At 73.5% G+C, this 54658-nt stretch carries 46 protein-coding genes; 28 read left to right on the forward strand and 18 right to left on the reverse strand.

Translation table 11 applies throughout. The features are described from left to right. Positions 1-8: 8 nt before the first annotated feature. Together KBX00_RS25960 and pknB are read right to left on the reverse strand one after the other, a co-directional pair. Positions 9-881 carry a deoxyribonuclease IV gene (locus KBX00_RS25960; protein ID WP_210830684.1) on the reverse strand — a complete coding sequence of 291 codons (873 nt, stop codon included), beginning with the start codon at positions 879-881 and terminating at the stop codon, positions 9-11. Then, a complete protein-coding gene (pknB, locus tag KBX00_RS25965) occupies positions 881-2869 on the reverse strand; it encodes a Stk1 family PASTA domain-containing Ser/Thr kinase (RefSeq protein ID WP_210830685.1) in 1989 nt (662 codons plus the stop codon). Before pknB ends, KBX00_RS25960 begins: the two co-directional genes overlap by 1 nt. A 165-nt stretch (positions 2870-3034) precedes the next feature. Between pknB and KBX00_RS25970 the strand changes: the two genes are divergently transcribed. Next, the gene (locus KBX00_RS25970) at positions 3035-3418 is read left to right on the forward strand and encodes an Rv2175c family DNA-binding protein (RefSeq protein WP_210830686.1); all 384 of its coding nucleotides are present in this window, start codon (positions 3035-3037) and stop codon (positions 3416-3418) included. A gap of 66 nt (positions 3419-3484) precedes the next feature. Here the strand turns inward: KBX00_RS25970 and KBX00_RS25975 are convergent, their stop codons facing one another. Beyond that, positions 3485-4567: a polyprenyl synthetase family protein gene (locus KBX00_RS25975; protein WP_210830687.1), complete on the reverse strand. Its 1083-nt coding sequence runs from the start codon at positions 4565-4567 to the stop codon at positions 3485-3487. Positions 4568-5372: 805 nt separating this feature from the next. Between KBX00_RS25975 and KBX00_RS25980 the strand changes: the two genes are divergently transcribed. Next, positions 5373-5567, forward strand: a complete 195-nt coding sequence (locus KBX00_RS25980; RefSeq protein WP_210830688.1) for an AlpA family transcriptional regulator — start codon at positions 5373-5375, stop codon at positions 5565-5567. Between the two features lie 41 nt (positions 5568-5608). Here KBX00_RS25980 and KBX00_RS29495 read toward each other — a convergent pair whose 3' ends face one another. Then, positions 5609-6031: a hypothetical protein gene (locus KBX00_RS29495; protein WP_301548635.1), complete on the reverse strand. Its 423-nt coding sequence runs from the start codon at positions 6029-6031 to the stop codon at positions 5609-5611. A gap of 253 nt (positions 6032-6284) precedes the next feature. Between KBX00_RS29495 and metF the strand changes: the two genes are divergently transcribed. Together metF and KBX00_RS25995 are read left to right on the forward strand one after the other, a co-directional pair. Next, the gene (gene metF, locus KBX00_RS25990) at positions 6285-7202 is read left to right on the forward strand and encodes a methylenetetrahydrofolate reductase [NAD(P)H] (RefSeq protein WP_210830689.1); all 918 of its coding nucleotides are present in this window, start codon (positions 6285-6287) and stop codon (positions 7200-7202) included. A 43-nt stretch (positions 7203-7245) separates the two neighbouring features. Next, entirely contained in the window at positions 7246-7935 is a 690-nt protein-coding gene (locus KBX00_RS25995) for a CDP-alcohol phosphatidyltransferase family protein (RefSeq protein WP_210830690.1), read from the forward strand. A gap of 1 nt (position 7936) precedes the next feature. Here KBX00_RS25995 and KBX00_RS26000 read toward each other — a convergent pair whose 3' ends face one another. From KBX00_RS26000 to KBX00_RS26025, 6 genes are all read right to left on the reverse strand, one after another. Beyond that, positions 7937-9424, reverse strand: a complete 1488-nt coding sequence (locus tag KBX00_RS26000) for an NAD(P)/FAD-dependent oxidoreductase (RefSeq protein ID WP_210830691.1) — start codon at positions 9422-9424, stop codon at positions 7937-7939. Positions 9425-9443: 19 nt separating this feature from the next. Continuing rightward, positions 9444-10571, reverse strand: a complete 1128-nt coding sequence (locus KBX00_RS26005; protein WP_210830692.1) for a glycosyltransferase family 2 protein — start codon at positions 10569-10571, stop codon at positions 9444-9446. Beyond that, positions 10568-11407 carry a carotenoid biosynthesis protein gene (locus KBX00_RS26010; protein WP_210830693.1) on the reverse strand — a complete coding sequence of 280 codons (840 nt, stop codon included), beginning with the start codon at positions 11405-11407 and terminating at the stop codon, positions 10568-10570. The genes KBX00_RS26005 and KBX00_RS26010 overlap by 4 nt, the downstream gene beginning before the upstream one ends. Further along, positions 11404-11997 carry a GNAT family N-acetyltransferase gene (locus tag KBX00_RS26015; protein WP_210830694.1) on the reverse strand — a complete coding sequence of 198 codons (594 nt, stop codon included), beginning with the start codon at positions 11995-11997 and terminating at the stop codon, positions 11404-11406. The genes KBX00_RS26010 and KBX00_RS26015 overlap by 4 nt, the downstream gene beginning before the upstream one ends. Beyond that, on the reverse strand, positions 11994-12737 hold the full coding sequence (locus KBX00_RS26020; RefSeq protein ID WP_210830695.1) for a monooxygenase: 744 nt from the start codon (positions 12735-12737) through the stop codon (positions 11994-11996). The genes KBX00_RS26015 and KBX00_RS26020 overlap by 4 nt, the downstream gene beginning before the upstream one ends. Before the next feature lie 76 nt (positions 12738-12813). After that, a complete protein-coding gene (locus KBX00_RS26025; protein ID WP_210830696.1) occupies positions 12814-13302 on the reverse strand; it encodes a YbaK/EbsC family protein in 489 nt (162 codons plus the stop codon). A gap of 586 nt (positions 13303-13888) precedes the next feature. On the opposite strand from KBX00_RS26025, the gene KBX00_RS26030 reads away from it, so the two are divergent. From KBX00_RS26030 to KBX00_RS26065, 8 genes are all read left to right on the forward strand, one after another. Further along, on the forward strand, positions 13889-14338 hold the full coding sequence (locus KBX00_RS26030) for an SAV_6107 family HEPN domain-containing protein (RefSeq protein ID WP_210830697.1): 450 nt from the start codon (positions 13889-13891) through the stop codon (positions 14336-14338). A 132-nt stretch (positions 14339-14470) separates the two neighbouring features. Continuing rightward, positions 14471-15196, forward strand: a complete 726-nt coding sequence (locus KBX00_RS26035) for a hypothetical protein (protein WP_210830698.1) — start codon at positions 14471-14473, stop codon at positions 15194-15196. Beyond that, a complete protein-coding gene (locus tag KBX00_RS26040) occupies positions 15189-17105 on the forward strand; it encodes a DNA polymerase Y family protein (protein WP_210830699.1) in 1917 nt (638 codons plus the stop codon). Before KBX00_RS26035 ends, KBX00_RS26040 begins: the two co-directional genes overlap by 8 nt. Positions 17106-17204: 99 nt before the next feature. Beyond that, positions 17205-20645, forward strand: a complete 3441-nt coding sequence (locus tag KBX00_RS26045; RefSeq protein WP_210830700.1) for an error-prone DNA polymerase — start codon at positions 17205-17207, stop codon at positions 20643-20645. A 35-nt stretch (positions 20646-20680) separates the two neighbouring features. Then, positions 20681-21445 (forward strand): methyltransferase domain-containing protein, encoded by a 765-nt coding sequence (locus tag KBX00_RS26050; protein ID WP_210830723.1) that lies wholly within the window; start codon positions 20681-20683, stop codon positions 21443-21445. Then, positions 21442-22614, forward strand: coding sequence for an alkaline phosphatase family protein (locus KBX00_RS26055; RefSeq protein WP_210830701.1), 1173 nt, complete (start codon positions 21442-21444; stop codon positions 22612-22614). The genes KBX00_RS26050 and KBX00_RS26055 overlap by 4 nt, the downstream gene beginning before the upstream one ends. A 38-nt stretch (positions 22615-22652) precedes the next feature. After that, entirely contained in the window at positions 22653-23912 is a 1260-nt protein-coding gene (locus KBX00_RS26060; RefSeq protein WP_210830702.1) for a DNA polymerase IV, read from the forward strand. Between the two features lie 115 nt (positions 23913-24027). Next, complete coding sequence (locus KBX00_RS26065; RefSeq protein WP_210830703.1) at positions 24028-24423, forward strand: DUF3040 domain-containing protein; 396 nt, start codon at positions 24028-24030, stop codon at positions 24421-24423. A 320-nt stretch (positions 24424-24743) separates the two neighbouring features. Here KBX00_RS26065 and KBX00_RS26070 read toward each other — a convergent pair whose 3' ends face one another. The 3 genes from KBX00_RS26070 to KBX00_RS26080 are packed head-to-tail and all read right to left on the reverse strand — an operon-like array spanning position 24744 to position 29584. Beyond that, positions 24744-27215 carry a DUF3488 and transglutaminase-like domain-containing protein gene (locus KBX00_RS26070; protein ID WP_210830704.1) on the reverse strand — a complete coding sequence of 824 codons (2472 nt, stop codon included), beginning with the start codon at positions 27213-27215 and terminating at the stop codon, positions 24744-24746. A 16-nt stretch (positions 27216-27231) separates the two neighbouring features. Beyond that, positions 27232-28530 (reverse strand): DUF58 domain-containing protein, encoded by a 1299-nt coding sequence (locus KBX00_RS26075; RefSeq protein ID WP_210830705.1) that lies wholly within the window; start codon positions 28528-28530, stop codon positions 27232-27234. A 1-nt stretch (position 28531) separates the two neighbouring features. Beyond that, complete coding sequence (locus tag KBX00_RS26080) at positions 28532-29584, reverse strand: MoxR family ATPase (protein ID WP_210830706.1); 1053 nt, start codon at positions 29582-29584, stop codon at positions 28532-28534. Between the two features lie 254 nt (positions 29585-29838). On the opposite strand from KBX00_RS26080, the gene mbhE reads away from it, so the two are divergent. The 7 genes from mbhE (at position 29839) to leuS (ending at position 38545) form a co-directional block, all read left to right on the forward strand. After that, positions 29839-32592 carry a hydrogen gas-evolving membrane-bound hydrogenase subunit E gene (gene mbhE / locus KBX00_RS26085; RefSeq protein ID WP_210830707.1) on the forward strand — a complete coding sequence of 918 codons (2754 nt, stop codon included), beginning with the start codon at positions 29839-29841 and terminating at the stop codon, positions 32590-32592. Continuing rightward, the gene (locus KBX00_RS26090; RefSeq protein ID WP_210830708.1) at positions 32589-32996 is read left to right on the forward strand and encodes a sodium:proton antiporter; all 408 of its coding nucleotides are present in this window, start codon (positions 32589-32591) and stop codon (positions 32994-32996) included. The genes mbhE and KBX00_RS26090 overlap by 4 nt, the downstream gene beginning before the upstream one ends. Beyond that, positions 32993-34456, forward strand: coding sequence for a proton-conducting transporter membrane subunit (locus KBX00_RS26095; RefSeq protein ID WP_210830709.1), 1464 nt, complete (start codon positions 32993-32995; stop codon positions 34454-34456). The genes KBX00_RS26090 and KBX00_RS26095 overlap by 4 nt, the downstream gene beginning before the upstream one ends. Further along, on the forward strand, positions 34453-34869 hold the full coding sequence (locus KBX00_RS26100) for a Na+/H+ antiporter subunit E (protein WP_210830710.1): 417 nt from the start codon (positions 34453-34455) through the stop codon (positions 34867-34869). The genes KBX00_RS26095 and KBX00_RS26100 overlap by 4 nt, the downstream gene beginning before the upstream one ends. A gap of 2 nt (positions 34870-34871) precedes the next feature. Beyond that, a complete protein-coding gene (locus KBX00_RS26105; RefSeq protein WP_210830724.1) occupies positions 34872-35129 on the forward strand; it encodes a monovalent cation/H+ antiporter complex subunit F in 258 nt (85 codons plus the stop codon). Beyond that, positions 35126-35488 (forward strand): monovalent cation/H(+) antiporter subunit G, encoded by a 363-nt coding sequence (mnhG, locus tag KBX00_RS26110; protein ID WP_210830711.1) that lies wholly within the window; start codon positions 35126-35128, stop codon positions 35486-35488. Before KBX00_RS26105 ends, mnhG begins: the two co-directional genes overlap by 4 nt. 231 nt (positions 35489-35719) lie before the next feature. Continuing rightward, a complete protein-coding gene (leuS, locus tag KBX00_RS26115) occupies positions 35720-38545 on the forward strand; it encodes a leucine--tRNA ligase (protein ID WP_210830712.1) in 2826 nt (941 codons plus the stop codon). 113 nt (positions 38546-38658) lie between these two features. Here leuS and KBX00_RS26120 read toward each other — a convergent pair whose 3' ends face one another. Further along, positions 38659-39501, reverse strand: coding sequence for a hypothetical protein (locus KBX00_RS26120; protein ID WP_210830713.1), 843 nt, complete (start codon positions 39499-39501; stop codon positions 38659-38661). Beyond that, positions 39498-40409, reverse strand: a complete 912-nt coding sequence (locus KBX00_RS26125) for an ABC transporter ATP-binding protein (RefSeq protein WP_210830714.1) — start codon at positions 40407-40409, stop codon at positions 39498-39500. The genes KBX00_RS26120 and KBX00_RS26125 overlap by 4 nt, the downstream gene beginning before the upstream one ends. Positions 40410-40541: 132 nt before the next feature. On the opposite strand from KBX00_RS26125, the gene KBX00_RS26130 reads away from it, so the two are divergent. Then, positions 40542-41888 carry a sensor histidine kinase gene (locus KBX00_RS26130; RefSeq protein WP_210830715.1) on the forward strand — a complete coding sequence of 449 codons (1347 nt, stop codon included), beginning with the start codon at positions 40542-40544 and terminating at the stop codon, positions 41886-41888. After that, positions 41885-42538, forward strand: a complete 654-nt coding sequence (locus tag KBX00_RS26135; RefSeq protein ID WP_210830716.1) for a response regulator transcription factor — start codon at positions 41885-41887, stop codon at positions 42536-42538. The genes KBX00_RS26130 and KBX00_RS26135 overlap by 4 nt, the downstream gene beginning before the upstream one ends. Before the next feature lie 160 nt (positions 42539-42698). Here the strand turns inward: KBX00_RS26135 and KBX00_RS26140 are convergent, their stop codons facing one another. The 3 genes from KBX00_RS26140 to KBX00_RS26150 form a co-directional block, all read right to left on the reverse strand. Beyond that, positions 42699-43367, reverse strand: coding sequence for a TVP38/TMEM64 family protein (locus tag KBX00_RS26140; RefSeq protein WP_301548653.1), 669 nt, complete (start codon positions 43365-43367; stop codon positions 42699-42701). A 194-nt stretch (positions 43368-43561) separates the two neighbouring features. Beyond that, complete coding sequence (locus tag KBX00_RS26145) at positions 43562-44281, reverse strand: type 1 glutamine amidotransferase (protein WP_210830717.1); 720 nt, start codon at positions 44279-44281, stop codon at positions 43562-43564. Beyond that, positions 44271-45518, reverse strand: coding sequence for a MurT ligase domain-containing protein (locus tag KBX00_RS26150; RefSeq protein ID WP_210830726.1), 1248 nt, complete (start codon positions 45516-45518; stop codon positions 44271-44273). Before KBX00_RS26150 ends, KBX00_RS26145 begins: the two co-directional genes overlap by 11 nt. Before the next feature lie 355 nt (positions 45519-45873). Between KBX00_RS26150 and mraZ the strand changes: the two genes are divergently transcribed. From mraZ to mraY, 7 genes are all read left to right on the forward strand, one after another. After that, entirely contained in the window at positions 45874-46305 is a 432-nt protein-coding gene (gene mraZ, locus KBX00_RS26155; RefSeq protein ID WP_210830718.1) for a division/cell wall cluster transcriptional repressor MraZ, read from the forward strand. Between the two features lie 208 nt (positions 46306-46513). Continuing rightward, the gene (rsmH, locus tag KBX00_RS26160) at positions 46514-47620 is read left to right on the forward strand and encodes a 16S rRNA (cytosine(1402)-N(4))-methyltransferase RsmH (RefSeq protein WP_210830727.1); all 1107 of its coding nucleotides are present in this window, start codon (positions 46514-46516) and stop codon (positions 47618-47620) included. After that, on the forward strand, positions 47617-48222 hold the full coding sequence (locus tag KBX00_RS26165; protein ID WP_210830719.1) for a septum formation initiator family protein: 606 nt from the start codon (positions 47617-47619) through the stop codon (positions 48220-48222). Before rsmH ends, KBX00_RS26165 begins: the two co-directional genes overlap by 4 nt. A gap of 3 nt (positions 48223-48225) precedes the next feature. Further along, a complete protein-coding gene (locus tag KBX00_RS26170; protein WP_210830720.1) occupies positions 48226-50460 on the forward strand; it encodes a penicillin-binding protein 2 in 2235 nt (744 codons plus the stop codon). A 46-nt stretch (positions 50461-50506) separates the two neighbouring features. Further along, on the forward strand, positions 50507-52063 hold the full coding sequence (locus KBX00_RS26175; RefSeq protein ID WP_210830728.1) for a UDP-N-acetylmuramoyl-L-alanyl-D-glutamate--2,6-diaminopimelate ligase: 1557 nt from the start codon (positions 50507-50509) through the stop codon (positions 52061-52063). After that, positions 52060-53487 carry a UDP-N-acetylmuramoyl-tripeptide--D-alanyl-D-alanine ligase gene (gene murF, locus KBX00_RS26180; protein WP_210830721.1) on the forward strand — a complete coding sequence of 476 codons (1428 nt, stop codon included), beginning with the start codon at positions 52060-52062 and terminating at the stop codon, positions 53485-53487. Before KBX00_RS26175 ends, murF begins: the two co-directional genes overlap by 4 nt. Next, positions 53484-54617, forward strand: coding sequence for a phospho-N-acetylmuramoyl-pentapeptide-transferase (gene mraY, locus KBX00_RS26185; RefSeq protein WP_210830722.1), 1134 nt, complete (start codon positions 53484-53486; stop codon positions 54615-54617). Before murF ends, mraY begins: the two co-directional genes overlap by 4 nt. Positions 54618-54658 lie beyond the last annotated feature (41 nt).

Below are 54658 nucleotides of genomic sequence, written 5' to 3' on the forward strand. Positions count from 1 at the left end.
GGGGGATGTTAGGGGAGGAGGCGGCGGAGGGTGGTGATGTCGGCGGCGTGGCCCTCGTGGCGTTCGGTGGGGGTCTCGACGAGGATCGGGACGCCGGCGGTGGCGGGGTGACGCATCAACTCGGCGAACGCGGGTTCGCCGATCATGCCCTTGCCGATGTTCTCGTGTCGGTCCCGGGTGGAGCCGCACAGATCCTTGGAGTCGTTCGCGTGTACCAGCCGTAGCCGGTCCGCCCCGACGGCGGTCACCAGGGCATCCAGCGTCGCGGTCATGCCGCCCTCGGCGGCCAGGTCGTGCCCGGCGGCCCAGGCGTGGCAGGTGTCGAAGCAGACCCCGAGCTGCGGATGCCGGTCCACCGCGTCGAGGTACGGCCCGAGCTGTTCCACCCGGCAGGCCAGTGACCGGCCGCCACCGGCGCTCGGCTCGACCAGCAGCATCGGGCCGCCCGCGTCGGCGGCCGAGTCGAGCAGCGGCAAGAGCGACTCGCGTACCTGCCGCATGGCCGCGTCGGCATGCCCGGCGTCCACCGCGCTGCCGGCGTGGAAGACCACCCCCCGGGCGCCGATCGCCGCACCACGGCGCAGCGCGTGGGCCAGGCTCTGGGTCGACCGCTCGACCGTTGCCGCCGTCGGTGAGCCGAGGTTGACCAGCAGCGAGGCGTGAATGTAGACGACGACGCCGCGTTCGGCGCAGCCGTCCCGGAACAGCGCGTCCTGCACCGGATCGCCGACCGGCATCGCCCAGCCCCGCGAGTTGCCGACGTAGACCTGCGCCACCTCGGAGCCGGTCGCGTCCACGTACGGCAGCGCCGCCTTCGCCAGCCCACCCGAGGTGGGCGTGTGCGAACCGATCGGCCGGTGCCCGGGATCCGGTGCCGGCATCAGAAGCACCCGATGGTGATCTGGGTGCCCGGGGCGACCTGGGCGTTCTCGTTCGGGTTCTGGAACCGGGTGACGGCGTTCGGGTTGAACTGCACCGCCACCGGGAAGCCCTGGCTCTCCAGCACCTGCTTGGCCTGCTGGCAGGGCAGGTCGACGACGCGCGGCACGGTCACCAGCGGGGGGCCCTCGCTGACCTCGAGCCGGATCTGGGCACCCTTCTCCACGCCGCCGCCGGCAGCCGGGCTCTGCCCGATCACCTCGTCACGCGGCTTGTCGGACTCCTTGCGCGTCGGCTCCACCAGCACCAGGCCGAGCTGTGCGATCTGGTTACGGGCGTCGTTGAGGTTCTTGCCGACCAGGTTCGGCACGGTGATCGGGGCCCGGCCCTTACTGAGGATGACGGTGATCTCGTCGCCTGGTTTGACCTCCTCGCCCGCCTTCGGGTCGGTGGCCACCACGATGCCCTCCGGCAGGCTGTCGTCGTACCGGGCGGTGCCCTTGACGACCTCGAGCTGGGCGCTGACCAGGTCGGCCTCGGCCAGCGCGAACTCCTTGCCCACCACGTCCGGCAACTCGAAGCGTTCCGGCCCGAGCGACAGGGTGAGGGTGATGGTGCCGCCCCTGAGGATCCGGGCGGACGAGGCGGGATCCTGGCCCAGCACACCGTCGCGGGGGATCTGATCGTCGTACCGCGGGTCGGCGTAGACCACCTCGAAGCCCGCCTGGGAGGCCTGTGCCTCCGCCTCTGCCTTGCTCATGCTCACCAGTTGCGGCGCGGTGGTGTATCGACCGACCCCGAACCACCAGCCACCGAGCGCGGCCACCAGCCCGAGCACCACGACGACGGCCGCCACGCCGAGACGTCCACCGCCCTGACCGGTCAGCCGGGCGCCCAGTCCGGCCAGTCGGGTCCGCAGATCGTCGCCGCCGCTCGGCGTCGCCCGGCGCCGACCGCGGGCGGGCGGGCCGCCTTCGGGCAGGCGGGCCCAGGTCGGTCGCTCGGGCGGACGTACGGGCGCGACCATCATCGTCGGTTGCGACACCGCCGGGCCCTCGGCCACCGGGGCGATCAGGGCGGTGTGGCTGTTCGGGCTGCCGACGCCGTCCCGGGCCACCTGGACCTCGGCCAGCAGCGTGCCGGCGTCGCCCGGACGGGTCGTCGGATCACGACGGGTGGCGCGGGCGACCAGGTCGTCGAGCACTCTCGGCAGGCTGGGCACCAGCGTCGACGGCGCGGGTACGTCCCGGTCGACGTGCTGCCAGGCGATGTCGATCGGCCGGTCACCGTCGTACGGCACCCGGCCGGTGAGCATCTCGAACAGCACGATGCCCGTCGAGTAGACGTCGGTGCGGGCGTCGGCCCGGCCGTCGGTGACCAGTTCCGGAGCGACGTACGCCACGGTGGCCATCAGCTGGTTTGCGCTGTCGTGGTCGGTGCTCGCCTCGACGGCCCGGGCCAACCCGAAGTCGGTCACCTTGACCACGCTGTCGACGAGGTTGGCCGGACCGCCGCTGGGTGCCTCGGCGACCAGCACGTTCTCCGGTTTCACGTCGCGGTGCACCAGGCCGGCCCGGTGGGCGGCGCCGATCGCCGCGAGCATCTGCTCGGTGATGGCCAGCGCCTCGTCCGGGTTCAGCCGGCGCCGCTCGGCCAGCACCTCGCGCAGGGTGCGGCCGCGGACGTACTCCATGACCAGGTACGGCCGCCCGGCGTGGGTGCCCTGGTCGTAGACCGCCACCACGTTCGGGTGGGTGAGCCGGGCGATCGTCTTGGCCTCGTCGGTGAACCGGTCGACGAAGCTGGGCCGACCGGCCTGCCCGGGAGGCCCCTGGGTGGAGTGAATGATCTTGACTGCGACGGTGCGTTCGAGTCGCTCGTCGGTGGCGGTGTACACGGTCGCCATGCCGCCACGGGCCACGCGACCGCGAATGCGGTAGCGCCCGTCGATCAGCGAGCCCAGCAACGTGTCGGCGACCTGTGTGTCCATCGGCAGGCAGTCTATGTGTCGGGGGGACGAAGGTTGAACAGGATGCTACCGGCAGCCACCCAGGCGCGGGTCCGACGCGCGCACAGGGTGATGGTTGCCCCTGCTCAGGGTGGTCGCCGGGAGGTCGTTGACCGGGTCGGGGGGTGGCGTGGCAGGGTGTTGCCCGTGACCGAATCCGTACCCGCCGAGGGCGGCGCACCCCTGGCCGGTCCCGCCGACGCGGCGGGCTGGCTGACCCTGCCGGACGTCGCCGAACGGCTCGACCTGCCGATCAGCAAGGTCCACCAGATGATCCGGGACCGGGAACTGATCGCGGTACGCCGGGACGGCGTCCGCCGGATCCCGGCCGACCTGGTGGCCAACCGGACCGTGCTCAAACACCTGCCGGGTGTGCTCACCCTGCTGGCCGACGCCGGTTACGACGACGAGGCCGCGCTGCGCTGGCTCTACCAGCCCGACGACACGTTGGCCGGTGGCACCCCCGCGACCGCCCTCGGCGGTGACCAGGCCCGTGAGGTCAAGCGCCGCGCCCAGGCCCTGGGCTTCTGACGCACACCGGACGGCAGGCAGGTGCGCGGGCCGCGTGTCCGGGAGCGCTGAGCCGCACCGGGTGGGTCAGTCGGCGCGGCGGGTGGCGGCGATGGCCAGGTCCACCAGGGCCTGCCGGGCCTCGGTGTCCAGGTCGACGGCGGTGAGCGCGGCGAGCGCCGCGTCGGTGAGTGTGACGATGCGCTGCTCGGTACGGGCCAGCGCGCCGGTGTCGACGATCAGTTCCCGCAGCCGGGCCACCCCGGTGGCGTCCAGGTCGTCGTCGCCGAGGCCACCGAGCAGCCGGGTGCGGCCGGCGTCGTCGGCCGCCTCCAGGGCCGCCGCCACCAGGTAGGTCCGCTTGCCCTCGCGTAGATCGTCGCCGGCCGGCTTGCCGGTCTGCGCCGGGTCGCCGAAGACGCCCAGCACGTCGTCGCGCAGCTGAAACGCCTCACCCAACGGCATGCCGTACGCCGAGTAGGCGATGCGTACGTCGGCGGGGGCGTCGGCCAGCGCCGCGCCGATCAGCAGTGGCCGTTCCACGGTGTACTTGGCCGACTTGTACCGGGCGACCTTGCCGGCCTGTTCCAGCGAGGCGTCGCCGGTGGCCTGGGTCAGCACGTCGAGGTACTGCCCGATGGTGACCTCGGTGCGCATCTCGTCGAAGTCCGGCCGGGCCCGGGCCACCGTCCGGGGGTCGAGCCCGGCGGAGTGCAGCAGTTCGTCGGACCAGACCAGGCACAGATCGCCGAGCAGGATCGCCGCGGCGTCACCGAAGCCGTCCGGGTCGCCACCCCAGCCGGCGCGACGGTGCCGGGTGGCGAACCGCCGGTGCACGGCGGGCTCACCTCGTCGGGTGTCCGAGCGGTCCATCAGGTCGTCGTGGATCAGTGCGCTGGCCTGCACGAATTCGAGCGCGGCGAGGGCGGTCACCACCGGATCGGTGTCCACCCCGCCGGCACCCCGGTAGCCCCAGTAGGCGAAGGCCGGTCGCAGCCGCTTGCCACCACCCAGCACGAACGCCTCGATCGCCTCGGCGACCGGCACCAGGGCGTCGTCGACGTCGGTCATCCAGGCGCGACGCCCGGCGAGGAAGTCCGACAGCGCCTTGTCGACCCGCTGGCGCAAGCTGGCACGGTCGACGGGGGAGACGGGAGCAGCATGGGTCACGTCCCGACGCTAGTGGGTCGCGGTCCGCCGCGACGACCCACCCGCCCTCCGGCGCGTCGGGGTCAACTGCTGGTCGCGGCCGGATCGGTGCCCTGCCGGAGGGGCGGGTCGGCGATCGACGCCCTCGGGGTGACGGTCGACAAGCCTGACCCCTGGCGCTCAGCCAGCCACCTTGAGCCCTTCGATCAGGACGAAGACTGTCCGCCGTGCTACGGCATTCCCCTTGTCGTCAACCTGATACCCCTCCAACCAGATCCACCCGTCGTACGTGGTCCAGTCAAGCGTCTTGATCACCCGGAGCCTGATCGGCCGGTAGAACTGTGGGCTTGCTTCCCGAGAGATCCACAGGAGATCGCCCGACCGAGGTGCGCCAGGTGTTGATGGTCTCCGCCGCGAACGCGAGGCTCGGGCAGGAGCCGTCGGGCCGGCAGCGTGAGCAGACCGTGACGTGATGAGCGTCGATGATCGACCAGGCGATACCGACCCTGAACGGGACTTCATCCCTGATCCGGTCGAGTGCCATGGCCCCTCTGATTCATCGACCGGACTACGAACCCCGACCGCCACCACCCGCCACGGGTCACCACTGTGACGTTCAGCAACAGCCGTGCCCTGTCGTTCCACGCGGGCCACACCCTGCCCCCTCCGTGTTGCGGAGTTGGCTGCACGACGTCCACGGGCTCATCTCGGCGTTGGAACCATTTGATCCTAGTCATACGCCTAGAGTAAATGACTAGAGGCGACGTACAGTAGGCTTCCGTAAAGGTGACACACGCCTAGTTGGCAGACACCTACCTTCCTGCTCATGGCGAGGAAGCTCCGGCTGGTCGGGTCCGCAGAGATCCGGATCATGCTTGGTGGTGTCTCGCGCCAGCGTGTCTACCAGATCACCACCCGGCGTGACTTCCCTGAGCCTGTTGCGCAGCTGTCGATGGGAAACGTCTGGCTTGCTGAGGACGTTGAGCGCTGGATCGCAGAGCGACGCGCCGATCTGGACTAGCTGGTTGCTGCCTCCGGAGCGCCCGGCGGGTCGTGACCGGGTCACCATCGGGCCGAGCGGCGGTTGGCCGGGCGAGGGCTGTGACACCGGGGCCGGCGGGCACGCCCGGCGGGCCGGGCCGCCGTACCGGCGGTTGTGGAGGCCGAGCGGGTCGGCCCGGCCGCCGGGCCGGTGGATCTTCCTGCCGGATCAGTGGGTGTGCCGGATCCGATCGACAGGGCATCCGGCCCGGTGGCCAGGGGGCTCGCCGGCGCCGCGAGCACCAGGGCCAGCCAGCCACGCCAGAACCGGCCCGGCACCCGCACCTGCCGCTCCCACCGAGAAACCTCGTGCCGGCTCAGCGTGGACACTCCGGCGGCGGCGCAGAGTTCTGCCGCGAGGCGGGACTGGCTCCAGCCCTTGGCGAGTCGTAACCGGGCCACCATCGGGCCGATCGGCGGTCGGCTGGGCGGCGGCTGTGACATCGGGGCCTCCGGGGCGGGTCGCGGGGCGACGGCCCGACCCCAGCCGGTCGGGGCGGTGTCGGTGCGTACCGTCTGCTGCTGACCCCCGCGCGGACCCCAGGTGGGCTCTCGCTCACACCCGCGCAGGTCGGAAGGCTAGTCCGGTGGTGCGACAGTTTTCCGCGTCCCATCGAACCGGACCGATCCGCCCGACACTGTCTCCACCGCTGGGAAGCCGGTAGGGCTGTCCGGCCCGGCCCGCTAGAGTCGGTGTGTGGCTCTCGGTCTTCCCTCGGTCCTCCCGAACTCGCAGCCGGCGATCGGCGAGCTGGTCCGCGACTGCCAGCCGACCTTCTCCTTCGAGTTCATGCCCCCGAAGACGGAGCAGGGCGAGCGGCAGTTGTGGCAGGCCATCCGCGAGCTGGAGCCGTTGCGTCCCTCCTTCGTCTCGATCACCTACGGGGCCGGCGGCTCGACCCGGGACACCACGGTCGCGGTCACCGAGCGGATCGCCACCGAGACCACCCTGCTGCCGATGGCCCACCTGACCGCGGTCAACCACTCCGTCGCCGAGTTGCGGCACGTGATCGGCCGGCTGGCCGGCGTCGGGGTGCGCAACGTGCTCGTGGTACGCGGCGACCCGCCGGGCGATCCCACCGGCCAGTGGATCCCGCACCCCGACGGCGTGCACTACGCCGAGGATCTCGTCCGGCTGGTCCGGCACTCCGGCGACTTCAGCGTCGGTGTCGCCGCCTTCCCCTACCGGCATCCGCGCTCGCCGGACGTCGACACCGACACCGAGTACTTCATCCGTAAGTGCCGGGCCGGTGCGGACTTCGCGATCACCCAGATGTTCTTCGACGCCGACGAATATCTTCGGCTGCGTGACCGGGTGGCCGCCGCCGGCTGCGACACCCCGATCCTGGCCGGGGTGATGCCGGTGACCCGGATCGGCACCATCGAGCGGTCCGTGCAGCTGTCCGGGGCACCCTTCCCGCCGGCGCTGGCCGCGCGGTTCGAGCGGGTCGCCGACGATCCGGAGGCGGTCCGCCGGCTCGGCATCGAGCAGACCAGCGAGATGTGCCGCCGGTTGCTCGACGAGGGGGTCCCGGGGATCCACTTCATCACCTTCAACCGGTCCACCGCGACCCGGGAGATATGGCAGAACCTGCGGGTGGGCGCCGCGACGTGACATCCGGCGCGCGACACCTCGGCGCTGTCGCGACGGTTGAACCGTGGTGGGCAGACAGCTGAACTGGAACGAGTACGCCACGGCGTGGGCCCGGCTGCACGGTGGGTTCGATCCCCGGGCCGCCACTCCGGTGGTACGTGGCTGGCTGCGCTTCTCCTACCACGTGGGGTTCCTGCTGGGCCGGCTGCGGGTCGGCCCGACCGCGGTCACGGTGGTCGGGGTGCTGCTCTGCCTCTGCGTACCGCTGCTCGCGGTCCGGCCCGGCGACGGGCCGTTCCTGGGCGCGCTGTTCGTGCTGCTCGCCTCGGTGGCCGACAGCGTCGACGGTGCGGTGGCGGTGGCCACCGGCCGCACCACCCGGCTCGGCTACGTCTACGACTCGCTTGCCGACCGGATCGGCGAGGCCGCGTGGCTGGTGGCGTTCTGGCTGGTCGGCGCGCCGGGAGCGCTGGTCGCCGCGGGCGGTGCGCTCTCCTGGCTGCACGAGTACGTCCGGGCCCGCGCGGTCGCCGCCGGCATGCGGGAGATCGGCGCGGTCACCGTGGGGGAACGGCCCACCCGGGTCTGCGTGGCGGTGGCGGGGCTGCTGCTGGCCGGCCTGAGCGGGCTGATCGAGGTGGACCTGGCCGCGGGCACCATCACCATGGCGACTGCCGTGTGGGTGCTGCTCGCCGCCTTCGGGCTGGGACAGTTGCTCTCCGCCGTGCGCCGGGCACTCGTCGACGCCGGCTGACCTACCAGGCGGGGCCGATCGCGTCGGCGACGATCTGCGCGGACAGGGTCACCATCGGCAGGCCACCACCGGGATGGCTGGAGCCGCCGACCAGCCACAGGCCCCGGGCCGGTCCCCGGTTGGCCGGCCGGAGCAGGCCACCGGCGGTGCCGTAGATGGTGCCGCCCGGTGCGCCGGTGGCGGTGGCCAGATCGGCCGGGGTACGCACGTCGCGGAACACCAGCCGGTCGCGTACGTCCACGCCGCGTTCGGCCAGCACGTCCAGGATCCGGTCGGCGTACGCCTGGGCCAGCCCCGGCCGGCGCCAGTCGATCGCGCCCGGGGCGGTGCCCTGGCGGGCGGCGTTGACAAGCACGAACCACGCCTCGTGCCCGGCCGGGCGGACGGCCGGGTCGTCTGCCACGGTGACGAAGACCGTCGGGTCGGCGGCCGGGCGGGCCCGCACCCCCCGTCCCGGGTCACCGAAGACCGCGTCGAACTCGGCGTCGTAGTCGGTGGGGAAGAAGACGTTGTGGTGGGCCAGCCCGGAGTCGCCGCGTACGCCGAGCAGCAGCACGAAACCGGCCAGGCTGCGGTCGGTGAGCCCGGCCAGCCGGCGCGGGTCGGGCAGCAGGTCGCGGTAGACGCTGAGCGCGTCGACGTTTGCCACCACCACGTCGGCCGGGATCGGAACTGTCGACCCGGCGACGCGTACCCCGTGCACCCGGCCGCCCACCGCGTCGATCCGGGTGACCGTGGTGCCGGTGCGCACCACCACCCCCAGGTCCAGGCAGCGGGACAGCAGCGCGTCGGCGAGGGTGCCTAGCCCGCCGCGCAGATACCAGCCGCCGAAGGCCAGCTCGGCGTAGGGGACCGCGACCAGCGCGGCGGGCGCCCGGCGCGGGTCGGCACCGGTGTAGGTGGCGTACCGGTCCAGCAGCATCCGCAGTCGCGGGTCGGAGATCAGGGTGCGACCCAGCCCACGCAGGCTCTGGCCGGGTCGGATCGCGGCCAGGTCGCCCAGCCGCCAGGCCAGCCGGGCCAGGTCGCGGGGGGAGTCGACACGGCGGCGCAGGATGTCGCGTTCGGAGGCCCGCCACACCCGGGCGGCGCGCCGCCACAACCGCTGCCAGTCGGCGGCGGCCCGGTCGCCGAGGGCCGCGCCGACGCGGGCGGTGAACTCGGCCGGGTCGGCGCAGGAGTCGAGCACCGGGCCGCCACCGGGAAAGACATGCCGCACGATCGGGTCCAGCGGCACCAGGTCGAGGTACTCGTCGAGCTTCGCCCCGGTCGCCTCGAACAGCTCCTGAAAGACCTCGGGCAGGGTCAGCAGGCTGGGGCCGGTGTCGAAGTGGAACGGGCCCTCGGGGGTGTCCCGGCGGTGCCGGCCGAGTTTGCCGCCCACCTCCTCGGCGCGTTCCAGAACTGTCACCCGGTGTCCGGTGACGGCCAGCCGGGCCGCGGTGGCCAGCCCACCCACCCCGGCACCGATCACCACGATCCGCGCCATGCCGCGTCCTCCCGGGCCGCTATCCGATCGGACGGCCGCGCCAGGACAGGCGTCGCCGCTTGCGCAGATGGTACGACCGCAGGGTCAGCCAACCGAGGACCGCGACCGACACGGGATGGCCCAGCGCGTCGGGCCAGGTCCGGCCGCCGGTGGCCCGGGCGCTTACCACCCGCCCGGCCACCCCCGCCAGGTACGCGCCGACGGCGATCCCGGCCACCGTCGGCGCACCGGCGAGCAGTGCCGCGCCGGCCACCAGCGGTGGTGCGGTGTAGAGCGCCAGCAGCACGGTAAGCACCACGGCCGCGGCGCTCGGGTGCCCGAACGAGGCCCACAACGACTTGGTGTAGCCGTCCCGCAGCTGCGGCCAGTCCTCGTACATCCGGCAGCTGGCCAGCCGGGAGCCGTCGGCGAGGGCGATCCGGCCGCCGGCCCGCTTCACCGCCCGGGCCAGCTCGATGTCCTCCAGCACCCGGTCGGCGACTGCCGCGTGCCCGCCGGCCCGCAGGTAACCGGCCCGGTCGACGACCAGGAACTGCCCGCCGGCCGCGGCCAGCGACGGCCGGGGCGAACGCTCCATCGCCCGCAGCGGCAGGAAGGTCAGCCACAGCCACTGCAACAGCGGCTGCACCAGCCGGTCGGCCATCGTCCGCACCACGATCCGTGGGTACGGCGACAGCAGCGTCGCCCCGGCGGCGCGTAGTTCGGTGACCGCCGCCGCCACGGCGTACGGTTCGAGCACCACGTCGGCGTCCACGAAGACAAGGGCGGTGGCCGACCCCTCGACCCGGGTGGCCAACTGCCAGCAGGCGTGCGGCTTGCCCAGCCAGCCCGGCGGCGGGGTCACCCCGGTGAGCAGGGTGACCCGGGGGTCGTCGGCGACGACCGTGCGGACCACCTCGGCGGTGCCGTCGACCGAGCCGTCGTCGAGCACCACGACGCGCAGCCCGGGTACTCCCCGCTGGGCGAGCAGGGCGCGCAGGCACGGGGTCACCCGGTCGGCCTCGTCACGCAGCGGCAACAGCACCGCCACCGGCTCGGTCACCTCCACCGGCCGGTCGGCCGGCCGGCGCAGCCAACGGCCGGCGTTGACCACGGTGTGCGCGGTCAGCACGGTGACGCCGAGCAACAGGACCAGCGCGGCGGTCATGCCGCCACGTCGACCGGGGAGCGTGGCGAACCGGTGTCCCGGTCGTGGGTCCGTCGGGCCCGCAGCAGCGTGACGGCAAGCGGTACGGCGACCACCGCCATGCCGGCCGCACCCCAGACCGCCGAGGCGGGCAGGTCGAGGAAGACGGCGTGGGCGAGCGCGCTGGAGCCGTACGTCCACAGGTAGAGCGCGTACATCGGCTGGTCGCCGGTGTCGGTGGTGGCCACGGCGGGCCCGGCGAGCGGACGCAGCGCGGTCATCATCAGCACCGCGAACAGCAGCCAGCCCAGGTAGTTGCTGATCGGGATGCCGGGCAGCCCGGGCAGGGCCGGCGTGGCGTCCCGCCACACCCAGTGGCCCTCGGCCACCATCTGCGGATCGAGGAAGAGGTCCCAGGTGGCCAACCCGAGCGTGGCCAACGCGATCCGCCCCGGCCAACGCCACCGACCGGTCGACCCGCCGGTGAGCCGGGTGGCCGCCAACCAGGCGGGCCAGGCCATCCAGGTCCAGGCCAGCGGGATGATCAGCGGTACGCCGGCCAGTTTCGGGCCGAGCTGGCCGGAGTAGTCGTAGCTGCCGAACGGGAAGCCGGTGGCCACGCCGAGCGCCTCGATGGCGAACCCGCCGCCGGTGGCCACCGTGACCAGTGCCGCCGCCGCCCGTGGCCCCCGGGACGCCAGGGCGTGACCGACCGAGAGCAGGTAGCCGAGCACGACCGTGGCCACGGTCAGTCGGGCCCGGGTGGTCCCGGCGGTCAGCGGGTAGCAGATCTGCGCCAGTACCAGCAGGGCCAGCAGCGTCCAGGCGTAGCCGCGGGCCGCCGAACGTGCGGTCATGACCGCACGGGTGGTGGGGTCGGCGCCGACGGCGGTGGTGTCGATCCCGGCACGGGCAGCGGCAGATCCCGGCCGAGCACCCCGAACGGGCGCTCGTCGCCGGGGAAACGGAAGTCGCGCAGCACGTCGACGAAACCGAACCGGCGGTACAGCCGCCAGGCGCGCGAGGTCTGCTCGTCGGCCTCCGGGGTGGACAGCAGGGTGGTGGCGCTCTCGGCCATGGTGAGCAGGGCGCGCAGTTGGCCGGCGCCCAACCCGTGACCCTGGGCCGGTGGCCGTACGTGCAGCTCGACCACCTCGAAGCAGTCGGTCAGCCAGCGCCGCCGGGTGGGCTGGTCCAGTGCCCGCCAGACCTGGTCGTGCCACCACTGACCGGCGGCACCGACGTAGCCGTACCCGAAACCGGCCAGCTGGCCGGAGCTGGTGAGGCTGGCCACGGCACGGAAGCCGGGTCGGCGTACGTGGGTGGCGATGTAGCCGCGGCGGGCCTCCAGCAGGTCGGCGCGGTAGCCCATCGCCTCGCCGTAGACGGCCACCACGTCGTCCAGCCGCCGGAGGAGATCGTCCGGCGTCCACCGCACCAACCTCATGCCCGTTCACCCTTCGCCGGGCCACCGTCGTCGGTGACCCACCCCAGTACCGTCCGGTCGCCGACCACGTCCCGCACCTCGAATCGGGCGAAGAGTTCCTCCGCGTACCACCGCTGGGTCTCCGTCCGGGTGATCGCGGCCCGGTGCTGCGGGTGACGGTACGCGAACGCCACGAGGTCCGTCGGATCACGCCACACGCTCACCGTGCCCTGCCAGCCCAGGGGCGCCTCGCCGACGCCGAAGCGGGCCAGCAGCCCCGGTGCGGCGTGCAGGGCGGCGGCCACCGGCGGGACCGCCCGCCAGAAGGTGAGTGCCCGGGCCGGGCGCAGCCGGGCCCGGGTCAGCGCCAGCACCGGGCCGGTGACCCGGCCACCGGCGGGCGCACCGAACGGCCGCCGGCCGGACCACTCACCCCGGCTGGTCAGCGGTCGCAGGTCGAGCCGGACGCCCGCGCGGGCGAGACCGGACCAGGCCCGCGCCACCGGCGAGTCGGCGAACCGGCCGGCCGCGGCGGGGGAGTCCCAGACCGTCAGCGCCGCCCACCGGGTCAGGTCCGCGTCGCCGGGCCCGAAGCCGGTGCCGGTCCCGGTGCCGAGCAGCTTGCCGAACCGTACGCCGGGCAGGGCCCGCAGCCGGCGCGGGTCGACCGCCATCCGGGTCAGCGCCCGGCCCACGGCGGCCGGTGCGATCCGCCACACGTGCAGGGTGACCAGCTCGGGGACGCTCTGCGGATGACTCACGCCGCCGCCTCGCCGCGCTCGCCGCCGGCGCGAGGCGCCACTGTGCTGTGCCTGATGGTTCGCTCGCTTCGCTCGTTCACGCCACGTCGGTCGGGGTCCCGCCGGTGACCCGCAGCAGCTCGGCGTACGTGGTGGGAAAGACCGCCTGCGGTACACCACCGGCGGCCCAGATCTCGTCGTACTTGTCCAGGGCGGTGTCGACGAGCGTGCGCAGCGGCTGCGGGTGACCCACCGGGGCGACCCCGCCGATCACCTGTCCGGTGTGCTCCTTGACGAACTGCGGGGTGGCCCGGCGCAGCCGGGTGACGGCGAGCCGGGTGGCCAGACCGGCGGTGTCCACCCGGTGCGCGCCGGAGGTGAGCACCAGCAGCGGGGTGCCGTCGGCGTCGAAGACGAGCGAGTTGGCGATGGCGCCGACGTCGACACCGACCGCCTCGGCGGCGGCCGCGGCGGTGTGCACGGCGTCGGGCAGCAGGCGGACCGTGGCGGGCGCGTCGGAGCCGTCCCGGGCGTTCGCGGCGTCGAGGGCGTCCTGCACCGCCCGGACGTTCGGGTGTGACTGCATGCCGCCATTCTTCCCGGTACGCGGACCGCCCACGCCACCGCCCACGCCGCCCGGGGTAGTCGGCGCGCAGCGACCGGCGCAGCGACCGGCGCAGTGGCACGGGTTGCCGCATGTCGCGGTATCCCGGGCCGGTTGAAGCCGCGAGTTGCGGCGTCTCGCGGGACGCTGTTGATCCGATCGACGTTGTCGGCGCGTCACACGTTGCGTTTTCGTCGGGGGGAGGGTGTACTGTCAGCAGTAGTTAGAACGAGTGTTCGATTGCCTCGAACGTTCGTTCCAACCCCTCTCGGGGGCGGGTGTTTCGCGGCACCGGCCTCCGACAGGTGTGGTGCCGCGGACCGCACCTGGGCACCGGGCAGTCGCGAGTCCGGGCCCGTCAGGCAGGACCGTCGTCCGCCGCCCACCGACCCCCGGGCGGCGGACGACGGACCCGCCGGTACGCCGGCCGGGTGTGGTGTGGGGAAGCTCCGCACCCGGCCGGCCACCCACCTGGTGCGTCTTCCTCCGCACCGACCGCCGCGGGCTACCGCGTCGACGGATCCGACCCGTCGTGCACCTGCCCGCCCCGGCTCATCTGGAGGAGACCATGCCGACCAGTCCGGCTCAGGCACCGACGGTGCCCGCGAACGTGCTGCCGCACCGTACTCCCGTCCAGTTGCTCGCGGTGGCCCGGCAGGGGCTCGCCGAGGCCGCCCGGACCGGCCCCGACGGCCTCCGGTACGCCGCCGCCCACCTCGCGGCCCTGCGCGCCGCCGCGGCGGTGCTCGCCGCCCGCGCCCGTCCCGCACCTACCCGACGCCACCGGATCACGAGCGTCTGGGTCCTGCTCGCCAACGTCGCCCCCGAACTCGACGAGTGGGCCGGCTACTTCGCCCTCGGTGCCGGCAAACGGGCCGCCGCCGAGGCCGGCATACCCCGGGTGGTGACCGCCCGGGAGGCCGACGACCTGCTCCGCGCCGCCGAGGAGTTCGTGGCGGTGGTGGAGGCGGCACTCGGCCTGGCACACCAGCCGGCGATCGACGGTCTCGTCGCCTGAGCCGCGGCGTCCGGCCGCCTCGGCGGGACCCAGGGTGGCCGGACGCCGCCCCACCACACGCACGTTCTTTCTGATCCACGACAGCACCAACCACGGGCCGGGATGTCCGTGACGACGACGGGGGAGGGTCCGATGGCGGGCCGCATGGTGGTCGGTTCCGCCGCGCTGGCCGGGCTGGTCCGCCCAGCCAGCGCACCCGACCCGGCGGGTGGGCACCGGGTGCTGCCCGTGCGGCCCGAACTGACCGGGTTGCTGCCCAACCGGGGGTTGCGGCGCGGCAGCACCATCGCGGTCGGCGGTGGACAGGCCCGACCCAGCGGCACCACCTCGTTGTTGCTCGCGCTGCTCGCCGAGGCGTCCCGCGCCGGATCCTGGTGCGCCGTGGTCGGGATGCCGACCTTCGGGGCCGGGGCGGCGGCCGAGGCCGGCATCGTGCTGGACCGGCTGGCCCTGGTGCCGCAGCCCGGTCCGGAGTGGCCCACCGTCGTCGCCGCGCTCATCGACGGGGTCGACGTGGTGGTCACCGCGGTCCCATCCACCGTCTCCGCCTCCGTCGCCGACCGGTTGGCCGCGCGGGCCCGGCAACGCGGCAGCGTGCTGGTGCCGTACGGCCGGTGGGACGGCGCGGACGTGACGCTCCAGGTGGTCCGTGGGATCTGGCAGGGACTCGGGCCGGGGCGGGGACGGTTGCGCCGCCGGGAGGTGACCATCTCGGCTCGCGGGCGGGGCGCCGCCGCCCGGCCCCGAGAGGTAAAGGTCTGGCTGCCCGGTGACGAGCTGACCCGGGTCATCCCGGGCCCGACCACCGTCGCCCGGCCGGGTGCCTCGCGCCTGCGGGTGGTGGCGGGCCGTGGGTGAACCGGTCCGGACACTGCTGCTGTGGTGCCCGGACTGGCCGGTACTCGCCGCCGAGATCGTCGACGGGGTGCCCGCCACCGGGCCGGTCGCGGTGCTGCACGCCAACCGGGTGATCGCCTGCTCCGAACGGGCTCGCGCCGAGGGGGTACGCCGAGGGCTGCGTCGGCGGGAGGCGCAGGGACGCTGCTCCGGGCTCACCGTCGTCGACCACGATCCGGGGCGGGACGCGCGGGCGTTCGAGCCGGTGGTGGCCGCGGTCGAGGAGGTGGCGGTCGGGGTCGAGGTGATCCGTCCCGGGGCCTGCGCGCTGGCCGCCCGGGGGCCGAGCCGCTATCTGGGTGGTGAGGAGGCGGCCGCCGAGCGGATCGTCGAGCACGTCGCCCTCAGTTGTGCGGTGGAGAGCCAGATCGGTGTCGCCGCCGGGGTCTTCGCCGCCGGGCTGGCCGCCCGCGAGGGGCGGATCGTCCCGCCCGGCGGGACACCGGAGTTCCTGGCCGGTCAGCCCGTCGAGGCGCTCGGCCGCCCCGCCCTGGCCGACCTGCTGCGCCGGCTGGGGGTGCGTACGCTGGGCGACTTCGCCGCGCTGCCGGCCGGCGACGTACTGGCCCGGTTCGGGTTCGACGGGGCGCTGGCCCATCGGCTGGCCGCCGGGCGGGACGACCGGCCGCTCGCGGTGCGACGCCCGCCGATCGACCTGACGGTCACCGCCGACCTGGACGAGCCGATCGACCGGATCGACGTGGCGGCGTTCGCGGCCCGGACACTGGCCGAGCAACTGCACGAACGGCTCGCCGGGTACGGACTGGCCTGCACCCGCCTGGGCATCGAGGCGGTCACCGCACACGGCCAGGAACTGCACCGGGTCTGGCGGCACGACGGGCTGCTCACCGCGGCGGCGATCGCCGACCGGGTCCGCTGGCAACTGGACGGCTGGCTCTCCGGTGCCCGGCGCGGCGGTGACCGGCCGGCCCGTCCCACCGCCGGGATCATCCGGCTGCGGCTGCTGCCGGACGGGGTGCTGGCCCAGGCCGGCCTGCAACCCGGGCTGTGGGGGGAGACCGGCGCGGAACGCGGGCGGGCGCACCGCGCGCTGAGTCGGGTGCAGGGCCTGCTCGGTCCCGAGGCGGTGGTCACCGCGGTGCTCGGCGGCGGGCGGTCCCCGGCCGACCAGACCCGGCTGGTGCCCTGGGGCGACGAGCGCCGGCCCGCCCGCCCCGGTCCGCCGCCGCTGCCCGAACCCGTCGCGCGCTCCTGGCCCGGTCCGGACGTCGAACCCGCCTCCGGTGGGCTGGCCGGCTCCGGTGGCTCGGCCGGCTCTGGTGGGTCGGCCGGCTCTGGTGGGTCGGCCGGCTCTGGTGGGTCGGCCGGCTCCGGTGGCTCGGCCGGCTCCGGTGGTGAGTCGGTGGCCTCCGGCGGCGGATCGGCTCGTTCCGGTGGGCGGCGGGTGAGTCCCGGACCGGCCGTACCGTCCTGGCCGGGGCGACTGCCGCCGCCCTCGCCGGCCGTGGTGCTGCCCGTCCCGCTCGCCGCGAGCGTGCTCGACGCCACCGGGGCGCCGGTGGTGGTGAGCGCGCGGCTGGCGGTGAGCGCCCCACCGGCCCGGCTGAGCATCGGCTCGGTGCCGTCGCAGCCCACCGGCCCCACTCCCGCCCCGGGGTCCGCCACCTCCACCGCCGCTGCTTCGGCCACCGCCACTTCCACCGCCGCTTCGGCCACCGCCCTTCGTGGTGGGACGCTCGCGTCGGTCGAGATCGTCGGCTGGGCCGGTCCGTGGCCGGTCGACGAACGGTGGTGGGCACCGGCCGAGGCCCGCCGCCGAGCCCGGTTCCAGGTCCACCTCGCCGACGGCAGCGCCCTGCTGCTCGCCGTCGAGTCCGGCCAGTGGCTGCTGGAGGCGATCTATGACTGACGTCGGGTCGACGGGCTTCACCAGTTGCGGTATGTCGGGGCCTCTGGGCCGGTTGAGGGCACGGGATGCGGCATCCTGCGCGGCGGCGAGGTGGCGGCGGTGAGTTTCCACAATCCACGGTTGCCGTGGTCGGAGTTGGAGCGGGTGCTCTCCGGGCGGCCGGCCGGCGGGAAGGGCGGCACCGTCGGGAGGGGCGGCGATGGCGGGAGGGGCGGCGATGGCGGGAGGGGCGGCGATGGCGGGAGGGGCGGCGGTGCGGGGCGGCACCTGCATGTGGTGGATCCGCTGGCGGTCGATGCCGACGGGGGCGACTCGCCGGCCTGGAGCCGGCGGCGGGAGCACTACCGGCCGCCGGAACTGGCCCGGCCCGACGGCGTGCCGCCGTACGCCGAGCTGCACGCGCACACCAACTTCAGCTTCCTCGACGGCGCCAGCCACCCCGAGGAACTGGCCGAGGAGGCCGTCCGGTTGGGGCTCACCGCACTCGCCGTCACCGACCATGACGGGTTCTACGGCGTGGTGCGGTTCGCCGAGGCGGCCCGCGCGCTGAGTCTGCCGACGATCTTCGGAGCGGAGCTGTCCCTCGGCCTGCCCGGTCCGCAGAACGGCGTACCCGATCCGCACGGCAACCACCTGCTGCTGCTCGCCCACGGCCACGAGGGGTACGCCCGGCTGGCCACCACCATCTCCCGCGCCCAGCTGCGCGGCGGTGAGAAGGGCCGCCCGGTCTACGGCGAGTTGGAGGAGATCGCCGCCGACCTGCGCGACCACGTGCTGGTGCTCACCGGCTGCCGCAAGGGGCACGTGCCGGCCGCCCTGCTCACCGAGGGGGTCGACGCGGCGGCCCGGGAGCTGGACCGGCTCACCGTGCTGTTCGGCGCGGAGACGGTGGCGGTGGAGCTGACCGACCACGGGCATCCGGTCGACGGCGACCGCAACGACGCCCTGGCCGAGCTGGCGGCCGCGGCCGGCCTGCCCACGGTGGCCACGAACAATGTGCACTACGCGACCCCGGGGCGGCGTCGACTGGCCACCACCCTGGCGGCCGTCCGGGCCCGACGCAGCCTGGACGAGATCGACGGCTGGCTGCCCGCGGCGGGCACCGCCCACCTGCGCGACGGCGCCGAGATGACGGCCCGGTTCGCCGCCTACCCGGGTGCGGTGGCCCGGGCTGCCGAGTTCGGCGTCGAGCTGGCCTTCGACCTCCAGCTCGTGGCACCGCAGCTGCCGGCGTACCCGGTGCCGCCGGGGCACAGCGAGATGAGCTGGCTGCGCCACCTCACCGAGGCCGGCGCCCGGGAACGCTACGGCCCGCGCGAGGCGCACCCGCAGGCGTACGCGCAGCTCGACCACGAGCTGAACATGATCGAGGAGTTGGGCTTCCCCGGCTACTTCCTGGTGGTGTACGACATCGTCGACTTCTGCCGGCGAGCGGACATCTACTGCCAGGGTCGGGGTTCGGCGGCGAACTCGGCGGTCTGCTACGCGCTGCGGATCACGAACGTGGACGCGGTCCGGCACCGGCTGCTGTTCGAACGCTTCCTGGCGCCCGAGCGGGACGGGCCGCCCGACATCGACGTGGACATCGAGTCCGACCGCCGGGAGGAGGTCATCCAGCACGTCTACGCCCGCTACGGCCGGGAGCACACCGCCCAGGTGGCCAACGTGATCTCCTACCGGCCCCGCTCGGCGGTGCGGGACGTGGCCAAGGCGTTCGGCTTCCCACCCGGCCAGCAGGACGCGTGGAGCAAGCAGATCGACCGCTGGGGCGAGGTGGCCACGGTGGACGTGCCGGAGATCCCCGAGCAGGTGGTCGCGTACGCCAACGAACTCCAGACGTTCCCCCGGCACCTGGGCATCCACTCCGGCGGCATGGTGATCTGCGACCGACCGGTGATCGAGGTCTGCCCGGTGGAGTGGGGGCGGATGCCCGGCCGCAGCGTGCTCCAGTGGGACAAGGACGACTGCGCCGCCGTCGGCCTGGTCAAGTTCGACCTGCTCGGCCTCGGCATGCTGTCGGCCCTGCACTACGGCTACGACATGATCGGGATGAGCCTGGATCTCGGCGACATGACGCTCGACGACCCCGAGGTCTACGACATGCTCTGCCGGGCCGACTCGGTCGGGGTGTTCCAGGTGGAGAGCCGGGCCCAGATGGCCACCCTGCCCCGGCTCAAGCCCCGGACGTTCTACGACCTGGTGGTCGAGGTGGCGCTGATCCGGCCCGGCCCGATCCAGGGCGGCTCGGTGCACCCGTACATCCGGCGCAAGAACGGCCAGGAGCCGGTGACCTACGCGCATCCGCTGATGCGCAACGCGCTGGAGAAGACCCTCGGCGTGCCGCTGTTCCAGGAGCAGTTGATGCAGCTCGCCATCGACCTGGCCGGCTTCGACGCGGCCGAGGCCGACCAGCTGCGCCGGGCGATGGGCGCCAAACGGTCGGTGCAGCGGATGGAACAGATCGCCGACCGGCTCTACCGGGGCATGGCGGAGCGCGGCATCACCGGCGAACTGGCCGACGACGTCTACCGCAAGCTCACCGCGTTCGCCAGCTACGGTTTCCCGGAGAGCCACGCGATGAGCTTCGCCTACCTGGTCTACGCCAGTTCCTGGCTGAAGCGCTACCACCCCGGTCCGTTCCTGGCCGCGCTGCTCAGCGCCCAGCCGATGGGCTTCTACTCGCCGCAGACCCTGGTCGACGACGCCCGCCGGCACGGCGTGCAGGTACGCCGACCGGACGTCAACGCCAGCGACGCGAAGCCGGTGCTGGAATCCACCCCGGACACCCGCTGGGGCAGCCGGGCGGGTGAACCGCCGCACGCCTGGGGGCTGGGCGGTCCGGCGGTCCGGCTCGGGCTGTCCAGTGTGCGTACCCTCGGCGACGGGGTGGCCGAGCGGATCGAGGCCGAGCGGGCGGCGAACGGCCCGTACCGCGACATGCCGGAGCTGGCCCGGCGGGTGGGGCTGACCGCCGCGCAGTTGGAGGCGCTGGCCACCGCGGACGCCTTCGCCTGTTTCGGGCTGACCCGGCGGCAGGCGCTCTGGGCGGCCGGCGCGGCGGCCCAGGAGCGGCCCGGTCGGCTGCCCGGCACGGTCACCGGTACGGCGGCGCCCGTGCTGCCCGGAATGGAGGAGGTGGACCGGCTGGTCGCCGACGTCTGGGCCACCGGGTTGTCGCCGGAGAACCATCCGGCCCGGTTCATCCGGCCGCAGCTGGACGCCGTGGGGGCGGTACCGATCGACAGGTTGGGCCGGGTGGAGCCGGGTCGGCGGATCCGGGTCGGCGGGATCGTCACCCACCGCCAGCGGCCGGCGACCGCCGGTGGGGTCACCTTCCTCAACCTGGAGGACGAGACCGGCATGCTCAACGTCACCTGCTCGCCTGGCCTGTGGCAGCGGCACCGGAAGGTGGCCCGCACCAGCACGGCCTTGGTGGTGCGGGGCCGGCTACAGCGGCACGAGGGGGTGGTCAACCTGGTCGCCGACCGGCTGGACCCGATCGAGGCACCGGTCCGCCCCTCCTCCCGCGACTTCCGCTGACGGCGGGCAGGTGCCCCCTGGCGATCTGTGCCCGGCTGACTAGGCTCGACCGGGTGGAACAGACCCCAGGCCCGTCCGGGCCGCCGCTCACCCCCCGTACCGCCGTGGTCTGGTCGGTGCTGCGCGCCGAGTTGGACCGCCGGCCGGCCGCCGAGCTGACCGTGCTGGACGTGGGGGGCGGCACCGGCGGCTTCGCGGTGCCGCTGGCCCGGGCCGGGCACCGGGTGACCGTGGTGGACGCCAGTCCCGACGCGCTCGCCGCGCTCAGCCGCCGGGCCGCGGAGGCCGGGGTGGCCGGGCGGGTACGCGCGGTGCAGGGTGACGCCGACGCGTTGGCCGGCCTGATCGAGCCGGCCAGCGTCGACCTGGTGCTCTGCCACGCCGTGCTGGAGGTGGTCGACGACCCGGCACCCGTGGTGTCCGCGCTGGCCGGCGTGCTGCGACCGGGTGGTGCGGCGAGCGTGCTGGTCGCCGGGCGGGCCGCCGCGGTGCTCGGCCGGGCGATGAACGGGCACCTCGACGTGGCCGCCGCGCTGGCCGCCGACCCGGCCGGCGCCGCCGGCACCCGGGACACCCTGCGTCGCCGCTTCGACGTCGAGAGCGCCGCCGCGCTGCTGGCCGCCGCCGGGCTCGCCGTCGAGGAGATCCACGGTGTACGCGTCCTGGCCGACCTGCTGCCCGCGGCGGTGGCGGACGGTCAGGCCGCTGCCCTGGTCGAGTTGGAACGGACGCTCGCCGCGCAACCACCCTGGCGGGACGTCGCGGCCCAGCTGCACCTGTTCGCCCGCCGCCCGGCATGACCGGCCTGATCGGTCGGGCCCGGCCGCTGGAGATCGTCGCGCCGGGTTACGGCGGTGGGAGCCTCGCCGACGTGCTGCCCAGCGCGCTGGCCGTGCTCGGTGTCCCCGGTGCCGTGGACCCGCTCGGCCTCGCCGCCGAACTGTCCGGGGTGCGCCGGATCGCGGTGCTGCTCGTCGACGGCCTCGGCTGGTACCAGATCCCCACCGCCGCGCCGTACGCACCGACCCTGACCGGGCTGACCGCCGCCTCGGGTCGACCGCTCACCTGCGGTTTCCCCTCCACCACCCCGACCAGCCTGGTAACCCTGGGCAGCGGCGTGGCGCCCGGCGCGCACGGGGTGCTCGGCTTCACCGTGCGTGTCCCGGGCACCGAGCGGGTGCTCAACCACATCGAGTGGCGCGACGGCGATCCCGACCCGCTGCGCTGGCAACCGGTCCCCACCCAGTTGGAACGGGCCCGGGCGGCGGGTGTGGCGGTGACCGTGGTGAGCCGGCCGGAGTTCGGCGGCACCGGCCTGACCCTGGCCGCGAACCGGGGCGGTGACTACCGGGGCGCGGCCGGGGTCGACGCGGTGGCCACCACCACGCTGGCGGCGCTGACCGCCGGACCCGGCCCGACCCTGGTTTCCGCCTACCACCCGGACGTCGACCGCCACGGTCACCTCAGCGGCGTCGACTCGTTGCCGTGGCGGGTGGCGGTGACCGAGCTGGACGGGTTACTGGCCCGGCTGGTGGACGGGTTGCCGCCCGACGCCGCGTTGCTGGTCACCGCCGACCACGGGCAGCTCGACATTCCCGCCGCAGACCGGTTCGACCTGGACACCGACCCCCGGCTGACCGACGGCGTGCGGGTGGTCGCGGGCGAACCCCGGGTGCGCTACCTGCATGTCGCACCGGGGGCCACCGCCGACGTGGTGGCGGCCTGGTCGGCCGTGCTCGGCACCGCCGCCCGGGTGCTGACCCGCGAGGAGGCGGTGGCCAGCGGCCGGTTCGGGCCGGTGGCCACCGGTCACCTGGACCGGATCGGCGACGTCGTGGTGATCTGCAACGACACGTACGCCGTGCTGGCCAGTCGGTCGGAGCCGCCGATGGTGTCCAGTCTGGTGGCCTTCCACGGCGCGGACACCGCGGCCGAGATGACCATTCCGCTGCTGGTGGTGCGGGGCTGACCGGCCGGAATGTCACCCCTGCGGGCTAACCTGCGCGGGTGGGCCGTAGCCAGTCGCTACCTCGGGGCGGTGATCCCCGGTTCGGCCCCGGTGCCGACGACGCCGGGTGCCCGATCCTGCACGTCGACATGGACGCCTTCTACGCCTCGGTGGAGGTCCGGCACCGCCCCGAGCTGCGCGGCCGGGCCGTCGTGGTCGGTGGGGTCGGTCCGCGCGGCGTGGTCAGTTCGGCCAGCTACGAGGCCCGGCGGTACGGCGTACGCAGCGCCATGCCCACGATGCGGGCGCGTGCGCTCTGCCCGCACGCGGTATTCCTCGCCCCCGACTTCGCCCGTTACTCGGCGGCCTCGCGGGCGGTCATGCAGATCTTTCGGGACGTCACGCCGCTGGTCGAGCCGCTCTCCCTGGACGAGGCGTTCCTCGACGTCGCGGGTGCCCGGCGACTGTTCGGCCGGCCGGCGGAGATCGCCCGGCGCATCCGGGAGCGGGTCGCCGAGGAGCAGAGGTTGACCTGCTCGGTGGGGGTCGCATCGAGCAAGTTCGTGGCCAAGCTCGGCTCGACCCGGGCGAAGCCCGACGGTCTGCTCGTGGTGCCGGCCGACCGGGTGCTCGAGTTCCTCCACCCGCTTCCGGTCGCCGCGCTGTGGGGGGTGGGCGAGCGCTCCGAGCAGGCACTGCTGCGGCTCGGGCTGCGCACCGTCGGCGACCTCGCGCAGGCTCCGCCGGGCATGCTGCGGGCCGCGCTCGGCGAGGCCGCCGCCGCGCACCTGCACGAGCTGTCCTGGGGTCGCGACCCGCGCCGGGTCAGCCCGGAGCAGGCGGAGAAGTCGATCGGCGCGGAGGTCACCTTCGACGTGGACGTCGACGATCCGGCCGAGATCCGTCGTACGCTGCTGGCCCTGGCGGAGAAGGTCGGCGCCCGGTTGCGGGCCGCCGGGCAGGTGGGACGGACGGTCTCGCTCAAGGTGCGCACCGCCGACTTCCGGACGGTGAGCCGGGCCCGCACCCTGGATGTGCCCACCGACGTGGCCCGGGAGATGTTCGACACGTCGTGGGCGCTCTACACCGCGCTGAGCCCGGGTGAGCGGATTCGCCTGCTCGGTGTCCGGGCGGAGGGACTCACGACGGCGGCCGAGACGCCGCGGCAGCTCGCCCTCGGGCAGCCGGAGCGCGGCTGGCGGGAGGCGGAGGTCGCGGCCGACGCGGCGGCTGCCCGTTTCGGGCGGTCCGTCATAGGACCGGCCAGTCTGCTCAGCGGGCGCGATCCCCGACGAAATGAAAATCCGACCCGGCCGTAGGTCGTCCCGCTTTCCGACGCGCGAGGGCCCTCGTAGACTTGCGGGTAAGCAGCCGGTTGGCTGCCACGGTCTGTCGGTCCGACCGGACCGACCAACGTGACCGGGGAGGAGTGCCGTGCCGCTCTCGGAGCACGAGCAGCGGCTGTTCGAGCAGATCGAGCGGTCGCTTGCCGAGGACCCCAAGTTCGCCTCGGCCGTGCGCGCCAGCGATCCGCGCTTCCACGCGCGGCGTCGCCTGCTCGTCGCTGCCGGCGTGATCATCGCTGGCCTGGCGTTGCTGGTCTATGGCGCGGTGATTGCAACTCCGCCGCTGGCAGTGGCGGGATTCGTTGTCATGCTGGCCTCGGCCGCGTTCGCGGTGCAGTCGCATCGTCGGGCGCAGTCACCCGACCTGCACGTCGTCGGGGGCACGACGAGTCGTCGCCGGTCCCGAGGCCGTTCCGGCCGGAGGTCGGGTTTCCTCGACCGGATGGAGGACCGGTGGCGGCAGCGCCCGGAGGGGCACCGCTGACCCCGTTCCGCCGCTGACGAGGAAGCACGTCACCCCGGGGCTGGACCGCCCGGGGTGAGTGGCACGCAAACGGCCAGGGTGCCGTGCGAGGCTCCATGTTGCCCGCTGCCGCTTGCTGTCGTGTGTCCGTCGCGTCAAGCCACCACCGATGCGCCCTTGAACGTCATGACGGGGTGACATTTCGGGCCGCGCCGATGTGACCGTCTTCGGGGTAGGCCGTCGCCGGCGACACCGCTCGGGTCGCCGGCAACGACGCTCAGCGTCGCTAGGGTCGCCGGCAACGACGCTCAGCGTCCCGCTAGGGTCGCCGGCAACGACGCTCAGCGTCCCGCGCGGCTGGCGATCAATCGGCGCGGACTGAACCGCAGCAGCCTCCGGCGCACCTGCCCGGCCGAGTTGACCAGTCGGGACGAGTTGTCCGCGATGGCGGTGCGCCAACGGGACAACACCGACGGCGGCAGTACGGTCGCCACCAACCGGGTCCGCCGGTCCGCCTGCCCGGCGAGCGCGCCGCGCACCGTCCGTAGGGCCGCCGGCAGCGGTTCACCGGTCAACGGATCCCGGGCGTAGCGGGCCCGCTCCTCGGCCCGCCCGAGCAGGCGTACCGCCGACCCGGCGTCGGTCTGCGTGGCCAGCCGCTCCCGGGCCAGCCGCTCCGCCGTGGCGCGTGGGGTTTCCGTCCGATCCACTCCGATCCGGTAGTCGACGAGCGTGTCGATCAGCTCGTCCCAGGCGGCGTGCGCGTCGGCCCGCGCCCGGTCCGGGTCGGTGGCGACCACCATGACCGGTTGCCCGGACGTGGACGGGGCCACCTCCGGGGCGTCGACCTTCCGCACCGCCGGTGCCGGCCGGCCCCGACGGCGACGCAGGGCGAGCCGGCGCAGCGCGGGCAGGGCGAGCAGCACCAGCAACGCCAGGACGCTGGCGGCGACCAGCCACGGCCAGACGGGCGTCCGTTCGACAGGCGTGTCGGAGCCGGCCGCCGCACCCGGGTCCTCGCCCTCCTCGAACTGGTTCGGTCCCTGCTCCGCCTCGGCCGACGGATCGGTCTCGTCGGGCGTGTCCGACGTGCCGCCCTGCGGCGTGCTCTCCTCCGGCGCGTCCACGTCCGGCGCCCACGCCGAGCGGGTCGAGCCCGGCACGCCGTAGGCCGGGGTGGCGTCGAAGGGCACCCAGCCGATCTGGTCGAAGTAGACCTCGGTCCAGGCGTGCAGGTTGCGGTTGGTCAGGGTGAGAGTGTCGTCGCTGCGCCGGCTGCCGTTGGTGAACCCGAAGGCGACCCGGGCCGGGATCCCCGCGTCGCGGACCATCCAGGCCAGCGCGGCGGCGTACTGCTGGCAGTAGCCGACCTTGTTGTCGAGAAAGTCGACAATGGCCTGACCACTGGTGCCCTGCTCGGTGCTGAGCCGGTAGCTGAAGCCGTTGTCCTCGGAGAAGTAGTCGTAGATGGCCCGCACCTTGTCGTACTCGGTGCGCGCCCCCCGGATCAGGTCCTCCACCAGGGCGCGGACCTCCGGCACGTCCGGCGTCACGGTCTGCTGCCGGCGCAGCGGCAGGTCCGCCGGCAGCGGCCGGGCCCGTCGCAGCGCCTGCGGGCTGTACGACGAGCGTACGTAGTCGAAGGAGTACTCCTTGCCCCGGGAGTTCTCCCGGTTGGAGAAGACGACCTGCAGGTTCGGGTCGTAGAACCAGTTGTTGCCGAGTTCGGCGAAGCTGACCGGCTCGGCGTAGACCGGCAGCAGCGGCATGTTCAGCTCCCGGCTGACCTGCACGGTGGCCCGTTGCCGGGTGCGTTCGATGCCCGGCGCCGAGCGCCCCGAGGGATCGGGTAGGTCGCCGTTGACCCGCCTACCGTTGGGGCCGCGCACCCGGAAGCCGTCGGTACGCAGCTCGTCGGCGACCCCGAAGCGCAGGTAGAACGGCTCATCCTCGGTGGTGGTGACGGTCACCAGGTCGGTCACCTGGGACTGGTTGAGCTGCCCACTGAGCGCGGCGAAGAGGTCGACCCGGCCGGGCGAGCCGCCGAATCCGGGACCGATGCCGGAGCCGGCGCCGGAGTTGAGTGTGGTCATCAGCCCGGCGGTCATCCCGGGCACGGCCAACGGCACCAGCACGGCCAGCGCGAGGCCCACCACCGCCAGTCGTCGGCCGGCGGCGGCCAGCGGCGACGACTCCCAGACGTCGACGTCGCGGCCGTCGCCGGTGAACCGGCGGCCGAACCGGCGGACCCGGTCCACGTTGTCGGTCACCAGCAGCCACAGGAAACCGGCGGCGCCGATCGCGAACGGTACCGGCGGAACGCTGTCCACGTAGACCGCCACCGGCACCGAGTAGATGGCGAGCATCGGCAGACCGGCCAGGGCGGGGCGGCGCAGCCCGACGCAGAGCACGTCCACCAGCACCGCCACCCCGCCGATGCCGAGCACGGTGACGAACAGCAGCGGGTCGGTGTCCGGAACCTTCACGCCGTGGGAGCGCATGTCCTCGACCGAGTTGCCGAGCAGCTCGGCGAAATGCCCGAAGGTGGCCGGGGTGGGCAGCACCGCCAACAGTTCGCTGCCGCTGGGGAACAGCCAGGTCAGGGCGAGGGTGAGGCCGCCGACCATGGCCAGGATCTGCACCCACAGCGGGGTCCGGCCGAGCCGGGCCAGCGCCGCCGCGGCCGCCACCGCGGCCACCGCGATGACCGCCTGGACCAGCCACGTCCAGCGGTCGAAGATGGCCGACAGGGGCGCCGCCGCGAGCAGCGTCGCGCCGGCGGCCACCAGGCCCAGGTTCCGATGGGCGATCATGAGGGGGACCTTCCGTTCATCGCACGCCACCGGCCACGGTCTCGGCCATCGCCGCGCGCAGCGCGAAACCCTGCGAGCCCCGACCGGCCTGTGGCCAGAGCGCCGGAAGCCGGCCGCCATGGTCGACGCCGATCACCCGCCAGCCGGACTGCAGCAGTGCCAGTGCCGCGGTGTCGTGCGCCTGATCGGCCTCCGCCCGCGCGGGCGTCGGCAGGTTCAGCCAGGCGGAGCTGTCCAGCAGGAAGCAGACACAGGTGGCACCGTTGGCCCGCAGGCCGGCCAACAGTTCCGCCTCGGCCGTGCTCAGCGACCCGAACAGGCCGATGATCAGCCCGCCGTCGGAGCGTTGCCGTACGTGCTGCACCAGGGTGGTGATCTCGACCCGCTGGTCCAGTCTGACCTCGGCGAGCTGGTCGAGCAGCAGGCCGTCGCCGGCACCCTCGGTGGCGTCCACGTCCGCCCCCGCGCCGGTGACCAGGCGCAGCTTGTAGCCGGCCTGCCGCAGATGCACCGCGATGCTGGCGGCGGCCGAGACGGCCCACTCGAAGCTGGCCGTCGGGCCGTCGCCCTGGTGGCCGTACGCACGGGTGTCCAGCAGCACCGTCGCTCGGCTCTCCCAGGGCTGCTCCTCGCGCCGCACCATCAGCTCGCCGGTGCGTGCGGTCGACTTCCAGTGCACCCGGCGCAGGTCGTCGCCGCGCCGGTACTCGCGGGTGGCCGCGTCGTCCTCGCCGTGCACCGCCACCGAGCGGGCCCGGCTCTCGCCGCTGCCGGCGTACTCACCGGGGAGGCGCACCGACGGCAACGGAACCACCTGCGGGACGACCGTGAGCCGGTCGGTGCCGGGGAAGGCACGGGTGAGTTCGCAGAGACCGAAGGGGTCGGTCATCCGGACCACCAGCGGGCCCACCTCGTACCGGCCACGCACGTCGGCGCGCACCGTGTACGCCACGGAACTGGCCTGGTGCGCGCCGAGACGCTCCAGCACCACCCGGGGCCGGCTGCCGAGGGCGTACGGGAGCCGATCCTCCAGCAGCAGGGTGCCGGTGGGCAGCCGGGACATGTTCTGCAGGCGCAGTACCACCCGGGCGGTCGCGCCGACCGGCACCCGGTGTGGCTCAAGCGACCGGTGACAGGCGAGCTTGTAGCGACTGCGGCCGACGTACAGCGCGGCGAGCAGCGGCAGGACGGCCAGCAGCACGGCCACCCGCAGCAGGTCCTTCTCGCCGAGAATGCCGGCGGAGATGGCCGCCGCCACCGCCGCGGCCAGGAAGGAGCGGCCGCGGGTGGTCAGCCCGCGCAGCCCGACACGCACGTCACGGCCTCCGCGGCTCGAAGGGGGCCCGGCCGTTACCGCTCGATGGCCGGGTGTCGTAGGGCGAGCGCTTGCGGTCGTGTGGCAGCGGCAGCCGGTGCACCAGGTCGGCGACGATCGCGTCGGTGGTACGCCGGGCGAGCTGCGCGTCGGCCGTGGGGATGATCCGGTGCGCCAGCACCGGCACGGCGAGCACCTGGAGGTCGTCGGGCAGGACGTAGTCACGCCCGTCGAGGGCGGCCACCGCGCGGGCGGTGCGCAGCAGCTGCAGGGTGCACCGGGGGGAGGCACCCAGGCGCAGGTCGGGCGACTCGCGGGTGGCGGTGACCAGGTCGACCGCGTACTGCTTGACCGCGTCGGCGACGTGCACCTGCCGGACGTGACCGATCAGCCGGCGTACGGTGTCGGCGTCGGAGACCGGCCGCAACCCGGACAGCGGGTCGAGCGCCCCGTGCCCGTCGAGCATGGCCAGCTCGGCGGTCGGGTCCGGGTATCCCATGGCGATGCGGGCGGTGAACCGGTCGCGCTGTGCCTCCGGCAGCGGGTAGGTGCCCTCCATCTCGATCGGGTTCTGGGTGGCGATCACCATGAACGGCGTCTGCAACTGGTAGGTCACCCCGTCGACGGTGACCTGCCGTTCCTCCATGCACTCCAGCAGCGCGGACTGGGTCTTCGGCGAGGCCCGGTTGATCTCGTCGCCGACGACCAGGTTGGCGAAGACGGCGCCCGGACGGAACTCGAAGTCGTGCGTCTCCTGGTTGTAGACGCTGACCCCGGTGACATCGCTGGGTAGCAGGTCGGGCGTGAACTGGATGCGGCGTACCGAGCAGTCGATCGACCGGGCCAGGGCCTTGGCCAGCTTGGTCTTGCCGACGCCGGGCACGTCCTCGATGAGCAGGTGCCCCTCGGCGAGCAGGACGGCCAGCGCCAGCCGCACGGTCGCGGTCTTGCCCTCGATGACCTGTTCGATGTTGGTCACGATCGCGTCACTGGCGGCGCGGAACTCGTCGTACGGCAGCAGACCGCCAACGTCGTCCCAGGTCTGTTGTGTCACGGGCCTCCTCCTCGTCGCCGTCACGGCAGCTCTCTACAAGAGCACCTGGCCCCGCCGTTTCGTTCGCGACGTGTGAGCCTCATGTGCCGCGGCAATCTCACTGGCCTCTCAGGCTAACCATGTTTGTCGTCAACGCCGACCGCCGCAGGTGTTTGAGCGCTTACGCAGTGATTTGTCATTTACGCAGCGCATGTCGTCGGTTCTGCCGGGTAAGCGGGCCCGAATCCGCCTGCCTGGACGGGAGGACATGACGGGTGATCCTGGCCGCCACGCTCGCCTGGCAGTTCGGCCTGGCGGCCTGCGTACCACTGCTGGTGCGGCACTTCGGCCGCAACGCCGGTTATCCGCTGGCCGCCGGCTACCTCGTCGCCGCGGCGCTGCTGCTCACCCGGTTGCCGGTGATTCTCGACGACCGCGAGGTCACCGTGGCCTGGCGGTGGCTGCCGGGGCTGGCGGTCCATGCCGCGTTGCGGATGGACGCGCTGGGGCTGGTCTTCGCGTTGCTGGCCCTCGGGGTCGGCGCGCTGATCATGGCCTACTGCCCGCGCTACCTCAGCGGGGACGAAGCCGAGCACGACCGGGTCTACCTGACGATGACCCTCTTCGCCGCCGCGATGCTGGGCCTGGTCCTCGCCGACGACCTGCTGGTGCTCTTCGTCTTCTGGGAACTCACCTCGATCCTCTCCTTCGTCCTGATCGGGCAGGGCGGCCGGCCGGCGGCCACCGGACCGGCCGTGCAGGCGCTGCTGGTCACCGTCGCCGGCGGCCTGGCGCTGCTGACCGCGATCGTGCTGCTGGCGGTACACCTCGGCACCACCAGCCTGGACACCATCGTGGCCGAGCCGGAGCGGCTGAGCGGCGTACCGGCCTGGGTGGTGGGGACGCTGGTCATCGTCGCGGCGTTCACCAAGTCCGCGCAGCTGCCGTTCCACTTCTGGCTGCCCGGTGCGATGGTGGCGATCACGCCGGTGAGCGCGTACCTGCACGCGGCGACGATGGTGAAGGCCGGCATCTACCTGCTGATGCGGTTCTCGGCGGTGTTCGGCGGCTCCTGGGCGTGGGACGGCACCCTGATCGCCGTCGGTCTGCTCACCGCGATCCTCGGCGCGTTGCTCGCGCTGCGCCAGTACGACCTGAAAGCCCTGCTGGCGTACTCCACGGTCAGCCAGCTCGGCCTGCTGGTCGGGGTGATCGGCGTCGGCACCCCGGAAGCCGACGCGGCGGCGATCCTCTACACCGTCGCCCACGCGCTGTTCAAGGCGACCCTGTTCATGCTCGTCGGCATCATCGACCATCAGGCGGGCAGCCGTGACGTGCGGGAGCTGGCCGGTCTGCACCGGGTGATGCCGGCGACGGTCTGGCTCACCGCGCTGGCGGCGATGTCGTTGGCCGGCCTGCCGCCGACCATCGGCTTCGTCGGCAAGGAGGCGATCTTCGAGGCCCTCGGCGGGGCCTACGGTGCCGGGTGGCTGGGCTGGTCCGCCGCCGGGCTCGGGGTGCTCGCCTCGGTGCTCACCTTCGGGTACGCGGCCCGTCTGGTGCACGGAATGATGGAGGGCCCGACCCGGCAGCGCCAGCTGCGCGAGCCGTCCTGGGCGTTTCTCGCCCCGGCCGCGGTGGCCGCGCTGGCGGCGACCGCGCTCGGTCCGACGGTGGCCGTGCTGAGCCCACTCGTGGAACGGGCCGCCAACGACGCCCGCCCGGAGGGTACGCCGCCGTACCTGGCGTTCTGGCACGGTTTCACCCCCGCTCTGGGGCTGAGCGTGCTCACCGTGCTGCTGGGTGTGCTGATGTTTCTCGGCCGGGTCCGGGTGGAGCGGTGGCTTCGGGCCGTACCCACCGCCCCGCCGTTCGCCGCGTTGTTCGAGCGGGCCCGACAGGCGCTGGTGCACGCGGGTGCCGTCGTCGCCCGGACCGCGCACGCGCCGGGCCCGGTGCCCTACCTGGCCCGGCCGTTGCTGGCGGCGGTGGTCCTGGCCGCGGTCGCCGCGGTGGCGCTGCCCGACGTCCCGGCCGGCCTCGGCGGTGACCCGGCGCGGCCCGGTGACTGGCTGCTGCTGGGTCTGCTCGTGACGGCACTCGCCGGGCTGCTGGTGGTGCGTTCCGCGCTGGCGGCGATCGGCCTCACCGGAGTGGTGGGACTGCTGCTGTCGGCGTGGTTCCTGACCGTCGGCGCACCGGACGTGGCGCTGACCCTGATGCTCGTGGAGGTGCTGACCGCGGTGGTCGTCATGCTGGCCCTGCGGCAGCAGCCGCCTCGGCTCGCGCCCGTCGGACGGCGCCGGCCGGTCGCGGGAGCGGCCCTGCTCGCGGTCGCCACCGGTGTCGCGGCGGCCGCGGGTACGGCGGTGCTGACCAGGCGCGACCAGGTGTCCGAACCCGGCCGGTGGTACCTCGACCGGGCGGAGGACCTGACCGGCGGGGCCAACGTCGTCAACACCGTCCTGGTGGACTTCCGGGCCCTGGACACCCTCGGCGAGGCGGTGGTGCTCGCGGTGGTGGCACTGGGCCTGGTCCGGCTCGCCGCCGGTCGCCCGGTCGTGCCGGCCAGCACCGGGCCGGCCGGCGACGACCTCGTGCTCGGCCTCGCCTTCCGGGTGCTCGCCCCGGTGATGCTGCTCGCCTCGGCGGTGCTGTTCCTGCGCGGACACGAGGAGACCGGCGGCGGCTTCATCGGGGCACTGCTGGCCGGCACCGCCGTCGGGCTCGGCCAGTTGGCGCACCCCGGCGGGGCGCCGCTGCTGAGCCGGCTCCGCTCGGCACCGCTGGTGGCGGCCGGGCTGCTGACCGCGACGATAGCCGCGCTGCTGCCGCTGGCCGCGGGTCGGTCGCTGCTCACGCCGCTCACCCTCAGCACACCGGAGCCGCTGCCGTCGCTGTCCACGTCGCTGCTGTTCGACCTCGGGGTCTACCTGATGGTCCTGGCGCTGGTGGTGGCCGCCGTGCGGCGCCTCGGCATGCCACCGGCCCGGCCGGCCGTCCCGCCGGACACCGTGGGTGCCCGGTGAGCGCCGCGTTCGTGGTCGGCGTCCTGGTGGCGGCGGGGGTGTTCCTGCTGCTACGGCCGGGGTTGCTGCGCGTGGTGCTGGGCTTCGTGCTGCTCGGCCACGCCGTCAACGTGGTGCTGCTCGCCGCCGGTGGGCTGGGCCGGCGGACCGCGGCGTTGGAGGAGGTCGGTTCCGACACCGCCGATCCGTTGCCGCAGGCGTTCGTGCTGACCGCCATCGTGATCACCTTCGGGATCACCATCCATCTGCTCGGCCTGCTGAGACGGGACGCCGGCGGGCCGGCCAGTGGTGCGGACCCCACGGACGGCGACGACCACACCAGGTCCGGCGACGATGACACCGGGTCCGGCGGCGACGGCACCGGTGGAGCGGGCGGGCCCGGCACCACGGGGCGGCGGCGGTGACCGGCCTGCTCCTGCTCCCGGTGGTCGGCCCGCTGCTGGTCGCCGGGGTGCTGCTCGCCCTGCCGAACCGCACCGGCCTGCACCGGGTCGCTGCGATCGCCACCATGACGGGGGTGCTGGCGGCCGGCCTGGTGCTGCTGGTGAGAGCCAGCGGGGGCGCGCTGACCGTACTGCGGGTGGGTGGCTGGCCCGGCCCGATCGCCATCAGCCTGGCGGCGGACGCGCTGAGCGCCCTGCTGGTCACCGTGACGGCGCTGGTGGTGCTCGGCTGCCTCGTCTCCGCCGTCGGCTCCGGGGACGACCGTCGCCCGTACTTCCTGCCGCTGGTGCTGGTCCTCGCCGCCGGGGCCGGCGGCGCGTTCCTCACCACCGACCTGTTCAACCTCTTCGTGCTGATCGAGGTGATGCTGGTGCCCTCGTACGTGCTGTTGAGCCTGGCCGGCGGCGCCGGGCGGGGCGGCGCGGGACGGGTATACGTGGCCACCAACCTGCTCGGTTCCACCCTGCTGCTGACCGGGGTGGCCCTGGTCTACGGCACCACCGGCGTGGTCGGGCTGGGTGACCTGGCCGGTGTGGCCGGTGACCAACCGACGGTCGCGGTCGCCTGCGGTGTGGTGCTGCTCGCCCTCGGCGTCAAGAGCGCGCTGGTGCCGTGGCACGACTGGCTGCCGCGCACCTACCCGGTGGCCTCGCCGGTGGTGGTGGCGCTCTTCTCCGGGCTGCTGACCAAGGTCGGTCTCTACGCGGTGATCCGGATCTACGCGGTGGTGTACGGCGGTGATCCCGGATACCGCTGGCTGCTCGGCGCGGTGGCGCTGGTGTCGATGGTGGTGGGCGTGCTCGGCGCGGTGGGCGAGAACGCGATGCGGCGGATCCTGACCTTCCACATGGTCAGCCAGCTCGGCTACGTCCTGCTCGGCCTGGCCCTGTTCACCGCCGCCGCGCTTGCCGCAGCGGTCTACTACCTGGCCCAGTACATCCTGGTGAAGGCGGCGTTGTTCCTGTGCGCGGCAGCGGTACGTGCCGGCCGGGGAACCGACCGGCTCGACGGCTCCGGCGGTCTGGCCGGGCAACGTCCCGCGCTCGCCCTGGCCTTCGCCGGGGCGGGGCTGTCGCTGGCCGGACTGCCGCCGTTCTCCGGGTTCCTGGCGAAGTTCCTGCTGCTGCGGGCCGCCGTGGAAACCGGTGCCTGGCTGGCCGTGACGGTCGCCGTGCTGGTCAGCCTGGTCACCCTGCTGTCCATGGTGAAGATCTGGAGCGCCCTGTTCACTGGCGAGCCGCCGGCCTCGTCGAGCGTGGCGCAGCGGATCGGACCGACGCTTGTCGGCCCGCCGCTGGCGCTGGCCGGTCTCTCCCTGGCGGCCGGGCTGGCGGCGGCACCGCTGCTGGTCCTTGCCGACACGGCGGCGGCCGGGCTGCGTGACCCGACGGCCTACGTACGGGCGGTGACCGGCCGATGAGCGGCGACCCGATGACCATTCCCCGCCGCACGGCGGTGCGGGTCCGACGCGTTCTGCGGTTCGCCGGCTACTTCGCCGTCCGGCTGGTCCAGGCGAACCTCGCCGTGGCCTGGGAGATCCTCACGCCGGGTTCCCGGCTGGCCCCCGCGGTGGTGCGGGTGCCGCTGCGGGCGGCCACCGACACGGAGGTGGCGGCGGTGGCGCTGGCGGTGAGCCTGACCCCGGGCACGCTGACCCTGCGCGTGCGCCGGCAACCCACCGCCGGGCTCTGGGTGCACGGCATGTACGCCGCCGACCCGGTGGCGTTCCGGCGGGCGGTGACCGAACTGGAGTGGCGCCTGCTGGCCGCCCTGCGCCCGGCCACCCACCCGGACGGCCCCGACACCGGGCGTACGGAGGTGGCCCGGAGGTGACGATGATCCTGCTCGACACGGTGCTCGTGGTCCTCGCCGGCTCGATGACGGTGGTGATCGTCCGGCTGGTGGTCGGGCCGACCGACGCCGACCGGGCGGCCGCGCTGGATCTCGGCTTCTTCGTCTTCCTGGCGGCCCTGGCGGTACTCGCGGCCCGGCTACACGCCCCTGACCTGCTCGACCTGGTGCTGACCGGCACGCTCGTGAGTTTCCTGGCGACGGTGGCGATGGCCCGGCTGGTGCACCGGGGGCAGCGGTGATCCGGACCGTTGCGGCATCGACCCTGCTGCTGCTCGGCACCGCGCTGATCGCGATCGGCGCGGTCGGCCTGATCCGCCTGCCCGACGTCTACCACCGGATGAACTCCGTGGCCAAGGCGGCCAGCCTGGGGGTGAGTTGCGTGCTGCTCGGCGTGCTGCTGCTGATCCCCGGCTGGCGTACCGCCGTGGTGGTCCTGGCCGCCGTCGGGCTGCAACTGTTCACCGCACCGATCGGCGGCTACACCCTGGCACGGGCCGCCTACCGGTCCGGGGCACCGCTGGCACCGATCACCCGCTACGACGAACTCGGCGGCCGGGCCGGCGAGGGCGGCGACGAGCCACCCCGCGACCCGGTCTGAGGGGTGGTGGGCGGCGGTGCCACACCACGCGCGGTACACTGCCGGACATGGCCGGAGTCTTCCTGCTTCTTACCGGGCCGTGCTGATGCGCTGAACGCGCGACAGCACGGCGGCCCCTCCTGCGTGAGGGGCTTTTTCGTGCCCGCCGCCGGCTCCCGACGGGTCGGCATGGCAGACCCGAGACCAGCCAGCACTCCGACAGACTCCGCCGAGCGACGCGAGGAGAAGGCCATGACCGAGGCAGACGTCCCACCGTTCCGGTACACCGCGGCACTGGCCGACGAGATCGAACGCCGCTGGCAGGACCGTTGGGAGCAGGAGGGCGCCTTCCACGCGCCGAACCCGTCCGGTCCGCTGGCCGACCCGGGCCACCCGCGCTCCGGCGCGGAGAAGCTGTACGTGCTGGACATGTTCCCCTACCCGTCCGGGGCCGGACTGCACGTCGGGCACCCGCTGGGCTACATCGGCACCGACTGCTTCGCCCGGTACCAGCGGATGGCCGGCCGCAACGTGCTGCACGCGATGGGTTTCGACGCGTTCGGGCTGCCCGCCGAGCAGTACGCGGTGCAGACCGGCACCCACCCGCGGACCACCACCGAGGCCAACATCGAGCGGTACAAGGCACAGCTGCGCCGGTTGGGGCTGGCCCACGACCAGCGGCGCTCGGTGGCCACCATCGACACCGACTTCTACCGCTGGACCCAGTGGATCTTCCTGCAGATCTTCAACTCCTGGTACGACCGGGACGCCGGCCGGGCCCGGCCGATCAGTGAGCTGATCGCCGAGTTCGCCGGTGGCGTGCGGCGCACCCCGGACGGCCGGCCGTGGAGCGAACTGTCCGCCGCCGAGCGGCGGGCGATCGTCGACGACCACCGCCTGGCGTACGTGTCGCAGGCGCCGGTGAACTGGTGCCCCGGGCTGGGCACGGTGCTGGCCAACGAGGAGGTCACCGCCGACGGCCGTTCCGAGCGGGGCAACTTCCCGGTCTTCAAGCGCAACCTGAAGCAGTGGATGATGCGGATCACCGCGTACGGCGACCGGCTGCTGGATGACCTGGACAAGCTGGACTGGCCCGAGCCGATCAAGCTGATGCAGCGCAACTGGATCGGCCGGTCGCAGGGCGCGCACATCGACTTCCCGACCCCGGTCGCCCCGATCCGGGTGTTCACGACCCGGCCCGACACCGTCTTCGGGGCCACCTACATGGTGCTGGCCCCGGAGCACGAGCTGGTCGACACGCTGGTGCCGGCGGCCTGGCCGGCGGGCACCCGGGGCGCGTGGACCGGCGGGCACGCCGGCCCGCGGGAGGCCGTCGAGGCGTACCGCAAGGCGGCGGCGGCCAAGACCGACGTGGAGCGGCAGGCCGAGACGAAGGAGAAGACCGGCGTCTTCACCGGCGCGTACGCCACCAATCCGGTCACCGGCGGGCAGATCCCGATCTTCATCGCCGACTACGTGCTGGCCGGCTACGGCACCGGCGCGATCATGGCGGTGCCCGCCCAGGACGAGCGGGACTGGGAGTTCGCCGAGGTTTTCGAGCTGCCGATCGTGCGTACCGTGCAGCCGTCGGAGGGCTTCGACGGTAAGGCGTACACCGGGGACGGGCCGGCGATCAACAGCGCCGCGCCCGAGCGCGGCCTGGACCTGAACGGCCTGGGGGTGGCCGACGCCAAGGCCCGGATCATCGCCTGGCTGGAGGAGACCGGCAACGGCCAGGGCGCGGTGACCTACCGGCTGCGGGACTGGCTGTTCAGCCGGCAGCGCTACTGGGGCGAACCGTTCCCGATCGTCTACGACGCCGACGGCGCGGCCGTCGCGCTGCCGGAGGAGATGCTGCCGGTCGAACTGCCCGAGGTGGACGACTTCTCCCCGCGCACCTTCGACCCGCAGGACGCGAACAGCAACCCCGAGACGCCGCTGTCGCGCCGCCGGGACTGGGTCGAGGTCGAGCTGGACCTGGGTGACGGGCCGAAGCGCTACACCCGGGAGACCAACGTGATGCCGCAGTGGGCCGGCTCCTGCTGGTACGAGCTGCGCTACCTGGACCCGACGAACGGCGACCGGTTCGTCGACGCGGACAACGAGCGGTACTGGATGGGCCCGCGCGGCGAGGGCGACTGCGGCGGCGTGGACCTGTACGTCGGCGGGGCCGAACACGCCGTGCTGCACCTGCTGTACGCCCGGTTCTGGCACAAGGTGCTGTACGACCTGGGCCACGTGTCGTCGTTCGAGCCGTTCCGCAAGCTGTTCAACCAGGGCTACATCCAGGCGTACGCGTACACCGACGCCCGGGGCGCGTACGTGCCGGCGGAGGAGGTCGCCGAGCGCGACGGCGGCTTCTTCCTGGGCGACGTCCAGGTCAACCGCGAGTACGGCAAGATGGGCAAGTCCCTGAAGAACGTGGTCACCCCGGACGAGATGTGTGCCGCCTACGGTGCCGACACGTTCCGGGTGTACGAGATGTCGATGGGCCCGCTGGAGGTGTCCCGCCCGTGGGAGACCCGGGCGGTGGTCGGCTCTTACCGTTTCCTGCAGCGGGTCTGGCGGGCCATCGTCGACGAGCAGACCGGGCAGTCGCGGGTCACCGACGACCCGGCCGACGAGCAGACCCGGCGGCTGCTGCACAAGGTGATCGACGGTGTCCGGGGCGACATGGAGCAGATCCGGTTCAACACCGCGATCGCCAAGCTGATCGAGCTGACCAACGGGGTGACCCGGCTGTCGGGTACCCCGCGCGAGGTGGCCGAGCCGCTGGTGCTGATGGTCGCGCCGTTCGCCCCGCACGTCGCCGAGGAACTGTGGCAGCGACTGGGTCACGCCACCTCGCTGACGTACGCGGACTTCCCGGTCGCCGACCCGGCCCTGCTGGTGGCCGAGACGGTCACCTACCCGGTGCAGGTCAACGGCAAGGTCCGGGGTCGCATCGAGGTGCCCGCCGACGCGACCGAGGAGACCGTCCGCGAACAGGCGCTGGCGGCGGTCGCCGCCGTCCTGGCCGGCAAGGAACCCCGCAAGGTCATCGTCATCCCCGCGCGGATGGTCTCGGTCGTCGCCTGAACCGCGCCCCTCCTCAAGCGTTGGTCATGAGGCTGGCGGCAATTCGGAGATCATTTCCTGCCGTCCACCTCATGACCAACAGGGTGATAGCGGATGTGCGGAAGGGGTGCGAGTCAGGGTTCCCGGCGGTGTAGGGCGAGCGTGGTCACCAGGGCAGCCACCACCGCCCAGGCGGCGTATGTGGTCCAGGCGCCGGAGACGGTGGCGGGGTGGATGTCGGTCAGCCACGGCGGTGGATCGTTCGGGTCCCGCAGCCGCTGCCATGCCGGCACCAACATGGCGTGCCGGAGCAGCGCGCTCCAGCGTTCGTCCTCATTGACGGCGGTGGGCAGCAGGAGCAGCACCGTCGCGGCGGTGACGATCGCGGGTGCGGTGTGCCGGATCAGCGCCGCGAGGGCCATGCCGACGAGCGCGCAGAGCGGCACCAGCAGGGCAGAGGCGGCGACGCCGCGCAGCGCGCCGGGATCGCCGATGGACATGTTCGCGTCGACGTCGGCGAGGATCGCCTGCGACACCACGAACGCCGCCGCCGCGCCCAGCGCCCCCAGCAGGGTCAGCACGCCGGTCAGCACGGTCAACTTGGCGGCGGCCACCGCGTAACGCCGGGGGACGGCCGCGAACGTGGTACGCATCAGCCCGGAGGCGTACTCACCGCCGATCGCGACCGCGCCGACACCACTGGCCGCGAGGACGACGAACATCTGCGCCTCGGTGGGGAAGGCGTCCCAGAGCGGGGAGCGCAGCGCCCGCCGCTCGGCCGACCAGTCCGGCCAGCCCGCGTGGGTGGCCAGCGCGGCGTGGCCGGCGAGGCCGACCATGGCGAGCAGGATCAGGGCGAACGCGGCCCAGGTGGAGCGGAGCGACCAGAGTTTGATCCATTCGGCGGCGAGCAGGTCGCGGTAGCGGGCCGGGTGGGTCGGGATGGTGCGGGTGGCGGCTCGGGTCGTGGCGGTCATCGGGTCTCCCCGGCGGCGTACTCGACATCGGCGGCGGTGAGTGCCATGAAGGCCTCCTCCAGTGAGGCGGTGCGGGTGGTCAACTGGTGCAGCGGAATCCGCAGGCCGAGGGCCAGGTCGCCGATCCGTTCCGCGTCCACCCCGCTGACGGCGAGCGCACCATCCGCAGCCGGCCGCACGTCCGCGCCGACCTCCACCAGCGCCGTGGTCAGGGCGGCCGGTTCGGGGGTACGCAGGACGACCTCGACCCGGCCGGCGCGGGCGGCGAAGTCGTCCAGGGACTCGTCGGCGATCAACCGGCCCCGGCCGATGACGACGAGGTGGTCGGCGCAGTGCTCGACCTCGCCCATCAGGTGACTGGAGACGAAGACGGTGCGGCCCTCGGCGGCGAGCCGTCGGAACAGCTTCCGTACCCAGCGCACCCCTTCCGGGTCGAGGCCGTTGAACGGTTCGTCGAACATCAACACTGGCGGGTCGCCCAGCAACGCGGTGGCGATACCGAGGCGTTGCCGCATGCCGAGCGAGAATCGGCCGACCCGGCGGTTGGCCGCGGCGTCGAGGCCGACCAGTCCCAGGACCTCGTCGGCTCGCCGGGAACCGATGCCGTTGCCGCGGGCGAGGGCCGCCAGGTGCGCCCGTGCGCTGCGCCCGCCGTGCACGTCCCCGGCGTCGAGCAGCGCGCCGGCGTGCCGTAACCCCCGGGCAAGGTCCCGGAACCGGACGCCAGCGACCGTGACGGTGCCGCTGGTCGGAGTGGTCAGCCCGAGCACCATGCGCAGGGTGGTGGACTTGCCGGCACCGTTCGGGCCGAGGAAGCCGGTCACCCGGCCGGGTCGGACGGTCAGGGTCAGACCGTCGACGGCGGTGGTGCGGCCGTACCGCCGGGTCAGGCCATCAAGTTCGATCATGCCGGTCACGCTGCCGGGTGCCGGGCACTGCCGCGTCGACCCGCCGGCCGTACCGGGTGCCTGGATGGTGGCCTGCGGGCGTACGCCCCCGGGCCGATGCCGGTGCGGCGTGCCGCTGGATACCGTGTGCCGGTGGACGCCACCGCCCTGATCCGGCCGCGGACCGCCGTGCCGGTGGTACGGGCGGTCCTGGTGTGGGCCGGGGTCGCCGTCCTGCCGGTGCTCTGGGCGCTGGCGCCGGCCGTGTCGCACAGCGGCGACGGGGTCGGCGTCATGGGCTGGTGGCTGCCGGCACGCTACCTGGTGCCGGTGCTGATCGTGGCGCTGCCGGCGGGCCTGCTGCGTCGCCGCCCGCTGACCGCGCTCGGCCTGATGCTCGCCGGAGCGACGCTCTGCGCCGCGACCGTGCACGGCCTGGATCCCGGGTACCTCGGCGACATCTTCAACCTCCAGTTCCTCGCCGTCGACGCGGCGCTCGCCGTCGTTGCCGCGAACCGCTCCCGTCGGGTGTCGGTGCCGGCCGCCGGGGCGGTGCTGGTGACGCAGGTACTCGCCGCCTTCGTGAACTTCGGAGTCGAGCCGGTGGACCAGGCCGCGCTGACCGTGCTGGCGGTCGCGACAGCCTGGATCGCCGGCAACTCGGTGCGGGCACGGCGGAGCTACGCGGCCGCACTGCGGCGGCACGCCGCCGCCGAGGCGGTCACCGCCGAGCGGCTGCGCATCGCCCGGGAACTGCACGACATGGTCGCGCACAGCATCGGCGTCATCGCCATCCAGGCCGGGGTGGGCGCGCGGGTGATCGACACCCAACCGGCCCAGGCCCGCGCCGCGCTCGCCACCATCGAGGCGGCCAGCCGGGACACCCTGGCCGGGCTGCGGCGTACCCTCGGCGCGCTGCGCCGCGGCGACGGCGATCAGGCACCGCTGGAGCCGGTGCCCGGATTGGTGGACCTGGAGCGGCTGATTGCCGCGACGGGTGATGCCGGAGTCCGGGTCGAGCTGTCCGCCGTCGGCGACGGGCCGGTCCCGGCCGAGATCGACCTCGCCGCGTTCCGCATCGTCCAGGAGGCGCTCACCAACGTGGTCCGCCACGCCGGGGTCGACGCGTGCCGGGTCGTCGTCGAGTGCGGCGACCACGCGGTCACTGTGGAGATCGTCGACGACGGCCGGGGCGGGCCGATCGGCGTCGAGGGGCACGGCTTGATCGGCATGCGCGAGCGGGTCACGGCCGTCGGTGGCCGGTTCCGGGCCGGACCACGGGCAGGGGGTGGCTTCCGCGTGGCGGCCTGGCTGCCGGTGCCGTCGGGGCACGCCCTCCCGGCCGATGGTGGTCGTCCGGGTGGTGCTGGCTCGGTCGGTGGCCGTGCGGTCGATGCCGGTCGGGTCGGTGGCCGTCCGGGCGGTGCCAGTTCCGACGGTCGTCGTGTGGACGGTGGTGGCGCGGCCGGCGGTCGTCCTGAGGAGGCGGCCCAGCGGTGACCATCCGGGTGCTGCTCGTCGACGACCAACCACTGGTGCGGGCCGGGCTGCGCGTGCTGATCGCCGACGTGCCGGACATGGCAGTGGTCGGCGAGGCTGCCACCGGCGCCGAAGCGGTGCGCCTGACCCGTGAGGTGTTGCCGGACGTGGTGCTGATGGACCTGCGGATGCCGGGGACCGATGGCATCCAGGCGACGCGGACGATCACCGACTCCGGCGGGCCCGCCCGGGTGTTGGTGCTCACCACGTTCGACGACGACGAGCACGTGCACGCCGCGCTGCGGGCCGGCGCGAGCGGCTTTCTCGTCAAGGACATGGCGTTGGAGGACATCCTCGGCGCGATCCGGGTGGTAGCGGCGGGGGACGCGCTCATCGCACCAGGCGTGACCCGGCGACTGATCGCCGAGTTCAGCCGCCGGCCAGCGGCTGCGACGCCACGGTCGCTGGCCGGGGTGACCGATCGGGAGCGCGAGGTGCTCACCCTGGTGGGCCGGGGCCTGTCCAACGCCGAGATCGCCGCCGAACTGGTGATCAGTGCGGCCACCGCCAAGGCGCACGTGGCCCGACTGTTCAGCAAGCTCGGCGCCCGCGACCGGGTGCACCTGGTCATCGCCGCCTACGAAGCCGGCCTGGTCACCCCGCCCCGCTGACGCACCGTCATCTCCCGCCGCCCCGGTGTGTAGCCCACCCCCGTACCCGACGTGCGCACGTGCCCCCGTGCCGACGTGCGCAACTTCGGGGAAGGTGCTGCCTCGACCGCGTCGGACACAGCACTTTCCCCGAAGTTGCTGGGTCGGCGAGAAGACGGGGTCAGCGGAGGGGGCGGCGGAGGCGGCGTTCGGCGCGCCACCAGCGGGCGAGCAGCACGGCGCTGGCGATGAAGCCCAGCGAGGCCGGTGCGGCGGCGAACCAGTTGATCTCGCCGGGGCTGGTCACGGCCGCGCCGACCGCCGCGTAGCCGAACGCGGTCGGCGCGGAGGCGATCACGCTGCCGACGAGGAACGGCAGCACCCGCGCGCCGGTGGTGCCGTAGCCGTAGCTGACCAGGCCGAAACCGGAGATCGGCAGCAGCCGTACGGTGACCACGCCGAGGACGCTCTGCCGGGTGAACCAGCGGTCGAGGCGGGCCAGCCGGCCCCGGACGCGTTCGGCGACGAACTCCCGGCCCAGCACCCGACCCACGGTGAAGCCGATGGCCGCCGCCAGCAGCGCGGCGCCCAGGGCGTACGCGGCACCCTCCAGGGCACCGAAGATCGCCCCTGAGGCGAGCGTGATGAAGGTGCGGGGGACCAGCGCCACCAACAGCAGTGCCCCGCCGAGGACACCGGCCACCGGAGCGAGCCGACCCATCCGGTCGGCCAGGTCCGGTAGTGCGGTCGGTTCGGGGTGCGGCACCAGCAGCAGCGTCACCCCGAACCCGGCGAGCAGGAGCAGCAGCAGCGAGAACCGGGTCACCGATGGCGTAGTGGCGAGCAGCAGGAGCCGGCGCGCGGTGGCTGGGGCGGTGACCGCTGTGTCGCCGTACCGTGCGCCGTGGCCCGGGTCCACAGCGGGCCGGGCGGTTTCGGCCCCGGGTTGTGGGGGGTCGGCCGACGTGGGGCCGGGCTGCGGGACGTCGGCTGCCGGCCCGGCCGATCGGCTCGCCCGCAGTAGTCGCCTCCGCAGCTCGCGGATCATGCCCGGGCGGTGGCCACCGCGGTCCGGCGTTCGGCCCGCAGCCGGTCGGCCCAGGTGTCGTCGAGCGGGGGCAGGTGCTGCGCGCCGGTCGCCCAGCGCAGCAGCAGGTCGGCCAGGGCCGGGTTGCGGGCCAGCGCCGGGCCGTGCGAGTACGTGCCGAGCAGCTTGCCCCGCCAGGCCCCCTCGGTAGCGCCGTCGTTGCCGACCCCGGCGGTGACCCGGGCCAGCGGTGAGACGCCGGGGCCCAGGTGGGTGCGGCCGCCGTGGTTCTCGAACCCGGTCAGCGGCGGTAGGCCGAGGCGGGCGTCGACGTCGCCGGCCAGCTCGCCGACGGCCCGGCTGGGGCCCCGGTCCGAGGAGAGGTCGAGCAGTTCCAGGCCCTGGTACTGGGTGCCCTTGGCGAAGAACGAGGTGCCCAGCAACTGGTAGCCGGCGCAGACGCCGAAGACCACCGAGCCCTGGGCCACCGCCCGGTGCAGGCCGCCGTCGGCGAGCAGTCGTTGCGCGCCGAGCGCCTGCGGGCCGTCCTCCCCGCCGCCGATGAGGTAGATGTCGGCGGTGGTGGGTAGCTGCTGGTCGGAGCGGACCTCCAGCACCTCGACCGGGAATCCGCGCTGCTGGGCCCGGCGGGCCAGGATCAGGGCGTTGCCCCGATCGCCGTACGTCGACAGCAGGTCCGGGTAGATCCAGACGATGCGCAGGGTCTCAGTTGACACGGTCCAACTCCGCTCGGATGTCCTGGAACGCGGTGTAGTTCGCGATGACCTCCAGCCGACCCGGCGGTACCGCCCGGACCGCGTCGTCGAAGGTGCGTACGTACTGGAAGGGCACGTCGTTGACCTCCAGCCGTACGGCCAGGTCGTACGCCCGGTCGCCGGTGATGAGCACCAGGCGTCCGCGCAGCGGCGCGAAGTCGACGTCGAAGAGCCAGGAAGTGTCCAGCCCGTCGGGGTCCCGGGCGTTTATGGACAGCAGCGTCGGTGCCTCGTCGGCCATGTCGAACGCCTCCAGCCAACTGGCCGGGTTCTTGGCCAGCAGCAGTCGTACGGTGCGACCGTCCCGGACGACCTGGGCGTAGCGCCCGGCCACCGAGGTCACGTCGCCGAGGCGGGGGACCGCGTCGAAGGGGCGTACGCCGAACTCGGCGGCGACCGCCAGCGCGGTCGCCGCGTTGCCGATGTTGACCTTGCCGGGGAGCTGCAGCTTGACCTTGTACCAGGCGCCGGTCGGGTCGACGACGCCCTCCTCGTCCACGGTCCACTGCGGCTCCGGTCGGCGCAGCGGGCAGCCGGTGCACCACCACTGCTCGCCGGAGCGCTGGATGGTGGAGCCGCACTCGGGGCAGACCCAGGAGTCGTCGTGCCAGCGCTGCCCGGCGGAGAACCAGGTGACGTGCGGCGGGGTGATCCGCTGGTCGTGGGTGGCCGGCGGGCTGGCGGCCCAGACCACCATCGGGTCGTCGGCGTTGGCTACCACGCGGATGTCCGGGTGCCGGGCCAGCGCCGCGCGCCAGAGCTGCGCCATCATGGCGACCTCCTTGGCCCGGTCCAGCTGGTCGCGGGAGAGGTTGAGCAGTGCGACGACGTGCGGCTCGGTCGCCTCGATCACCTGCGCGAGGTAGTGCTCGTCGACCTCCAGCACCGCGTACGGCGTGCTGCCGGCCTTGGCCAGCGCGGAGGTGTGCCCGGTGGGCATGTTGGCGCCGAAGGAGTTGGTGGCGACCCGGCCGAGCACCCCGACGGCGGCGGCGGCGAGCCGGGTGGTGGTGGTCTTGCCGTTGGTGCCGGAGATCAGCGCGATGGCCCGTCCGGCGGATAGGTGGGCGAGCAGTTCCGGGTCGATCTTCAGGCCGAGCCAACCACCGATCACCGAGCCGTCGCCCCGGCCCGCTGCCCGGGACAACGCCGCGGCGGTCCGTGACACGGAGCTGGCCACCTTCGCCCGCAGGGGCATCTTCGCGTCCGTCACCCGAGCGAGGTTACCGGACCAGCGGACCCGCGAGATCGGCACCGACGGCGATCCGTTCGGCTCGGCGCGGCCGGCGCCCGGTCGGATGACCCTCGGCCGGACGGAGTCGATCTATGTCGGAAAGCGGACCCGCCCGGGGGTGCCGCGCGGCCCTCCACTCCGCTCCACCCCTTCTGACGTGCATTTTTGTGGCGCGACGCGGCGCGCCACGCGCTCGAATCTGGTTGCGGGTGGAGGGAAGTGGAGTAGAGTGGGGCGCATTGGTGGGGCCGGGAGGGGCCCACCGGCCCGGGGGGTCAGCGGCGCGCGAACGCCGCTAAAGGGCGAGGGGGTTGGGCCGATGTTTCTCGGCACCCACACTCCGCGCCTGGACGACAAGGGCCGGTTGATCCTTCCGGCGAAGTTCCGGGATGAGCTGGCGGGGGGTGTCGTGATCACCAAAGGGCAGGAGCGCTGCCTCTACGTCTTCCCGACGCCGGAGTTCCAGCGGATCGCGGAGCAGTTGCGCGCGCAGCCGATGACGCACAAGGCGGCCCGGGCCTACAGCCGGGTGTTCTTCGCCAGCGCGCACGACGAGGTGCCGGACAAGCAGGGCCGGGTGACCATCCCGGCGCACCTGCGTAGCTACGCGGGGCTCGACCGGGACCTGGTGGTCATCGGCGCGAGCACCCGGGTGGAGATCTGGGACCGGGTCGCCTGGGAGACCTACCTCGCCGAGAGCGAAGACGACTTCGCCGACATCGAGGAAGGGGTGCTGCCCGGCGGTCTGTAGGGCGTGGCGACGCCCGACGTACTGCGAGATCTCCAGCCGCTTTCGAGTTCCTGGCATCCCTTCCCCGGTGCCAGGCGCACGATCCGACCTCCGGGCCCACGCCCGACGGGCGGGCGGAGAGCGGATGGGGATCTGGCGGTACGACGGCACGGCGTCGTCCGACGAACAGGGCGCGGATACACAACCGGTTCAACCAGTGGGGGTCGACATGGGGGAGCTACGCGGCACGCACGTGCCGGTGCTGCTCGAGCGGTGTCTCGAGCTGCTGGCCCCCGCGCTGGGCCGGGGTGGGCGCACCGTGCACGTCGACGCGACGTTGGGTCTGGCCGGCCACGCCGAGGCGGTGCTGCAGGCCCATCCGGAAACGGTGCTGGTGGGCCTGGACCGGGACACCGAGGCGCTGGCCCACGCCGGGGTCCGGCTGGCTCGGTTCGCCGACCGCGTCCATCTGGAGCACGCCGTCTACGACGAACTGCCCGAGGTGCTCGACCGGCTGGGATATCCGTCCGTGGACGGGGTCCTGTTCGATCTCGGTGTCTCCTCGTTGCAGCTCGACGCGCCCGACCGCGGGTTCGCGTACGCGCAGGACACGCCGTTGGACATGCGGATGGACCAGACCCGGGGGGTGACCGCCGAGGAGGTGGTCAACACCTACCCGCACCCGGACCTGGCCCGGGTGCTGCGGGTCTACGGCGAGGAGAAGTTCGCCGGGCGGATCGCCTCGGCGATCATCCGGGAGCGGGAACGCGGCCGGATCACCTCGTCGGCGCGGCTGGCCGAGTTGGTCCGGGAGTCGATTCCCGCACCAGCCCGGCGAACCGGGGGACACCCGGCAAAGAGAACGTTTCAGGCTTTACGGATCGAGGTAAACAGAGAACTGGCAGCGCTGGAGACGGCGCTGCCGGCCGCTCTGGACCGGCTCGCCGTCGGCGGTCGCCTGGTGGTCCTGTCCTACCACTCGCTGGAGGACAGGCTCACCAAACAGGCGCTCGCCGATCGGGTCCGCAGCACGGGGCCGATCGACCTCCCGGTCGAACTGCCCGGGTCAGAGCCGACGTTCCGGCTGCTCAGCCGGGGCGCGGAGCTGCCCGGGGAGGTGGAGGTCACCGCGAATCCGCGGGCCGCTTCGGTGCGCCTGCGGGCCGCGGAGCGGATCGACCCGCAGGCACGGCAACGGGGGCGTACCGACCGCGAACGGTACCGCCGCCGGGTCAAGGCGATGTACCAACCGGGGACGGCGTCGACCACGGAATCCGGTCCGGATCCGCGGCGGGCGCCGGGGGACACCACGGACGAAGAGGGGGAGGGGACATGAACGTAGACAAGCGTCGGGACATCGCCGGCGCCGGGCAGCGCGCACCGCGGTCGGGGGGCCGGATCGCGGCGGAGCGGACCCGGGGAGCGGGCGACGGTGCTCGGCGGACGGACCGGGCGAACCGGTCGGCGGAGACTCGCGCCCGGGGGGCGCGCGAGTTCCCGACCCAGGGCAGCGCGGCGCTGCGTCCGGTGGAGCGGGTCGCCGTCGCGGCCGAGCGGTCGGAGTCGCCGCGGCTGCGGGTCGCCCCGCCGCCGCCGGTGCGGGTGCCGCGGGCGCCGTTCGCCGCGCTGGTGGTGGTGCTGGTCGTCGGCGGGGTGCTGGGCATCCTGGCGGTCAACACGAAGATCAACGAGAACGCCTTCCGGCTCGACGAGTTGCAGCAGCAGCAGGCCAAGCTCGACGTGGAGCAGCAGCAGCTGAAGAAGCAGATCGCCGAGTCCGAGTCGCCGGGCAACCTCGCCGCGCAGGCCCGCAAGCTGGGCCTTGTCGAGTCGGGTGAGCCGGCGTACATCCGGCTGCCGGACGGCAAGGTGATCGGGGTGCCGCAGCCGGCCGGTGGCAAGCTCTCCATCGCCAGCCAGCAGGGCGGGCAGGGGTAGGCCGTGCCACCGAGGTCGGAGGAACCGCGCCGGGACGCCGAAGGCTCCCGGCGCGGTTCGTCGCGTGGCGGCGGGCAGCGCAGTTCGCCGCCCCGCCCAACCGGTGAGCGGGACATGGCGCCGGTCCTGGGCGGCATTTCCGACGCCCGCGCCTACACCCCCCGGGGCCGCTCCGTCCGCGAGGGCGGCGCGGCTGCCGGCACCGGCCGGGCCGAGCAGCGACGTAGCCCGCGCAGCAGCCGGTCGCAGGATCCGTTCCGGCCGGCGCTACAGGTCCTCGACGGTGGTCGGGTCACCGCCGGCCGGGCCGCCGGCCGACCCGGCGGCGCGGCCCGCCGTGACGCCGGCGCGGCCCGTGCCACCGTGACCCGTACCGTCACCGACCGCACTCCGCGCGACGAGCCCCCGGCCACCGCCCCACGACCACGGGTGACCAGCCGGGATCCGCGTCGCGGGGACCGCACGCCGCCGCGCCGGCCGTCGCGCAAGCGGCCCCGACCGCCCCGGCTGGCCGACCCGGGACGCCGGCTGCGGCTGGGTACCGCGTTGACCCTGGCCCTCTTCGTCGCCGTCGGGGTGCGGCTGGTCGTGCTCCAGACCGTCGACACGCCGGCGTACGCCGACGGCGGTCTCGCCGACCGCATCACCACCGTGCCGCTGCCCGCGCCGCGGGGCGCCATCTTGGACCGCTCCGGCGAGGCCGCCCTGTCGCACAGCGTCGAGGCCCGGTACGTCTACGCCGACCCGACCCGGGTGGAGGACATCGCGGCGACCGCGGCGGCGCTCTCCCCGCTGCTCGGCATCCCGGCATCCGAGCTGGCCGAGAAGATGAAACCCCGCAAGCGGAAGGACGGCGTCGACTCGCAGTTCGAGTACCTGGCCCGGGGGGTGGACATCGACCGCGCCAAAGAGATCATGGCGCTCAAGCGGCCCGGCATCGGCACGCACCGCGACGAGCGGCGCGAGGTGCCCGGCGGGGATCTCGCCGCCAACCTGATCGGCTTCACCAGCCCGGACATGGTCGGGCTGGAGGGCCTGGAGGCGCGCTTCGACGACCTGCTGCACGGCGAGGACGGCCAGCGGGTCTTCGAGGTCGGCCTCGGCGACCTGGCCGCACCCATTCCCACCGGCTACAGCCGCACCACGAAGGCCAAGCCGGGCAGTTCGGTGGTGCTCACCATCGACCGCGACCTGCAGTACGTGGTGCAGCGCATCCTCAGCGACCAGATGCAGCAGGTGCAGGGCAGCACCGGCGCCGCCGTGGTGCTGGACGCGCACACCGGCGAGGTGCTGGCCCAGGCCAGCCATCCCACCTACAACGCGGCAGCGCCCTTCCCGAGCGAGCCGACGGACCGGGAGGACGCGGCCACCAGCTTCATCGTCGACCCGGGCTCGGTGCACAAGCCGATCACGTTCGGCGCCGCCCTGCAGGAAGGCGTCATCACCCCGGACACCTCGTTCCCGGTGGCCAACGCCATCCGTAAGGGCGACACCTGGTTCCGCGACACCCACCAGGCGAACGGGCGGCGGATGAGCGTGGCCGGCATGATGGCGTACTCCTCGAACGTCGGCACCATCCAGATCGCCGACAAACTCGGTCCGGACCGCCTGCTCGACTACCAGCGGCGCTTCGGCCTGGGCAAGCCGACCGAGGTCGGGATGCCCGGCGAGGCGAGCGGGCGGTTGCTGCCGGTGCAGGAGTGGAGCGACTCGTCGTACGGGTCGGTGCCGATCGGGCACAGTGTGGACGCCACCCCGTTGCAGATGGCCGCCGCCTACGCGGCGATCGCCAACGACGGCACCTACATCCAGCCCCATCTGCTGAAGGAGACGATCGCCCCGAACGGGAAGCGGACCCCTGCGCCGGAGCCGGAGACCCGGCAGGTGCTCAGCCCGGACAATGCCGCCGCCCTGCGTACGATCATGGAGGCCGTCACCACGGTCGACGACGCCACCGGGCTGGCCGCCGCGGTCCCGGGCTACCGGGTCGCCGGCAAGACCGGCACCGGCTGGCGGCTGGTCGCCGGCAAGAAGCAGCCCGGCGAGGTCGCCTCGTTCATCGGGATGGCCCCGGCGGAGAACCCGCGCTACGTCATCGCGGTCTTCGTGCACAGCCCCAGCGGCGGTGGCGGTCAGATCTCGGCGCCGGCCTTCCGCGACATGATGACCTTCACCCTGCGTCATCATCGGGTACCACCGTCGACCGAACCGGCGCCGACGTTCACCGTCTTCCCGTAGCCACGACCTGCGGTTCGACTCCATGAGACGGAGATTCAGGCGCGCCGTGCGGCCCGGACCGGGCGACCGGGTAGGGTCTGACGCCGTGCGCGGCAATCCTCGTCCCCGTTCCGTGACCGGAATCCGGCTCGGTGACCTGGCCGCCCGGCTCGCCGTGGCGTCCGATACCAGTGCCGACCCGCTGGTGACCGGGGTGACCCACGCCAGCGGCGAGGTCCACCCCGGCGATCTGTACGCGGCCCTGCCCGGCGCCCGGCGGCACGGCGCTGAGTTCGCCGCCGCCGCGGCGACCGCGGGCGCGGTCGCGATGCTCACCGATCCGGCCGGCGCCGAGCGGGCCGCCGACAGCGGGTTGCCGACCCTGGTGGTGGCCGATCCCCGCGCGGTGCTCGGCACCCTCGCCTCGGCGGTCTACGGCGATCCGACGGCGGGGTTGACCGTGATCGGCGTGACCGGCACCGCCGGCAAGACCTCCACCGCGTACCTGGTCGAGTCGGGGTTGCGTGCCGCCGGCCACGTCACCGGCCTGATCGGCACCGTGGAGACCCGCCTGGGTGACCTGGTGATCGACAGCGTGCGGACCACGCCCGAGGCCACCGACCTGCACGCCATGCTGGCCGCCGCCGCCGAGCGTGGGGTGACCGCAGTGGTCATGGAGGTCTCCAGCCACGCGCTGGCGATGGGCCGGGTCGGCGGGGTGAGGTTCACCGTCGGTGGCTGGACCAACTTCGGCTCCGATCACCTGGACTTCCACGCCGACGCCGAGGACTACTTCGCCGCCAAGGCCCGACTGTTCGACGGCCGGTGCGCGGTCGAGGTGCTCAACCACGACGATCCGGCGCTCAAGGCGCTGTTCAAGCCGGGCACCGTCAGCTTCTCGGCGGCCGGCGATCCGGCCGCCAGCTGGTGGGCCGACGAGCTGACCGGCGAGGGGTACGCCCAGCGGTTCACCGCGCACGGCCCGGACGGGCTGACCCTGCCCGCCCGGGTGGCGCTGCCCGGCCGGCACAACGTGTCCAACGCCCTGCTGGCCATCGCCAGCCTGGTGGCCGCCGGGGTCGACCCGGTGACCGCGGCCGAGGGAGTGGCCGCCTGCGGCGGCGTGCCGGGCCGGCTGGAGTCGGTGGGCGTGGCCGGCGGGGTGCGCGGGGTGGTCGACTACGCGCACAAGACCGACGCCGTGGTGGCCGCGCTGGCCGCGCTACGGGAACTCAGCACCGGCCGGCTGATCTGCGTCATCGGTGCCGGCGGTGACCGGGACCGGGCCAAGCGGCCGGCGATGGGTGCCGCCGCCGCGGCCGGTGCCGACGTGGTGGTGGTGACCGACGACAACCCCCGCACCGAGGATCCGGCGGCGATCCGCGCCGAGGTGCTCGTCGGTGCCCACCGGGCCGACGCGCCGGCCCGGGTCATCGAGATCGGCGGTCGCCGGGCGGCGATCGACGAGGCGGTGCGGATGGCGGCGCCGGGTGACGTGGTGGCCCTGCTCGGCAAGGGGCACGAGCGGGGCCAGGAGATCGCCGGTGAGGTGTACCCGTTCGACGACCGGACCGAGCTCGCCGACGCGCTGCGGGGCCGCTTCGGGGATCTGGAGGGCCAGTGATCACGCTCAGCCTGGCGGAGGTGGCCTCGGCGGTCGACGGTCGGCTGGCCGCCGCCGATCCCGCCGCGCAGATCACCGGCAGCGTCGAGTTCGACTCCCGCAAGGTCACCCCCGGCGGGCTGTTCGTCGCCTTCGACGGGGAGAAGGTGGACGGCCACGACTTCGCCGCCGCGGCGGTGGCCTCGGGGGCGGCGGCGGTCATGGGCACCCGCGAGGTGCCCGGGGTGCCGATGATCGTCGTCGCCGACCCGTTGGCGGCGATGGGCCGGCTGGCCCGTGCGGTGGTGGACCGGCTGCCCGGGCTGACCGTGATCGGGCTTACCGGCTCCTCGGGCAAGACCACCACCAAGGATCTGATCGCCCAGCTGACCGCGCGGCTCGGGGAGACGGTGGCGCCGCCCGGATCGTTCAACAACGAGCTGGGGCACCCGTACACGGCGCTGCAGGCCGGCCCGACCACCCGCTACCTGGTGATGGAGAAGGGTGCCCGGGGCATCGGCCACGTGCGGTATCTCTGTGAGGTCGCGCCGCCGCGCATCTCCGTGGTGCTCAACGTCGGGGTGTCACACATCGGCGAGTTCGGGTCGCAGGAGAACATCGCCCTGGCCAAGGGTGAGCTGGTGGAGGCGCTGCCGGCCGACGGCCTGGCGGTGCTGAACGCCGACGATCCGCTCGTCGACGCCATGGCCGCCCGGACGGCGGCCCGGGTGATCCGCTACGGCGAGTCGGCGCACGCCGACGTGCGGGCCGTGGACGTGACTCTCGACGAGCGGGGACGGGCCGCGTACACCCTGGTCACGCCGGAGGGCACGGCGCCGGTGCGACTCGGGCTCACCGGCCGGCACCAGGTCTGGAACAGCCTGGCCGCCGCGGCCGTGGCGCGGGAGCTGGGCATGCCGCTGGCCGAGCTGGCCATCGCGCTGGGCGCGCTCGGGCTGGTCTCCACCCGTCGGATGGACGTCTTCGAGCGCACCGACGGGGTCACCGTGATCGACGACTCGTACAACGCCAACCCGGCGTCGACGGCGGTGGCGCTGCGGGCGCTGGGCGGCATCGGCGCGGGACGGCGTACCGTCGCGGTGCTCGGCTACATGGCCGAGTTGGGCGAATTCGAGGCGCAGGGACACGCCGAGGTGGGCCGACTCGCGGCCGAGCTGGGCGTGGACCGGCTGCTCGTGGTCGGCGAGGCGGCGGCGCCGATCCACCACGGGGCGACATCGGTAGGTGACTGGGGAGGAGAGTCGGTGCTGCTCACCGATCAGGCGGCGGCCGTCGAGGTGCTGCGCAGCGAGCTACGGCCGGGCGACGTCGTCCTGGTGAAGGGCTCCCGGTACCGGACCTGGGAGGTGGCCGACGCGCTGCGCGTCGACGCCGTCGGGGACGGCAACGGTACGTCGGCGTCGGCCGGGGGTGGCGCCGCGTGAGAGCGGTAATCGTGGCCATCGGGGTGGCCTTCCTCGTCTCGCTGTTCTGCACCCCGATCGCCATCCGGGTGTTCACCCGGCTCAAGGCGGGGCAGCCGATCCGGACCGATGGTCCGCAGATGCACCAGGGCAAGAAGGGCACGCCGACGATGGGCGGCGTGGTGTTCATCCTGGCCACTGTCATCGCGTACGTGGCCGGTCACCTCGCCCTGACCACCCTGCCCGACGCGCAGATCGCCCAGGTCGAGCCGACCATCACGGCGCTGGTGCTGCTGGGGCTGATGGTCTTCTGCGGTGCGGTCGGCTTCATCGACGACTTCCTGAAGGTGCGCAAGCGGCACAGCGGTGGCCTGAGCGCCCGCGGCAAGCTGCTCGGGCAGATCCTGGTCGGCGCGGTGTTCGGGGTCGTGGCGCTCTGGTTCCCGTCCACCATGACCGACGCCACCGGCGCGGTGACAAACACCGAGACGGTCGGCAGCACGACCCTCAGCTTCATCCGGGACATCCCGGCGCTGGACGTCACCAAGATCGGCGCGGTGATCATCTTCATCTTCGTGGTGATGGCGGCGACCAACGGCGTCAACCTCACCGACGGTCTCGACGGGCTGGCCACCGGCGCCTCGGTGATGGTGCTCGGCGCGTACGCGGTGATCGCGTTCTGGCAGTACCGGCACTGGTGCGCCGACCCGGCGTACACCGCAAATCCGGACAACTACTGCTACACCGTCCGCGACCCCTTGGAGATCGCGCTGATCGCCGGGGCGGCGGCCGGGGCCTGCGTCGGCTTCCTGTGGTGGAACACCTCGCCGGCCCGGATCTTCATGGGCGACACCGGAGCGCTCGGCCTCGGTGGCCTGATCGCCGGGATGGCGATGTCGACCCGGACCATCCTGCTCCTGCTGATCATCGGCGGCCTGTTCGTGATCATCACGATGTCGGTGGTGATCCAGATCATCTCCTTCAAGACCACCGGCAAGCGCGTCTTCCGGATGTCCCCCCTCCAGCACCACTTCGAGCTCGCCGGCTGGAGCGAAGTCAACATCGTGGTCCGCTTCTGGATCATCGCCGGCATCGGCGTGGCCATCGCCCTCGGCCTCTTCTACAGCGACTTCCTGGCCAACATGGGCTGACCCCCACCCCCCCCCCCACCCCCCCCCCCCACCCCCCCCCC

It is taken from the genome of Micromonospora sp. C95 (assembly GCF_018070465.1).
In the GTDB taxonomy this organism is placed as follows: Bacteria; Actinomycetota; Actinomycetes; order Mycobacteriales; family Micromonosporaceae; genus Micromonospora.

What these genes read in the sequence shown, in the direction of transcription:
- rsmH (WP_210830727.1), top strand. Translation starts at nt 46,514, where the DNA reads ATGGGGGAGCTACGCGGCACGCACGTGCCGGTGCTGCTCGAGCGGTGT.
- KBX00_RS26150 (WP_210830726.1), bottom strand. Translation starts at nt 45,518, where the DNA reads ATGCCCCTGCGGGCGAAGGTGGCCAGCTCCGTGTCACGGACCGCCGCG.
- KBX00_RS26165 (WP_210830719.1), top strand. Translation starts at nt 47,617, where the DNA reads ATGAACGTAGACAAGCGTCGGGACATCGCCGGCGCCGGGCAGCGCGCA.
- KBX00_RS25960 (WP_210830684.1), bottom strand. Translation starts at nt 881, where the DNA reads ATGCCGGCACCGGATCCCGGGCACCGGCCGATCGGTTCGCACACGCCC.
- KBX00_RS26070 (WP_210830704.1), bottom strand. Translation starts at nt 27,215, where the DNA reads ATGATCGCCCATCGGAACCTGGGCCTGGTGGCCGCCGGCGCGACGCTG.
- KBX00_RS26055 (WP_210830701.1), top strand. Translation starts at nt 21,442, where the DNA reads ATGACCGGCCTGATCGGTCGGGCCCGGCCGCTGGAGATCGTCGCGCCG.
- KBX00_RS26100 (WP_210830710.1), top strand. Translation starts at nt 34,453, where the DNA reads ATGAGCGGCGACCCGATGACCATTCCCCGCCGCACGGCGGTGCGGGTC.
- KBX00_RS26035 (WP_210830698.1), top strand. Translation starts at nt 14,471, where the DNA reads ATGGCGGGCCGCATGGTGGTCGGTTCCGCCGCGCTGGCCGGGCTGGTC.
- KBX00_RS25980 (WP_210830688.1), top strand. Translation starts at nt 5,373, where the DNA reads ATGGCGAGGAAGCTCCGGCTGGTCGGGTCCGCAGAGATCCGGATCATG.
- KBX00_RS29495 (WP_301548635.1), bottom strand. Translation starts at nt 6,031, where the DNA reads ATGTCACAGCCGCCGCCCAGCCGACCGCCGATCGGCCCGATGGTGGCC.
- KBX00_RS26010 (WP_210830693.1), bottom strand. Translation starts at nt 11,407, where the DNA reads ATGACCGCACGTTCGGCGGCCCGCGGCTACGCCTGGACGCTGCTGGCC.
- KBX00_RS26025 (WP_210830696.1), bottom strand. Translation starts at nt 13,302, where the DNA reads ATGCAGTCACACCCGAACGTCCGGGCGGTGCAGGACGCCCTCGACGCC.
- leuS (WP_210830712.1), top strand. Translation starts at nt 35,720, where the DNA reads ATGACCGAGGCAGACGTCCCACCGTTCCGGTACACCGCGGCACTGGCC.
- KBX00_RS26030 (WP_210830697.1), top strand. Translation starts at nt 13,889, where the DNA reads ATGCCGACCAGTCCGGCTCAGGCACCGACGGTGCCCGCGAACGTGCTG.
- KBX00_RS26105 (WP_210830724.1), top strand. Translation starts at nt 34,872, where the DNA reads ATGATCCTGCTCGACACGGTGCTCGTGGTCCTCGCCGGCTCGATGACG.
- pknB (WP_210830685.1), bottom strand. Translation starts at nt 2,869, where the DNA reads ATGGACACACAGGTCGCCGACACGTTGCTGGGCTCGCTGATCGACGGG.
- KBX00_RS26120 (WP_210830713.1), bottom strand. Translation starts at nt 39,501, where the DNA reads ATGACCGCCACGACCCGAGCCGCCACCCGCACCATCCCGACCCACCCG.
- KBX00_RS26005 (WP_210830692.1), bottom strand. Translation starts at nt 10,571, where the DNA reads ATGACCGCCGCGCTGGTCCTGTTGCTCGGCGTCACCGTGCTGACCGCG.
- KBX00_RS26015 (WP_210830694.1), bottom strand. Translation starts at nt 11,997, where the DNA reads ATGAGGTTGGTGCGGTGGACGCCGGACGATCTCCTCCGGCGGCTGGAC.
- KBX00_RS26000 (WP_210830691.1), bottom strand. Translation starts at nt 9,424, where the DNA reads ATGGCGCGGATCGTGGTGATCGGTGCCGGGGTGGGTGGGCTGGCCACC.
- KBX00_RS26125 (WP_210830714.1), bottom strand. Translation starts at nt 40,409, where the DNA reads ATGATCGAACTTGATGGCCTGACCCGGCGGTACGGCCGCACCACCGCC.
- mraZ (WP_210830718.1), top strand. Translation starts at nt 45,874, where the DNA reads ATGTTTCTCGGCACCCACACTCCGCGCCTGGACGACAAGGGCCGGTTG.